This window comes from Mesorhizobium sp. P5_C1 (genome assembly GCF_054049815.1).
In genome coordinates, this window is record NZ_JBFULQ010000002.1 from 1 (window position 1) to 55,687 (window position 55,687).

The 55,687-nt window shown below is 63.7% G+C and carries 58 protein-coding genes and 1 pseudogene (1 of these 59 cut by a window edge); 39 read left to right on the forward strand and 20 right to left on the reverse strand.

Annotated elements, in window-relative coordinates; translation table 11 throughout:
• The 3 genes and pseudogenes from ACXJ7R_RS00315 to hslV form a co-directional block, all read right to left on the reverse strand.
• A pseudogene (locus tag ACXJ7R_RS00315) lies at positions 1-655 on the reverse strand (hypothetical protein); the annotation flags it as partial.
• Positions 652-1,167 (reverse strand): GNAT family N-acetyltransferase, encoded by a 516-nt coding sequence (locus ACXJ7R_RS00320; RefSeq protein WP_457150062.1) that lies wholly within the window; start codon positions 1,165-1,167, stop codon positions 652-654. The pseudogene ACXJ7R_RS00315 and the gene ACXJ7R_RS00320, both read right to left, overlap by 4 nt.
• On the reverse strand, positions 1,157-1,708 hold the full coding sequence (gene hslV, locus ACXJ7R_RS00325; protein WP_095084319.1) for an ATP-dependent protease subunit HslV: 552 nt from the start codon (positions 1,706-1,708) through the stop codon (positions 1,157-1,159). Before hslV ends, ACXJ7R_RS00320 begins: the two co-directional genes overlap by 11 nt.
• A 212-nt stretch (positions 1,709-1,920) precedes the next feature.
• Here hslV and hisB point away from each other — a divergent pair, with 212 nt between their 5' ends.
• The 9 genes from hisB to coaA are packed head-to-tail and all read left to right on the forward strand — an operon-like array spanning position 1,921 to position 7,667.
• A complete protein-coding gene (hisB, locus tag ACXJ7R_RS00330) occupies positions 1,921-2,520 on the forward strand; it encodes an imidazoleglycerol-phosphate dehydratase HisB (RefSeq protein ID WP_352879363.1) in 600 nt (199 codons plus the stop codon).
• A gap of 4 nt (positions 2,521-2,524) precedes the next feature.
• Complete coding sequence (locus ACXJ7R_RS00335; protein ID WP_457150063.1) at positions 2,525-3,001, forward strand: DUF2628 domain-containing protein; 477 nt, start codon at positions 2,525-2,527, stop codon at positions 2,999-3,001.
• A gap of 1 nt (position 3,002) precedes the next feature.
• A complete protein-coding gene (gene hisH, locus ACXJ7R_RS00340) occupies positions 3,003-3,653 on the forward strand; it encodes an imidazole glycerol phosphate synthase subunit HisH (protein ID WP_457150064.1) in 651 nt (216 codons plus the stop codon).
• 6 nt (positions 3,654-3,659) lie between these two features.
• Positions 3,660-3,950, forward strand: coding sequence for a DUF1330 domain-containing protein (locus ACXJ7R_RS00345; protein WP_457150065.1), 291 nt, complete (start codon positions 3,660-3,662; stop codon positions 3,948-3,950).
• Between the two features lie 2 nt (positions 3,951-3,952).
• A complete protein-coding gene (hisA, locus tag ACXJ7R_RS00350) occupies positions 3,953-4,702 on the forward strand; it encodes a 1-(5-phosphoribosyl)-5-[(5-phosphoribosylamino)methylideneamino]imidazole-4-carboxamide isomerase (protein WP_095083228.1) in 750 nt (249 codons plus the stop codon).
• Entirely contained in the window at positions 4,699-5,535 is an 837-nt protein-coding gene (locus tag ACXJ7R_RS00355; protein WP_457150066.1) for an arginase family protein, read from the forward strand. The genes hisA and ACXJ7R_RS00355 overlap by 4 nt, the downstream gene beginning before the upstream one ends.
• On the forward strand, positions 5,535-6,326 hold the full coding sequence (gene hisF, locus ACXJ7R_RS00360; RefSeq protein WP_095083224.1) for an imidazole glycerol phosphate synthase subunit HisF: 792 nt from the start codon (positions 5,535-5,537) through the stop codon (positions 6,324-6,326). The genes ACXJ7R_RS00355 and hisF overlap by 1 nt, the downstream gene beginning before the upstream one ends.
• A 33-nt stretch (positions 6,327-6,359) precedes the next feature.
• Positions 6,360-6,683: a phosphoribosyl-ATP diphosphatase gene (locus tag ACXJ7R_RS00365; protein WP_457150067.1), complete on the forward strand. Its 324-nt coding sequence runs from the start codon at positions 6,360-6,362 to the stop codon at positions 6,681-6,683.
• Positions 6,684-6,707: 24 nt separating this feature from the next.
• Positions 6,708-7,667, forward strand: a complete 960-nt coding sequence (coaA, locus tag ACXJ7R_RS00370) for a type I pantothenate kinase (RefSeq protein ID WP_457150068.1) — start codon at positions 6,708-6,710, stop codon at positions 7,665-7,667.
• A gap of 37 nt (positions 7,668-7,704) precedes the next feature.
• On the opposite strand, the gene ACXJ7R_RS00375 is transcribed toward coaA, so the two are convergent.
• The 3 genes from ACXJ7R_RS00375 to ACXJ7R_RS00385 form a co-directional block, all read right to left on the reverse strand.
• Positions 7,705-8,358 (reverse strand): alpha-ketoglutarate-dependent dioxygenase AlkB family protein, encoded by a 654-nt coding sequence (locus ACXJ7R_RS00375; protein ID WP_457150069.1) that lies wholly within the window; start codon positions 8,356-8,358, stop codon positions 7,705-7,707.
• A 96-nt stretch (positions 8,359-8,454) separates the two neighbouring features.
• A complete protein-coding gene (gene arfB / locus ACXJ7R_RS00380; protein ID WP_457150070.1) occupies positions 8,455-8,892 on the reverse strand; it encodes an alternative ribosome rescue aminoacyl-tRNA hydrolase ArfB in 438 nt (145 codons plus the stop codon).
• Positions 8,893-8,983: 91 nt separating this feature from the next.
• Positions 8,984-10,594, reverse strand: a complete 1,611-nt coding sequence (locus ACXJ7R_RS00385) for a phosphoenolpyruvate carboxykinase (protein ID WP_457150071.1) — start codon at positions 10,592-10,594, stop codon at positions 8,984-8,986.
• A 342-nt stretch (positions 10,595-10,936) separates the two neighbouring features.
• Here ACXJ7R_RS00385 and ACXJ7R_RS00390 point away from each other — a divergent pair, with 342 nt between their 5' ends.
• From ACXJ7R_RS00390 to ACXJ7R_RS00450, 13 genes are all read left to right on the forward strand, one after another.
• The gene (locus ACXJ7R_RS00390; protein WP_013528337.1) at positions 10,937-11,638 is read left to right on the forward strand and encodes a response regulator transcription factor; all 702 of its coding nucleotides are present in this window, start codon (positions 10,937-10,939) and stop codon (positions 11,636-11,638) included.
• Positions 11,639-11,781: 143 nt separating this feature from the next.
• Positions 11,782-13,566 (forward strand): stimulus-sensing domain-containing protein, encoded by a 1,785-nt coding sequence (locus ACXJ7R_RS00395; RefSeq protein WP_457150072.1) that lies wholly within the window; start codon positions 11,782-11,784, stop codon positions 13,564-13,566.
• Positions 13,567-13,635: 69 nt separating this feature from the next.
• Positions 13,636-14,097, forward strand: a complete 462-nt coding sequence (locus ACXJ7R_RS00400; protein WP_457150073.1) for an HPr kinase/phosphorylase — start codon at positions 13,636-13,638, stop codon at positions 14,095-14,097.
• Positions 14,098-14,261: 164 nt separating this feature from the next.
• Positions 14,262-14,663, forward strand: coding sequence for a PTS sugar transporter subunit IIA (locus ACXJ7R_RS00405; protein WP_056589309.1), 402 nt, complete (start codon positions 14,262-14,264; stop codon positions 14,661-14,663).
• Entirely contained in the window at positions 14,660-14,956 is a 297-nt protein-coding gene (locus ACXJ7R_RS00410; protein WP_095083198.1) for an HPr family phosphocarrier protein, read from the forward strand. The genes ACXJ7R_RS00405 and ACXJ7R_RS00410 overlap by 4 nt, the downstream gene beginning before the upstream one ends.
• A 182-nt stretch (positions 14,957-15,138) precedes the next feature.
• Positions 15,139-16,539, forward strand: a complete 1,401-nt coding sequence (ahcY, locus tag ACXJ7R_RS00415; protein WP_095083195.1) for an adenosylhomocysteinase — start codon at positions 15,139-15,141, stop codon at positions 16,537-16,539.
• Between the two features lie 200 nt (positions 16,540-16,739).
• On the forward strand, positions 16,740-19,298 hold the full coding sequence (locus tag ACXJ7R_RS00420) for an ATP-binding protein (protein WP_457150074.1): 2,559 nt from the start codon (positions 16,740-16,742) through the stop codon (positions 19,296-19,298).
• An 8-nt stretch (positions 19,299-19,306) separates the two neighbouring features.
• Positions 19,307-20,818: a tRNA (adenosine(37)-N6)-threonylcarbamoyltransferase complex ATPase subunit type 1 TsaE gene (tsaE, locus tag ACXJ7R_RS00425; RefSeq protein WP_457150075.1), complete on the forward strand. Its 1,512-nt coding sequence runs from the start codon at positions 19,307-19,309 to the stop codon at positions 20,816-20,818.
• Positions 20,815-21,543, forward strand: coding sequence for a nucleotidyltransferase family protein (locus ACXJ7R_RS00430; protein WP_457150076.1), 729 nt, complete (start codon positions 20,815-20,817; stop codon positions 21,541-21,543). Before tsaE ends, ACXJ7R_RS00430 begins: the two co-directional genes overlap by 4 nt.
• The gene (gene addB / locus ACXJ7R_RS00435) at positions 21,540-24,674 is read left to right on the forward strand and encodes a double-strand break repair protein AddB (RefSeq protein WP_457150077.1); all 3,135 of its coding nucleotides are present in this window, start codon (positions 21,540-21,542) and stop codon (positions 24,672-24,674) included. The genes ACXJ7R_RS00430 and addB overlap by 4 nt, the downstream gene beginning before the upstream one ends.
• Positions 24,671-28,177, forward strand: coding sequence for a double-strand break repair helicase AddA (gene addA / locus ACXJ7R_RS00440; protein ID WP_457150078.1), 3,507 nt, complete (start codon positions 24,671-24,673; stop codon positions 28,175-28,177). Before addB ends, addA begins: the two co-directional genes overlap by 4 nt.
• Positions 28,178-28,252: 75 nt before the next feature.
• On the forward strand, positions 28,253-28,576 hold the full coding sequence (trxA, locus tag ACXJ7R_RS00445; protein ID WP_013891648.1) for a thioredoxin: 324 nt from the start codon (positions 28,253-28,255) through the stop codon (positions 28,574-28,576).
• Between the two features lie 132 nt (positions 28,577-28,708).
• A complete protein-coding gene (locus ACXJ7R_RS00450; protein WP_095083181.1) occupies positions 28,709-28,990 on the forward strand; it encodes a cupin domain-containing protein in 282 nt (93 codons plus the stop codon).
• A 29-nt stretch (positions 28,991-29,019) separates the two neighbouring features.
• On the opposite strand, the gene ACXJ7R_RS00455 is transcribed toward ACXJ7R_RS00450, so the two are convergent.
• The 6 genes from ACXJ7R_RS00455 to ACXJ7R_RS00480 all read right to left on the reverse strand — a co-directional run bounded on the left by ACXJ7R_RS00455 (position 29,020) and on the right by ACXJ7R_RS00480 (position 34,728).
• Positions 29,020-29,439 (reverse strand): VOC family protein, encoded by a 420-nt coding sequence (locus tag ACXJ7R_RS00455; protein ID WP_457150079.1) that lies wholly within the window; start codon positions 29,437-29,439, stop codon positions 29,020-29,022.
• Between the two features lie 33 nt (positions 29,440-29,472).
• The gene (locus tag ACXJ7R_RS00460) at positions 29,473-30,798 is read right to left on the reverse strand and encodes a bifunctional folylpolyglutamate synthase/dihydrofolate synthase (RefSeq protein ID WP_457150080.1); all 1,326 of its coding nucleotides are present in this window, start codon (positions 30,796-30,798) and stop codon (positions 29,473-29,475) included.
• 120 nt (positions 30,799-30,918) lie between these two features.
• Entirely contained in the window at positions 30,919-31,845 is a 927-nt protein-coding gene (gene accD / locus ACXJ7R_RS00465) for an acetyl-CoA carboxylase, carboxyltransferase subunit beta (RefSeq protein WP_095083177.1), read from the reverse strand.
• A 73-nt stretch (positions 31,846-31,918) separates the two neighbouring features.
• On the reverse strand, positions 31,919-32,758 hold the full coding sequence (gene trpA / locus ACXJ7R_RS00470; protein ID WP_457150081.1) for a tryptophan synthase subunit alpha: 840 nt from the start codon (positions 32,756-32,758) through the stop codon (positions 31,919-31,921).
• Between the two features lie 2 nt (positions 32,759-32,760).
• Positions 32,761-33,981 (reverse strand): tryptophan synthase subunit beta, encoded by a 1,221-nt coding sequence (gene trpB, locus ACXJ7R_RS00475; RefSeq protein WP_457150082.1) that lies wholly within the window; start codon positions 33,979-33,981, stop codon positions 32,761-32,763.
• Between the two features lie 87 nt (positions 33,982-34,068).
• Positions 34,069-34,728 carry a phosphoribosylanthranilate isomerase gene (locus tag ACXJ7R_RS00480; RefSeq protein ID WP_457150083.1) on the reverse strand — a complete coding sequence of 220 codons (660 nt, stop codon included), beginning with the start codon at positions 34,726-34,728 and terminating at the stop codon, positions 34,069-34,071.
• 113 nt (positions 34,729-34,841) lie between these two features.
• Between ACXJ7R_RS00480 and ACXJ7R_RS00485 the strand changes: the two genes are divergently transcribed.
• Positions 34,842-35,060 (forward strand): hypothetical protein, encoded by a 219-nt coding sequence (locus ACXJ7R_RS00485; RefSeq protein WP_095083169.1) that lies wholly within the window; start codon positions 34,842-34,844, stop codon positions 35,058-35,060.
• Positions 35,061-35,152: 92 nt separating this feature from the next.
• Here ACXJ7R_RS00485 and ACXJ7R_RS00490 read toward each other — a convergent pair whose 3' ends face one another.
• From ACXJ7R_RS00490 to ACXJ7R_RS00500, 3 genes are all read right to left on the reverse strand, one after another.
• Positions 35,153-35,911, reverse strand: a complete 759-nt coding sequence (locus tag ACXJ7R_RS00490) for a M48 family metallopeptidase (protein ID WP_095083165.1) — start codon at positions 35,909-35,911, stop codon at positions 35,153-35,155.
• A 98-nt stretch (positions 35,912-36,009) separates the two neighbouring features.
• Complete coding sequence (locus tag ACXJ7R_RS00495; protein ID WP_095083163.1) at positions 36,010-36,492, reverse strand: DUF2852 domain-containing protein; 483 nt, start codon at positions 36,490-36,492, stop codon at positions 36,010-36,012.
• A gap of 226 nt (positions 36,493-36,718) precedes the next feature.
• Entirely contained in the window at positions 36,719-37,183 is a 465-nt protein-coding gene (locus ACXJ7R_RS00500) for an Lrp/AsnC family transcriptional regulator (protein WP_457150084.1), read from the reverse strand.
• A 162-nt stretch (positions 37,184-37,345) separates the two neighbouring features.
• Here ACXJ7R_RS00500 and ACXJ7R_RS00505 point away from each other — a divergent pair, with 162 nt between their 5' ends.
• Positions 37,346-38,359 carry a 1-aminocyclopropane-1-carboxylate deaminase gene (locus tag ACXJ7R_RS00505; RefSeq protein ID WP_379101124.1) on the forward strand — a complete coding sequence of 338 codons (1,014 nt, stop codon included), beginning with the start codon at positions 37,346-37,348 and terminating at the stop codon, positions 38,357-38,359.
• Positions 38,360-38,511: 152 nt separating this feature from the next.
• Here the strand turns inward: ACXJ7R_RS00505 and ACXJ7R_RS00510 are convergent, their stop codons facing one another.
• Both ACXJ7R_RS00510 and ACXJ7R_RS00515 read right to left on the reverse strand, forming a co-directional pair.
• On the reverse strand, positions 38,512-39,696 hold the full coding sequence (locus ACXJ7R_RS00510; protein WP_457150085.1) for a benzoate/H(+) symporter BenE family transporter: 1,185 nt from the start codon (positions 39,694-39,696) through the stop codon (positions 38,512-38,514).
• Positions 39,696-40,466 carry an alpha/beta hydrolase gene (locus ACXJ7R_RS00515; protein ID WP_457150086.1) on the reverse strand — a complete coding sequence of 257 codons (771 nt, stop codon included), beginning with the start codon at positions 40,464-40,466 and terminating at the stop codon, positions 39,696-39,698. The genes ACXJ7R_RS00510 and ACXJ7R_RS00515 overlap by 1 nt, the downstream gene beginning before the upstream one ends.
• 223 nt (positions 40,467-40,689) lie before the next feature.
• On the opposite strand from ACXJ7R_RS00515, the gene infC reads away from it, so the two are divergent.
• From infC to ACXJ7R_RS00555, 8 genes are all read left to right on the forward strand, one after another.
• Positions 40,690-41,226, forward strand: coding sequence for a translation initiation factor IF-3 (gene infC / locus ACXJ7R_RS00520; protein WP_457150104.1), 537 nt, complete (start codon positions 40,690-40,692; stop codon positions 41,224-41,226).
• 266 nt (positions 41,227-41,492) lie between these two features.
• Positions 41,493-42,119 (forward strand): methyltransferase family protein, encoded by a 627-nt coding sequence (locus tag ACXJ7R_RS00525; protein WP_457150087.1) that lies wholly within the window; start codon positions 41,493-41,495, stop codon positions 42,117-42,119.
• A 228-nt stretch (positions 42,120-42,347) separates the two neighbouring features.
• Positions 42,348-42,551, forward strand: coding sequence for a 50S ribosomal protein L35 (gene rpmI / locus ACXJ7R_RS00530; RefSeq protein ID WP_006201248.1), 204 nt, complete (start codon positions 42,348-42,350; stop codon positions 42,549-42,551).
• Between the two features lie 93 nt (positions 42,552-42,644).
• Positions 42,645-43,046: a 50S ribosomal protein L20 gene (gene rplT, locus ACXJ7R_RS00535; protein ID WP_006201247.1), complete on the forward strand. Its 402-nt coding sequence runs from the start codon at positions 42,645-42,647 to the stop codon at positions 43,044-43,046.
• A 96-nt stretch (positions 43,047-43,142) separates the two neighbouring features.
• Positions 43,143-44,228, forward strand: a complete 1,086-nt coding sequence (gene pheS / locus ACXJ7R_RS00540) for a phenylalanine--tRNA ligase subunit alpha (RefSeq protein ID WP_095083151.1) — start codon at positions 43,143-43,145, stop codon at positions 44,226-44,228.
• Positions 44,225-44,647 carry a GFA family protein gene (locus tag ACXJ7R_RS00545; RefSeq protein WP_457150088.1) on the forward strand — a complete coding sequence of 141 codons (423 nt, stop codon included), beginning with the start codon at positions 44,225-44,227 and terminating at the stop codon, positions 44,645-44,647. Before pheS ends, ACXJ7R_RS00545 begins: the two co-directional genes overlap by 4 nt.
• Positions 44,644-47,052 (forward strand): phenylalanine--tRNA ligase subunit beta, encoded by a 2,409-nt coding sequence (pheT, locus tag ACXJ7R_RS00550; protein ID WP_457150089.1) that lies wholly within the window; start codon positions 44,644-44,646, stop codon positions 47,050-47,052. The genes ACXJ7R_RS00545 and pheT overlap by 4 nt, the downstream gene beginning before the upstream one ends.
• Before the next feature lie 39 nt (positions 47,053-47,091).
• Positions 47,092-47,694, forward strand: coding sequence for a nucleotidyltransferase family protein (locus ACXJ7R_RS00555; protein ID WP_457150090.1), 603 nt, complete (start codon positions 47,092-47,094; stop codon positions 47,692-47,694).
• A 107-nt stretch (positions 47,695-47,801) separates the two neighbouring features.
• Here the strand turns inward: ACXJ7R_RS00555 and ACXJ7R_RS00560 are convergent, their stop codons facing one another.
• Positions 47,802-48,797 (reverse strand): aldo/keto reductase, encoded by a 996-nt coding sequence (locus ACXJ7R_RS00560; protein WP_457150091.1) that lies wholly within the window; start codon positions 48,795-48,797, stop codon positions 47,802-47,804.
• 175 nt (positions 48,798-48,972) lie between these two features.
• On the opposite strand from ACXJ7R_RS00560, the gene ACXJ7R_RS00565 reads away from it, so the two are divergent.
• The 6 genes from ACXJ7R_RS00565 to ACXJ7R_RS00590 all read left to right on the forward strand — a co-directional run bounded on the left by ACXJ7R_RS00565 (position 48,973) and on the right by ACXJ7R_RS00590 (position 54,648).
• The gene (locus ACXJ7R_RS00565) at positions 48,973-49,863 is read left to right on the forward strand and encodes a LysR substrate-binding domain-containing protein (protein ID WP_457150092.1); all 891 of its coding nucleotides are present in this window, start codon (positions 48,973-48,975) and stop codon (positions 49,861-49,863) included.
• A gap of 129 nt (positions 49,864-49,992) precedes the next feature.
• Positions 49,993-50,571: a cytochrome b gene (locus tag ACXJ7R_RS00570; RefSeq protein ID WP_457150093.1), complete on the forward strand. Its 579-nt coding sequence runs from the start codon at positions 49,993-49,995 to the stop codon at positions 50,569-50,571.
• A 71-nt stretch (positions 50,572-50,642) separates the two neighbouring features.
• Complete coding sequence (locus tag ACXJ7R_RS00575) at positions 50,643-51,218, forward strand: YceI family protein (protein WP_457150094.1); 576 nt, start codon at positions 50,643-50,645, stop codon at positions 51,216-51,218.
• A 305-nt stretch (positions 51,219-51,523) separates the two neighbouring features.
• Positions 51,524-52,510: a Gfo/Idh/MocA family protein gene (locus ACXJ7R_RS00580; RefSeq protein WP_457150095.1), complete on the forward strand. Its 987-nt coding sequence runs from the start codon at positions 51,524-51,526 to the stop codon at positions 52,508-52,510.
• A gap of 88 nt (positions 52,511-52,598) precedes the next feature.
• Complete coding sequence (locus ACXJ7R_RS00585) at positions 52,599-54,254, forward strand: FAD-binding dehydrogenase (protein WP_457150096.1); 1,656 nt, start codon at positions 52,599-52,601, stop codon at positions 54,252-54,254.
• A gap of 202 nt (positions 54,255-54,456) precedes the next feature.
• Positions 54,457-54,648, forward strand: coding sequence for a hypothetical protein (locus ACXJ7R_RS00590; protein WP_457150097.1), 192 nt, complete (start codon positions 54,457-54,459; stop codon positions 54,646-54,648).
• Here ACXJ7R_RS00590 and ACXJ7R_RS00595 read toward each other — a convergent pair.
• Together ACXJ7R_RS00595 and ACXJ7R_RS00600 are read right to left on the reverse strand one after the other, a co-directional pair.
• Positions 54,636-54,833 (reverse strand): hypothetical protein, encoded by a 198-nt coding sequence (locus ACXJ7R_RS00595; protein WP_457150098.1) that lies wholly within the window; start codon positions 54,831-54,833, stop codon positions 54,636-54,638. The genes ACXJ7R_RS00590 and ACXJ7R_RS00595 overlap by 13 nt on opposite strands.
• On the reverse strand, positions 54,833-55,243 hold the full coding sequence (locus tag ACXJ7R_RS00600) for a hypothetical protein (protein WP_457150099.1): 411 nt from the start codon (positions 55,241-55,243) through the stop codon (positions 54,833-54,835). The genes ACXJ7R_RS00595 and ACXJ7R_RS00600 overlap by 1 nt, the downstream gene beginning before the upstream one ends.
• A 94-nt stretch (positions 55,244-55,337) precedes the next feature.
• On the opposite strand from ACXJ7R_RS00600, the gene dapA reads away from it, so the two are divergent.
• Positions 55,338-55,687, forward strand: the start of a protein-coding gene (gene dapA / locus ACXJ7R_RS00605) for a 4-hydroxy-tetrahydrodipicolinate synthase (protein WP_457150100.1). The gene runs 604 nt beyond the window's last position; only the first 350 of its 954 coding nucleotides appear in the window; it begins with the start codon at positions 55,338-55,340; the stop codon falls past the right edge of the window.

Genomic DNA, 55,687 nt, shown 5'->3' on the forward strand with positions numbered 1-55,687 from the left:
ATTCGGGAACATCCTCAAGGCGCGGCGGCGCAATCGCGCCCGTTGTCACACTGTCATAGAGGATTATCGCCGTTTGCAGGAAGGCAAGCAGTGTGAACGCGATGGCGATAGCCCCGGCAATGATGGGGACGCGAAAGCGCCAGAAATAGATCGCCGCCGCGATTATTCCTCCGCCCAGGAACAGATATCCGGCCCGGGACGCTGTCTGGCGCAACGCCAATAGCTGCCAGATAGTCTCCGGCTTGCGTATGCCGAAGCTGGCCTCCACGTGTAGCGCCAGAGCGACCAGAATGGCGGTCATGAAAATCAGCGCAAGCACGGACGACGATAATTTCATCCGGTGCTGACGCGTGACAATTTCGGCGAGCCCCCAGGCGAAAACCGCGAGGATGCCAGCGATCCAGAATGTCTGGCCTGGAAGCAAGGTGGTGAGGACAAAGAAGAAGCCGGCGCTGAGCAGGACTGTTCCCACGGTGACGAACAGATCGTTGCCGCCGCCGACCAGCCGCAGGTTTTCCTCGTCACCATCGTCATCGGCGCGCCTGCCCTCGGGGGTGAGAGCGACGGCGCGTTCCATGACCTCCAGCTGATCCCGCGTGATTTGCGAGATCACACCTGCTGCGACTGCCTTGTCGAGTGTTTCAGCGCTGATCAACCGGCCTCCTGTGGTGCTTCGCGCGCCATCATCAGGGCTGGCCCGTATTCCGTTGTCCGGGTGTCAAAGGCGACAAAGCCGGCTTTCTCATAAGCGCGGATCGCTGGTGCATTGTTCGGATGCGGGTCGATGATGACGCGCGGCACGCCTTCCTCGAACAGCTGCTCGACGAATTGCCGCACGATCGCCGAGCCGTGGCCGAGGCCGATCAGCTCCGGCAGGCCGATCGACAGGTCGATGCCGAGTGTGCCGAACGGCTGGTCGGCATAGGGGTGGTCGTCTTCCAGATGCGGGTCGTAGCTCTGCAGGTAGGCGATCGGCTTGCCGTCGAGTTCGACGATCAGCGGCTCGACGGAAATGCTGTCGATATGGTCGCGAATCTCGGCGATTTCCGTCTCGGGGTCGTCCCACCACTGCGCGACATGCGGCTCGGCGAGCCAGCCGGCGATCATCGGCAGGTCTTTCTCGGTCACCGGCCGAAAATCATAAAGGATGGCCGGATCAACCGGCATCGAGCGTTTCGACGACGAAGTTGTTGTTGGTGTACACGCAGATGTCGGACGCGATCTGCATCGCCTTGCGGGCGATCTCCTCGGCGTCCTTGTCGGTGTCCATCAGCGCGCGTGCGGCGGCCAGCGCGTAGTTGCCGCCGGAGCCGATGGCCATGACGCCATATTCGGGTTCGAGCACGTCGCCGGTGCCGGTCAGCGCCAGTGAGGTCGACTTGTCGGCAACCAGCATCATCGCTTCCAGCCGACGCAGATAGCGGTCGGTACGCCAGTCCTTGGCGAGCTCGACACAGGCGCGCGTCAGCTGGTCGGGATATTGTTCGAGCTTGGCTTCCAGCCGCTCCAGCAGCGTGAAGGCATCGGCAGTGGCGCCGGCGAAACCGGCAATCACATTGCCGCCCTTGCCGATGCGGCGCACTTTCTTGGCGTTGCCCTTCATGATGGTCTGGCCAAGGCTGACCTGGCCGTCGCCGGCAATCACCACCTTGTTGCCCTTGCGCACCGTCACGATGGTCGTGGCGTGCATGGTCAGATTATCAGACATTTCCTGGCTCCGATTCGCGCCATCCCAAAAGGCGATTGGCGCGGTACGAGTGACTTGATCGGCCATATGTATGCATGGGCCTGGTGATTGCAAACGGCTCGATAGCGACCCGGATGGCAACTGGCAATCGCCGGATCATGCTGCTAGAAGGCTTTCGTTTTCAAGCCGGCGAAGGCTTGGAACGCGTCAAACCCTGGGACAAGGACAAGATCATGTCGCCCCGTTCCGCCGAAGCAAGCCGCAAGACCAAGGAAACCGATATCGCTGTATCGGTCCATGTCGACGGCTCGGGCAAGTCAGACATTTCGACGGGCGTCGGTTTCTTCGACCATATGCTGGATCAGCTGTCGCGCCATTCCCTGATCGACATGACGGTCCGGGCCAAGGGCGATCTGCATATCGACGACCACCACACCGTCGAGGACACCGGCATCGCGCTCGGCCAGGCGCTGGCCAAGGCACTCGGCGAACGGCGCGGCATCATGCGCTATGCCTCGATCGACCTTGCCATGGACGAGACGCTGACGCGCGCGGCGATCGACGTGTCCGGCCGGCCGTTCCTGGTCTGGAACGTTTCCTTCTCGTCGCCGAAGATAGGCACGTTCGACACCGAACTTGTGCGTGAATTCTTCCAGGCGCTGGCACAGAATGCCGGCATCACGCTGCACGTCACCAACCACTATGGCGCCAACAACCACCACATCGCCGAGACCTGCTTCAAGGCGGTGGCACGTGCGCTGCGCACAGCGCTCGAACGCGACCCGCGCCAGCCGGACGCGGTCCCCTCCACCAAGGGATCGTTGAAGGGATAAGGTCATGGCCATCTATGTCGTGATGGAACCGCCCGGTCGCAGCGAGAAGGCCGACGCAACGGCCTTTGTCCGCGACGGCTTCACCTGGCTCGGCTTCCTGGTGCCGCCGCTTTGGTTTGCCTGGCATCGGCTGTGGATCGAAGCCGCGCTCGCCTTCGTCGTCGCGGCCCTGCTTTCATTGCTTGGCCAAAAGCTCGGCCTCGGCCTGACCGGTTCGCTGCTGTCGCTGCTGGTTTCACTCTATGTCGGGTTGGAGGGGCAGGGGCTGCGCATCGCGGCACTTCGCCGCCGCGGCTGGCATGAATGGGGCGTGGTCGAGGCCGGTCGGCTCGACGATGCCGACGGGCGCTACGCGTTGGAGGCGGAAGCATTTTCGGATCAAGCCGTGCCGGCGCCGCGCATGGTCCCGGATGCCGCCTTGGCGCGCCCGGCGCAGCCGGGCATGGCGCTGGGGCTGACTCACATTCCGGGAAGACCCTGACATGCGGGTTGCGATTATCGACTACGGCTCGGGCAATCTGCGCTCGGCCACCAAGGCCTTCGAGCGCGCCGCGCGTGAAGCCGGCATATCGGCTGAAATCGATCTGACCGCCGACGCCGAACGGGTCCGCACCGCCGACCGCATCGTCCTGCCCGGCGTCGGTGCCTATGCCGACTGCGCGGCCGGCTTGCGCGCCGTCGCCGGCATGTGGGAAGCGGTCGAGGAAGTCGCGATCCTCAAGGGCCGGCCTTTTCTGGGCATCTGCGTCGGCATGCAGCTGATGTCCGAGCGCGGCCTGGAAAAGACCGTGACCCACGGCTTTGGCTGGATCGCCGGCGACGTCAAGGAGATCATGCCGGCCGATCCGGCGCTGAAGATCCCGCAGATCGGCTGGAACACGATCGAACTCAAGCGTCAACACCCACTGTTTGCGGGCATTCCGACCGGAAACAGCGGACTGCATGCGTATTTCGTGCATTCCTACCATCTGGATGCGCAGAAGTCCGACGAGGTTCTGGCGGTCGCCGACTATGGCGGCCCGGTGACGGCCACCGTCGCCCGCGACAATCTCGTCGGCACGCAGTTCCATCCCGAAAAGAGCCAGGCGCTGGGCCTGGCGCTGATCACCAATTTCCTGCGCTGGAGGCCCTGAAGAATCATGAGCAAGAAGGGCTACTGGATGGCTATGATCGATGTCCGCGATCCCGAAATGTACAAGCAGTACATCGAGGCGAATGCGGTGGCCTTTGCGAAATACGGCGCGAAATTCCCGGTGCGGGCCGGTCGCTACGAGAATCCCGAAGGACCGACCGGCAACCGTCATGTGCTGGTCGAGTTCGAATCCTACGACAAGGCGGTCGAATGCTATCATTCGCCGGAATATCAGCACGCCTCGAAGTTCCGGCTCGCCGCCTCGACCGGCCATTTCGTCATCGTTGAAGGCGCCTGAAATTGATCCTGTTTCCAGCCATCGATCTCAAGGACGGCCAGTGCGTGCGCCTGAAGCACGGCGACATGGCGACCGCGACCATCTACAACGACGACCCGGCCGCCCAGGCAAAAGCCTTCGAGCAACAGGGCTTCGAATGGCTGCATGTCGTCGACCTCAATGGCGCCTTCAAGGGCCAGAGCGTCAACAGCGCGGCGGTCGGAGCCATCCTCAAGGCGACCAAGAACCCGGTCCAGCTCGGCGGTGGCATCCGCACGCTGGAGCAGATCGAAGACTGGCTCGACCGCGGGCTCGCCCGTGTCATCCTCGGCACGGTGGCGGTGCGCGATCCCGATCTGGTCAAGCAGGCCTGCAAGGCTTTTCCTGGCAAGGTGGCCGTCGGCATTGACGCCAAGGGCGGCAAGGTCGCCGTCGAGGGCTGGGCCGAGGCATCGAGCCTCGGTGTTATCGAACTGGCGAAGAAATTCGAAGGTGCCGGCGTCGCCGCCATCATCTACACCGACATCGACCGCGACGGCGTGCTGACCGGCATCAACTGGGATGCCACCATCGACCTCGCCGACGCCGTGTCCATTCCCGTCATTGCGTCCGGCGGCCTCGCCTCGATCGCCGACATCGTGCGTATGACCATGCCCGATGCGCAGAAGCTCGAAGGCGCGATCTCCGGCCGGGCGCTCTATGACGGCCGCATCGATCCGGCCGAGGCGCTGGCGATCCTGCAAGGCAGGCCGGCGGTGGAGACGCAGCGGTGAAGATCTCCATCGTCCTGGCGTCCTATGACAGCGGCCACTATCATGGCGGCATGGGCCAGGGTCCCGATGCGTTGATATCCGGCGGGCTGGTCGAAGCCCTGACCATAGCCGGTCATCACGTTGTCGTCGAAGACATAGGCAGGGTAGGCGACGTCCAGGAGCGCGAAATCGCCACCGGCTTTGCCGTCTGCAACGCGGTAGCCGCCATGGTTCGCCTTGCTCGCGACAGCGGCCGCTTTCCCATCGTTCTCTCAGGAAATTGCCTGACCAGCGCCGGCGCGGTCGCTGGCGAAGGTGCCGATGCGATCATCTGGGCCGACCAGCATGGCGATCTCAACACGCCCGAGACATCCGTCTATGGCTTTCTCGACGGCATGGCGCTGGCGACCGTGCTCGGCCTGTGCTGGCGCCCGATGGCGGCGGCCATTCCCGGCTTCCAGCCGATCGATCCGTCACGTTGCGTGCTCGTCAACGCACGCGATCTCGATCCGGCTGAAAAACAGCTTCTCGAGACATTGCCGATCCTTCGAACGGAATGTCCTGGAGTGGCCCAGGCGACCGAAAAGCTGAAGGCCGCCGGCGCCAAACGCATTCACATGCATCTCGATCTGGACGTGCACGATCCGGAGGAACTGCAGGCCAACCGTTACGTCAGTTCGGGCGGGCCGAACCCGGAACAGCTGCGCGGCGCGGCTTGCACCATGGCGCTTGCGTTGCCGGTCGTCGGCATCACCGTTTCCGCCTACGATCCGGCCTTCGACGCCAAGGGCGATGTTCCACCGCTGGTCGGCCAGCTGCTCAACGATCTCATCGCCACGATAGAGGGAAGGTGATGCTGAAAGCCCGTGTCATTCCGTGCCTCGACGTCAAGAACGGCCGTGTCGTCAAGGGCGTCAACTTCGTCGATCTCATCGACGCCGGCGATCCGGTCGAGGCGGCCAAGGCCTACGACGCGGCCGGCGCCGACGAGCTCTGCTTCCTCGACATAACGGCTTCATCGGACAATCGCGAGACCATCTTCGACGTCGTCGCCCGCACCGCCGAACAGTGCTTCATGCCGCTGACGGTCGGCGGTGGCGTGCGCCAGGTCGCCGACATCAGGAAGCTGCTTTTGGCCGGCGCCGACAAGGTGTCGATCAACACGGCGGCGGTGAAGAACCCGGATTTCGTCGCCGAGGCCGCCGACAAGTTCGGCAACCAGTGCATCGTCGTCGCCATCGACGCCAAGAAAGTATCCGGCGCCGGCGAAGCCGACCGCTGGGAGATCTTCACCCATGGCGGGCGCGAAAAAACCGGCATCGATGCGGTCGAATTCGCTCGGCTGATGGTCGATCGCGGCGCCGGCGAAATCCTGCTGACCTCGATGGACCGGGATGGCACCAAGGCTGGCTACGACATCGCACTGACCCGTGCGATTGCGGATGCGGTGCGCGCGCCGGTCATCGCTTCCGGCGGCGTCGGCACGCTCGATCACATGGTCGAAGGCATTCGCGACGGTCATGCCGGCGCGGTGCTGGCCGCTTCGATCTTCCATTTCGGCACCTACACGATAGGGCAGGCCAAGGCGCATATGGCCCAGGCCGGGCTGCCGATGCGGCTGGACTCGCCCGCGGATCGGCCCTAGAGGCTTTCCGGCTAAGAAAAGGCTCTAGGCGCCATGACCGAGTTTTCGCTCTCCGATCTGGAAAAAATCGTCAGGGAACGCGCCCATTCCGGTGACCCGGAGTCTTGGACGGCAAAGCTGTTCGCACGCGGCATCGACAAGGCGGCGCAGAAGCTCGGCGAAGAGGCGGTCGAGACGGTGATTGCCGCCGTCAAGGGCGACAAACAGGCTCTCGTTTCGGAAAGTGCCGATCTTATATATCATTGGCTCGTCGTTCTCGGCATCTCAGGGGTTCCGTTGAGCGGCGTGCTCAGGGAACTCGAAGACCGCACCGGTCGTTCGGGCATTGCCGAGAAGGCGTCACGGCCCAAGGGCTGACCGTGAGGGAGGGCAGGTATCTCGATGGATCAGCTCGCGCCGACCGAGAAATATTCTCCCTTTCGTTTCTTCTCCGCCGAGCAATGGTCGCAATTCCGCGCCGACACGCCGCTGACGCTGAGCGAGGATGAATTSCGCCGCCTGCGCTCGCTCAACGACCCGGTCGACCTCGAAGAGGTCAAGCGCATCTACCTCTCGCTGTCGCGGCTCTTATCGGCGCATGTCGAAGCGAGCCAGCTGCTGTTCAGGCAACGCCAGGCCTTCTTCAACGCGGTCGACGTGGAAAAGACGCCGTTCATCATCGGCATTGCCGGCTCCGTCGCGGTCGGCAAATCGACCACCGCGCGCGTGTTGAAGGAGTTGCTTGCGCGCTGGCCGTCGAGCCCCAAGGTCGATCTCATCACCACCGACGGCTTCCTGCTGCCCAACGAGGTGCTGCGCCGCGAAAATTTGATGGAGCGCAAGGGTTTTCCCGATAGCTACGATGTCGGCGCGCTGCTGCGCTTCCTGTCCGGCATCAAGTCGGCGCAGCGCAATGTCCGCGCGCCGGTCTATTCGCACCTGACCTATGACGTCATTCCCGGCGAGTTCGTCACCATCGACCGCCCAGACATCCTGATCTTCGAAGGCATCAATGTCCTGCAGCCCGGCAAGCTGCCGCAGGACGGCAAGATCGTGCCCTTCCTGTCGGACTTCTTCGACTTCGCCATCTATATCGATGCCGACGAGAAACTGATCCATCAATGGTACACCGCCCGTTTCATGCGGTTGCGCGAGACCGCCTTCCGCAATCCGGATTCCTTTTTTCACCGCTATTCGCAGCTCTCGGAGGATTCGGCCCGCGCCATCGCCGAAGGCCTTTGGACCAACATCAATCTGAAAAATTTGCGTGAGAACATCCTGCCGACGCGGGCTCGCGCCGACCTCATCCTGCGCAAGGGCGCCGATCACCTGATCGAGGAAGTGGCGCTCAGGAAGCTGTGACGAACGTCCGCCCAGCGCGTCAATTTCTTGGAATTGCCTATTGGCCTTCTCTTGAGACGTCGCTCGTCGCGGCGGCGGTTGGCTTCGTCACCCGCCGCAGCGTCAGATTGATGCGGCCGCCATTCTTCAGCAGTGCCGAGGTCGAGGGGTAGATGCGGTCGACGCCGTGAAAGCTGAGGCGTCCTTCGCCGCCGAGCACCACGACGTCGCCGCTTTTCAGCCTGAACGACCTCGTCGCCCCCTCACGCGTCGTCTGGCCGACCCTGAACAGGCAATCGTCGCCCAGCGAAACGGAAACCACCGGTGCCGAAAAATCGGCCTCGTCGCGGTCCTGATGCAGGCCCATTTTGGCCTCCGGGGTATAGAAATTGACCAGGCACGCTTCCGGCGGATGTGGGTAGCCCGACACCTGCCGCCACAGCTCGAGCAGCCCGTCCGGAATTGACGGCCACGGCAATCCGGTCACCGGATGCGTCGGCTGGTAGCGATAGCCATGCTCCTTGTCGGTGACCCAACCGAGCGGACCGCAATTGGTCATCCGCACGCTCATCTCCTTGCCGGTGCGTGGCATCGCCGGCACGAACAGCGGCGCCTGCTGCACGATGCCTCTCACCGCCTCGACCAGCGTTTCCTGCACGGTGCGAGACAGATAGGCCGGCATGTGGCGGACGCCTTTGGGCAGGRCGAGCATGAGGCTGTTCAATCACATTGGTCGTGCGAAAACATGATGCCATGACGGGTCACCCGCAGCGACCCGAAAACCGTATGTCCAGACGCTTCCGACGGCTTAGTCGTCGCCGACCCGGCCGCGCAGTTTCTTGATCGTGCCGCGTCCGGCCTTGCTCTTCAGCCGCCGCTCCACCGCGCCCTTCGACGGCCGCGTCTTCTTGCGTGGCGGCGGTGGCGGCTCGGCGGCCTTGGCGACCAGCGCCGTTAGCCTTGCCCGTGCGTCCGCCCGGTTCTGTTCCTGCGTGCGGAAGCGGCTTGCCTCGATGACGATGACGCCGTCCTTGGTGGCACGCTGGCCGGCAAGCTTGATCGTCCGCTCGCGCACGCGCTCCGAAAGGCCTGCTGCGTTGGCCGCGTCGAAGCGCAGCTGCACCGCCGTCGCCACCTTGTTGACGTTCTGGCCGCCCGGACCGGACGAGCGGATGAAGTCCTCGTGCAGGTCGCCCGGGTGGATCACCGCATCGTCGGCAATGATGATGTCGTCGTCGCTCGCCATGCCGCAGTCATGGCGCGGCGGATCGAAAAAGAAAAGGCCCGATCGAAACCGGGCCTTTCAACGACAGGCTGAGTTCAGCCCAATGACGTGATTACTCCGCCGCTTCCTGCATGCGTGGCGCGGCACCCAGCACTACGGCGTCGACATGGCTTTCGAATTTCTCGAAGTTGACGGCGAACATGCCGACCAGCCTTGTCGCCTGCCGGTCGTAACCCGCCTTGTCGGCCCAGGTCGACCGCGGGTCGAGAATGGCGCTGTCGACGCCGCGAACCGCCACCGGCACCTCGAAACCGAAATGAGGGTCGGTGCGGAACTCGGCCGCCTTCAGCGAGCCGTCGAGTGCCGCCGCAAGCAATGCCCGCGTTGCCTTGATCGGCATCCGCTTGCCGGTACCGTAGGCGCCGCCGGTCCAGCCGGTGTTGACCAGCCAGCAGTCGGCGTCGTGGCGGGCAATCAGTTCGCGCAGCAAATTGCCGTATTCCGAGGGATGGCGCGGCATGAACGGCGCGCCAAAGCAGGTCGAAAACGTCGCTTCGGGTTCGGTCACGCCCTTTTCGGTTCCGGCCACCTTGGCGGTGTAGCCGGACAGAAAATGATACATCGCCTGCGCCGGGGTCAGCCGGGCGATCGGCGGCATCACGCCGAAGGCATCGGCGGTCAGCATGATGATGTTCTTCGGATGATTGGCGCGTCCCGTCTTGCTGGCATTGGGGATGAAATCCAGCGGATAGGCGCAGCGCGTGTTTTCGGTGAGCCTTCCATCGTTGAAATCCGGCACGCCGTCGGCGTCGAGCACGACATTTTCCAGCACTGTGCCGAAGCGCTGCGTGGTGGCGAAGATTTCCGGCTCGGCTTCCGCCGACAGCTTGATCGTCTTGGCGTAGCAGCCGCCTTCGAAATTGAAGATGCCGTGCGGTCCCCAGCCATGCTCGTCGTCGCCGATCAGCGTGCGCGACGGATCGGCCGACAGCGTGGTCTTGCCGGTCCCCGACAGGCCGAAGAAGACGGCGGCGTCGCCGCTCGCACCCTCGTTGGCCGAGCAATGCATCGGCATCACGCCTTTCGCCGGCAACAGATAGTTGAGCATGGTGAACACCGACTTCTTCATCTCGCCGGCATAGGAGGTGCCGCCGATCAGCACGATCTTGCGCGTCAGGTCGACAGCGATCACCGTTTCGGTACGGCTGCCGTGGCGGGCGGGATCGGCACGGAACGACGGCAGGTCGATGATGGTCATCTCGGGCACGAAATGCTCGAGCTCGGCGGCATCCGGGCGGATGAGCAGATTGCGGATGAACAGCGAGTGCCAGGCGACTTCGGTAACCACCCGGGTCGGCAGTTTCAGCCCTGCGTCGGCGCCGCCGACCAGATCCTGCACGTAAAGATCCTTGTCCGCGGCATGCGCGCGGAAATCGGCAAGCAGAAGGTCGAACTGGGCCGGCGAGATCGCCTTGTTGTTGTCCCACCAGATATGCGGCTCGGTTGCGCCGTCGCGCACGACGAATTTGTCCTTGGGCGAGCGACCGGTGTGCTGGCCGGTCTCGGCGACCAGTGCGCCATGTGCGGTGAGCCGGGCTTCGCCGCGCCGGATCGATTCCTCGTAAAGGGCTGCCGCGCCGAAATTATAGCGCACCACGCCGGTGGTCTTCAGGCCGATATGATCGATCGCACAGGCAGAATTGCGTTTTCCGACTTCCGACATCAAGTGTCCCTCTTCGTTTTCCGCGTCTTTGCCGGCGTATATTCCGGCATGCCCACAAGCAGGCTGAGATCGTCAGAACCAGAAAAGCCAAATGATATCAAATCATTAATCGATTTAAAAATTTTGAAAGTTGTTTAAATCGTTTATATGTGCGAAAACTTTGGTGGTTGCCCAAAGGATTGGCAGTGTTCGTTCGTCCAATCCATATCGGGGTAGGATTGTGGCCGCCGGCAAGCCGCGCGTGACAGCGGATAAGGCCTATGCCACATTTTGTACCTAATTTGTCCTGCAAAAGCCCCTTCTCTACGAAAGAAGGGACAGCTCATGAGGGAGCCGCTTGAAATGGCAACAATCGCGCTTGTCGATGACGACCGCAACATTCTGACATCGGTGTCGATCGCCCTCGAATCCGAGGGGTACCGCGTCGAGACCTACACGGATGGTGCGTCTGCGCTGGAAGGGCTGGCGGCACGCCCGCCGAACCTTGCCATCCTCGACATCAAGATGCCGCGCATGGATGGCATGGAACTGCTGCGCCGGATGCGCCAGAAGTCCGACCTTCCGGTGATCTTCCTGACCTCAAAGGACGACGAGATCGACGAATTGTTCGGCCTCAAGATGGGCGCCGACGATTTCATCCGCAAGCCGTTCTCGCAGCGTCTGCTGGTCGAGCGGGTGCGCGCCGTGCTGCGCCGTGCCAGTGCCCGCGAGGCCGCGGCAAAGACGCCCAGCCAGCAGGCCCGGTCGCTCGAGCGCGGCCAGCTGGTCATGGACCAGGAGCGCCACACCTGCACCTGGAAGGGCGAGCCGGTGACGTTGACCGTCACCGAGTTCCTGATCCTGCACTCGCTGGCGCAGCGACCTGGTGTCGTAAAAAGCCGTGATGCGCTGATGGATTCGGCCTATGATGAACAGGTCTATGTCGACGACCGGACCATCGACAGCCACATCAAGCGGCTGCGCAAGAAGTTCAAGGCCGTCGACGACGACTTCGAGATGATCGAAACCCTTTACGGAGTCGGATACCGGTTCCGCGAAGCGTAAGTCGATCCATGTCGCCCAAAGTGATCCCGGTTTTGGGATAACGACATGCGTCAAAGCAAGGTAATGCATGTCGCCCAAAAGTGGGCCCGGTTTTGGGACAACGACATGCATCAAGGCAAAGACTAGGCGGGAGCTGCTATTCGATGGCAGTGGAAGCACAGCGAGCAAGACCGGCGGGCGCTGCGAGGCGGCCGTCGCGTATCATGCCGTCATTCCTGTCGAAAATCACGGTGCCGATGCGCCGCTTCCTCGGCCATCATATCTTTTCCAGCCTGACGCGGCGTATCCTCTTCCTCAACCTCGCCGGCCTGGCCGTCCTTGTCACCGGCATCCTCTATCTCAACACCTTCCGTGACGGGCTGATCGACGCCCGGGTCGAGAGCCTGATGACCCAGGGCGAGATCATCGCCGGTGCCATCGCCGCGTCGGCGACGGTCGAGACGGATTCGATCAGCATCGACCCGGAAAAGCTGCTCGAGCTGCAGGCCGGGGAAAGCCTCGGGCCGGGCTCCGACCAGCTCGACAATCTCGACTTCCCGATCAACCCGGAACGTGTCGCGCCGGTGCTGAGAAGGCTGATCTCGCCGACCCGGACGCGCGCCCGCATCTATGACCGCGACGCCAATCTGCTGCTCGATTCGCGCCATCTCTATTCGCGCGGCCAGATCCTGCGCTACGACCTACCGCCAGTCGAAGAGGAAGAGCCCGATCTGGTCGAGCGCATCCAGAAATTCGTCTTCGATTTCTTCCGCAACACCGAGCTGCCGGTCTATCACGAGCAGCCGGGCGGCAATGGCGCCGCTTTCCCGGAAGTGGTCAAGGCGCTCACCGGCAGCCCGTCGACCATCGTGCGCGTCTCGGAACAGGGCGAGCAGATCGTTTCGGTGGCGGTGCCGATCCAGCGCTTCCGCGCCGTCCTCGGCGTGCTGATGCTGTCGACCGAAGGCGGCGATATCGACAAGATCGTCGCCGCCGAGCGCAAGGCGATCCTGCGCGTGTTCGGCATCGCGGCGCTTGTCACCGCCATCCTGTCGATGCTGCTCGCTTCCACCATCGCCAATCCGCTGCGCCGGCTGTCGGCGGCGGCCGTGCGGGTGCGGCGCGGCGTCAAGAGCCGCGAGGAAATCCCGGACTTTTCCGACCGCCAGGATGAGATCGGCAATCTGTCGATCGCCATACGCGACATGACCAACGCGCTCTATGCCCGCATCGAGGCGATCGAAAGCTTCGCGGCAGACGTGTCGCACGAATTGAAGAACCCGCTGACCTCGCTACGCAGCGCGGTGGAAACCTTGCCGCTGGCCAAGAACGACAATTCGCGCAGCCGGCTGATGGACATTATCCAGCACGATGTCAGGCGGCTGGACCGGCTGATCACCGATATTTCCGACGCCTCCCGTCTTGATGCCGAACTGGCGCGTGAAGATGCAGGGACGGTCGACCTGAAGAAATTCATCACCGATCTCGTTGCCGTTTCGCGTGAAGCCACGCGCAACAAGAAGGCCGTCGAGATCGAGTTCAAGGTCGCCAAGCTGCCGCAGGGCGTCAAAGGCTATGTGGTCGTCGGTCATGATCTGCGCATCGGCCAGGTCATCACCAACCTGATCGAGAACGCCCGCTCCTTCGTTCCCGAGGACCATGGCCACATCAGCGTATCGCTGGCCCGTGCGGGCAAGTTCAACATCGTCACCGTCGACGACAATGGTCCCGGCATCCGCGCCGACAACATCGACCGCATCTTCGAACGTTTCTACACCGACCGGCCCGCAGGCGAGGCGTTCGGCCAGAATTCGGGTCTTGGCCTGTCGATATCCAGGCAGATCGTCGAGGCCCATGGCGGCACCTTGACCGCCGAGAACATCCCCGGCACCAAGCCCGGCGAAATCAAGGGTGCGCGTTTTGTCGTGACGCTACCGGCCGAAGCATGATCCCGGAAAGTGGGAAGCGGTTTTCGGGCAAGTTCATGCTTCATTCAAAATGCATGATTGGCCAAGATCGTGCCTGATCCGGCTGCGCAGCCTGAAAACATTCACGGAACCGCGATCCTGATCGGCGAGCGCGGCGTCCTTATCACCGGGCCGTCCGGCGCCGGCAAGACGACGCTGGCGCTGACACTCCTGGACCATTGCCGCGCGCGCGGGCTGTTCTCGCGGCTGATCGGCGATGACAGGCTGCTTGCCGCAGCCCGCGCCGGGCGGCTGGTCTGTCGCGTGCCGGCGACCATCGCCGGTCTCGCCGAAGTACCTGGGTTCATGCCGTGCCCGCTGCCGTTCGAGCCGGGGGGAGTGATCGACCTGCATGTGAGGCTGGTGCCAAAGGCAGACATGGCCCGTTTCCAGGAGGAAATAAGCGAGCCGGTCGCAGGCTGCCCGGTACCGCGTATCGATCTTGCCGAGCGCAACGCCGCCACTGCCCTGCCCGCCGTGATGGCGCGGCTGTCGATCGCGCCTTTTCTATGATCCGCTTGGGATTTCTTGCTGCAATGCGTCAAAATGGCATGGGCCGGCGCAATTTGGGGCTTGTCAACCGGCCGCGCGTCGACAAGATAGCGCTCCCGCCGCCTGGAATGGCTGGCGAGCATAATATGCGCCTGTGAAGCGGCGATGACGGGAGCCACCAAAGAATGATCGGACTCGTGCTTGTAACGCACGGTCAACTGGCCGCCGAGTTCCGACATGCCGTGGAACATGTCGTCGGGCCACAAGACAATTTCGAAACCGTTGCGATCGGCGCCGATGACGATATGGAGCAGCGTCGTCGCGACATCGTCGACGCCGTCGCCCGTGTCGACACCGGAACGGGCGTCATCGTGCTGACCGACATGTTCGGCGGCACCCCTTCCAACCTTGCCATTTCGGTGATGGAGTCCGGCCGCACCGAGGTGATCGCCGGCATGAACCTGCCGATGCTGATCAAGCTCTCCTCGATCCGCAAGGGCGACAACATGGCGGCCGCACTCGAYGAGGCACAGGCGGCCGGCCGCAAATACATCAACGTCGCCAGCCAGCTTTTGAGCAGCAAATGAACGCGCTGTCCCCGGAAGAAGATCAGATCGTCCGGGACTTTCCCATCATCAACCAGCGCGGCCTGCACGCGCGCGCCTCGGCGAAATTCGTCCAACTGGCGAGCGGCTTCGACGCTTCGGTGCATGTCGAGAAGGATGGCGTCAAGGTCGGCGGCACCTCGATCATGGGCCTGATGATGCTGGCGGCAAGCCCGGGCTACTCGATCCGTGTCACCGCCAGCGGGCCGCAGGCGCTGCAGGTCATCGACGCGCTGGAGCAATTGGTGGCGTCCCGCTTCGGCGAGGAAAGCTGATCCTCTACATCGCCAAAGCATGTCCGATGGACATGCAGGGATAAAGATTTCTTTATATCCCATTGTCGTCCGAGCGCCGATCTGCTAGTCAGACCGGGAATTCGCGCCCTTCGACGCGCCGACCGGCGTGGGCGCATCCGCAACCAATTCGCAGCAAGAACAATTCGCATCGGAGCACTGCCATGACGGGTAGCAAGGACTATGTGGTCGCCGACATCTCGCTTGCCGGCTGGGGCCGCAAGGAAATCGAGATCGCCGAAACCGAAATGCCGGGCCTGATGGCCAGCCGCGAGGAATTCGGCGACAAGAAGCCGCTGAAGGGCGCGCGCATCACCGGCTCGCTGCACATGACCATCCAGACGGCGGTGCTGATCGAGACGCTGAAGGCGCTCGGCGCCGATATCCGGTGGGCTTCCTGCAACATCTTCTCGACCCAGGACCATGCGGCCGCGGCCATCGCCGAGGCGGGTATCCCGGTGTTCGCCGTCAAGGGCGAGTCGCTCGAGGAGTATTGGGACTACACCGACAAGATCTTCCAGTGGGCCGACGGCGGCACCTCCAACATGATCCTCGATGATGGCGGCGACGCCACCATGTACATCCTGATCGGCGCCCGCGCCGAGGCCGGCGAGGACGTGCTGTCCAACCCGCAGAGCGAGGAAGAGGAATACTTCTATGCCCAGGTCAAGAAGCGCCTGAAGGCTTCGCCCGGCTTCTTCACCAAGCAGAAGGCAGCGATCCGCGGCGTCACAGAAGAGACGACCACCGGCGTCAACCGGCTTTACCAGTTGCAGAAGAAGGGCCTGCTGCCCTTCCCCGCCATCAACGTCAACGACTCGGTCACCAAGTCGAAATTCGACAACAAATATGGCTGCAAGGAATCGCTGGTCGACGGCATCCGTCGGGGCACCGACACCATGATGGCCGGCAAGGTCGCGGTCGTCTGCGGCTACGGCGACGTCGGCAAGGGCTCGTCGGCCTCGCTCAAGGGCGCCGGCGCCCGCGTCAAGGTCACCGAGGTCGACCCGATCTGCGCCCTGCAGGCGGCGATGGACGGCTTTGAAGTCGTCACGCTGGAAGATGCGGCGCCCACCGCCGACATCGTCATCACCACCACCGGCAACAAGGACGTCGTCACCCTCGACCACATGCGCTCGATGAAGGACATGGTGATCGTCGGCAACATCGGTCACTTCGACAACGAGATCCAGGTGGCCGCGCTGCGCAATCTCAAATGGACCAACGTCAAGCCGCAGGTCGACATGATCACCTTCCCGGACGGCAAGCGGATGATCCTGCTGTCGGAAGGCCGGCTGCTCAATCTCGGCAACGCCACCGGTCATCCGAGCTTCGTCATGTCGGCCTCGTTCACCAACCAGGTGCTGGCCCAGATCGAGCTCTACACCAAGCCCGGCCAGTACGCGAACCAGGTCTATGTCCTGCCCAAGCATCTCGATGAAAAGGTCGCGCGCCTGCATCTCGACAAGCTTGGCGCCCGCCTGACCGAGTTGTCCGGTGAGCAGGCTGCCTATATCGGCGTGACCCAGCAGGGTCCATTCAAGCCGGAACACTACCGCTATTAACCAAAGCTAAAATTGCTACCAGATATTGATGCCGGGCGATTGACTTTTCGCCCGGCTTTATTTTTGCGCGCCGCCAGCCTTCACGGCGATTCGGCGAGGGTTTATTGTCAGGTGATTCGCGACGCTTCCGGCCCGAGAGGGGATCAAGAGAGGCACGCATCAGGGCGGTCTTGCATTCAGGCGGCGGAGAGGACCAAGACATGCCGGGGCAACACCCGCACAGAGCGGGACGGGCCGTTTCCGGCGGCCAAGACGATTCGGGGGTTACTGGCTCCGCCTTGCACGGCGGAAGCCTGTCATGGCGTGCTCGCGCGGCACTGTTCCTTGCCACATCCGCTTTTGCCTGCCCCTTGGCCTATGCGGTTGCGCATGCCGAAGCCGCCGGCGTGACCACGGCCGGGATGTCGATCAGCGCGATCGAGGTCATGCAGCTTGCAGTGTTTGTCGGCGTGACCGGCGCGGCACTTCTGTCGGCCATCGTTCTCATCCGCGAAAGAGCCCGCACCTCGGCGGACAATGTCGAACTCAGGAGCCGCCTCGCCGACATCAACGCGGCCCTGCGGCGCTCGGAGGCGCTGCTCAATCTGCGCGACCAGCGCCTGGTCGTCTGGGCCGCGGAAAACAAGAAGCCCGAACTTATCGGCACATTGCCCGTCGAAAGCGGTGCTCCCGAGGACCGGGCCGCTTTCCTTGCTTTCGGCCGCTGGCTGATGCCGCGTTCGGCGGCGGCGCTCGAACATGCCGTCGCGGGATTGCGCGAGAAGGCGAAACACTTCGACCTCGTCATCGAATCGCAGGCCGGCGCACCGCTCGAAGTGCATGGCCGCAAAAGCGCAGCCCACGTGCTGGTACGTTTCGTCTCGCTCTCGGAGACGCAGCGCAGCCAGGCTAGGCTGAAGATCGAGAACCAGCGGCTGGCGGCCGACCATGACACGATGATCGGCCTGCTCGACGCGTTGAACATGCCGGCATGGCTTCGCAGCGAGGATGGGCGGCTGAAGTGGGTCAACCGGGCCTATGCCGATGCGGTCGAAGCCGAAAGTGCCGAAGCTGCGGTTCGCGAGGCAAAGGAGTTCCTCGGCGGCCAGGCACGCGATGCGATTGCCGCCCAGCACAAGACGCATCCGGTCTTCGAGCAGTCGCTTTCCACCGTGATCGAAGGCGACCGCCGTATGTTTGCGGTCACCGACTTTGCCGGTGCGGATGGCTCGGCCGGCCTTGCCTGCGACACCAGCGCCATCGAGACCGTTCGCAGCGAGTACGAACGGACCGTCAGGAGCCACGCCGACACGCTCGACCAGCTAAACACGGCTGTCGCCATTTTCGACACCGACGAGAAATTGCGGTTCTTCAACCAGGCTTTCCAGAAGCTGTGGGGCCTCGACAGCGGCTTCCTGCACAGCGCTCCCGACAATGCTCTGCTGCTCGACCGGCTGCGCAGCTCGGGCAAGATCGCCGAACAGCCGGAATGGCGCCGCTGGAAGGAAGGCCTGCTCGGCGCTTACCGCGCCGTCGAATCGCAGGAACATTGGTGGCATCTGCCGGACGGCAAGACCATCCGCGTCGTCGCCAACCCGCAGCCCAAGGGCGGCGTGACCTGGGTGTTCGAGAACCTGACCGAGAAGATGGACCTCGAAAGCCGCTACCAGACAGCGGTGCGGGTGCAGGGCGAGACGCTCGACAATCTTGCCGAAGGCGTGGCGGTGTTCGGCCCCGATGGCAGGCTTCGTCTGTCGAACCCTGCCTTTGCCAAGCTCTGGGGCCTGAGCGGCGATGCGGCTAAGCCCAATGTGCACGTGTCCGCGATCCGCGACCTTTGCGACCGGCAGGCGGCGGCGGACAGTCCCTGGCCGGGTTTCGTTGCCGCCATCACCGGGTTCGACGACGAGCGCCGCGACCGTCACGGCCAGACCGAACTCAACAACGGCAATGTGCTGAGCTACGCCATGATCCCGCTGCCCAACGGGCAAGTGATGATGACCTTCGTCGACGTCACCGACAGCGTCAACGTCGAGCGGGCGCTGAAGGACAAGAACGAAGCGCTGCAGAAATCCGATCAGCTCAAGAACGAATTCGTCCAGCACGTCTCCTATGAATTGCGCTCGCCGCTGACCAACATCATCGGCTTCACCGAACTTCTGTCGCTGCCGGCGACCGGTCCGCTGACGCAGAAGCAGCGCGAATATGTCGAGCATGTCGGATCGTCCTCCTCGGTCCTGCTCACCATCGTCAACGACATCCTCGACCTGGCGACGGTCGACGCCGGCATCATGCAGCTCGACATTTCAGAGGTGCATGTCGAGCGTACCATCGCGGCCGCGGCCGAACTGGTGGCCGACCGGCTGGAAGAGCATTCGATCAGGCTCGAGGTTGACGCCACTGCTGCGCCGAAGACGTTCCACGGCGACGAGATCCGCGTCCGCCAGATCCTCTACAATCTGCTCAGCAACGCCGCCAACTATGCGCCGGAAGCCAGCACCATCCGGCTAACCTGCCGCCATCTGGCGGACGGGGTGGAATTCTCGGTTCATGACGACGGCCCCGGCATGCCGCCGGATCTGCTCGATTCGGTGTTCCGCCGTTTTGAGCCGCGTGCCAATGGCGGCCGCCGGCGCGGTGCCGGTCTCGGCCTGTCGATCGTCAAGAGCTTTGTCGAGCTGCATGGCGGCAGCGTTCGCATCGAAACCGGCAAGGACAAGGGCACGACCGTCATCTGCACCTTTCCCGACATGCCGGGCATCCGCGCCGCGGCCGAGTAGCGCGCTCGATGACGGGATTGGTGCTGGAGCGTTTACTCGCCGACGAGACACAGACAGCATTGCTGGGCGAGGATCTGGCGTTGTCTTTGCGACCAGGAGACGTCCTGGCGCTCAAGGGCGACCTCGGCGCCGGCAAGTCCACCTTGGCGCGGGCGTTGATCAGGGCTTTGGCCGACGATGCCGGTCTCGATGTTCCAAGCCCGACCTTCACGCTGGTGCAGAGCTACGACACCCGCATCCCTGTCCATCATTTCGATCTCTACCGCCTGTCCTCGGCGGCTGAGATTGACGAACTTGGTTTCGACGAAGCCCTGGCGCAAGGCGCTGCCCTGGTCGAATGGCCCGAACGAGCCGAAGGCTACCTGCCGAAAACCTCGGTTCTGATCGAACTCGTCCAGCATGGCGAGGGACGGCTGGCCCGGCTGTCGGGCGAGGGCGCCGCCTTCGACCGCGTGGCGCGATCGCTGGCCATGCGCGACTTTCTCCAAACTGCCGGCTGGGGCGAAGCAAGGCGCCGCCATTTCATCGGCGATGCCTCGGCCCGCTCCTATGAGATTGTCTCGCTTGCCGGCCGAAAGCCGCAGGTCTTGATGAACTCGCCGCGGCTGGTGCTCGGGCCGCCGGTCCGCGACGGCAAGCCCTATGCCGAGATCGCTCATACCGCGCAGTCGGTCTCCGCCTTCGTCGCCATCGACCGGGCTTTGAAGGCGGGTGGGGTCAGCGTTCCGGAAATCCATGCCGAGGACCAGAATCAGGGGTTCCTGCTGCTCGAGCATCTTGGTTCGGAAGGATTTCTCAACGGCGATGGCCAGCCGGTGGCCGAGCGTTATGCGGCGGCGGCGGAACTGCTGGCCATGATGCATGGCAGGAGTTGGCCGCAGCGCCTGGCAACGGGGCAGGGCGGCTTCCATGACGTGCCGCCTTTCGACCGCGATGCGATGATGATCGAGGCCGATCTGCTGGTAGACTGGTACGTGCCGGCCATATCAGGCAGCCCGGCCAGCGATGCCTTGCGTGCCGGTTACCACCAGCAATGGAACGCGCTCCTCGACCGGCTGCGAGGCCGCGAAACCACGCTGATGCTGCGTGATTTCCATTCGCCCAACATCATCTGGCGCGGCGACCGCGCCGGGCATGATCGGCTCGGGATCGTCGATTTCCAGGACGCACTGATCGGTCCGTGCGCCTATGACGTCGCCTCGCTCGCCATGGACGCGCGTGTTACGATGTCGCCCGAGATCGAGAGAGAGACGCTCGACGCCTATGTCGCGGCGCGCCACGCAGCCGGCGCCTTCGACGAAGAAGGCTTCCTGGAATCCTACGCGATCATGGCGGCGCAGCGAAACTCCAAGATCCTCGGCATCTTCGTCCGCCTCGAAAAGCGCGACGGCAAGCCATATTATCTGAAGCACCTGCCGCGCATTCGCGATTATCTGCGTCGGGCGCTGTCTCATCCGGGGCTGGCCAGCCTGCGGGAGTTCTACAACGCCAACGGCTTGCTGGAGGAGCGGGCACTGTGACAGCAAAACCGGACACCGCAATCGTGCTCGCCGCGGGGCTTGGCAAGCGCATGCGGCCGATCACCGACACCATTCCCAAGCCGCTGGTCAAGATCGCCGGCAAGACCTTGCTCGACTGGGGGCTCGACAGCCTGGCCGCCGCCGGTGTCGGCAAGGCCGTCGTCAACGTCCATTATCTTCCCGAACAGATCATTGCCCATGTCGCGGCGCGCCGCGCGCCACGGATCATCATTTCCGACGAGAGCGAACGGCTTCTCGATTCCGCCGGCGGCATCGTCAAGGCGCTGCCCGAGCTGGGCGGAAAACCCTTCTACATCCTCAACGCCGATACCTTCTGGATCGACCAGGGTCCTCTCAATCTCGGCCGTCTTGCCCTTGCGTGGGACGCGGCGAAAATGGATATTCTGCTGATGCTGGCGGATCTCCATCAGGCGACCGGACACTGCGGCAGCACCGATTTCCTGGTGGCGCCGGATGGCGGCTTGCGGCGATCAAAAGGTGATCCGGCCGGACTGATCTATGCCGGAGCGGCGATCGTGCATCCGCGCCTGTTCGAGGATGCGCAGCCCGGGCCGCACTCGCTCAACGCCTATTTCGACACCGCCATTGCTGCCGGCCGGCTGTTCGGCATGCCGATGCAGGGTCATTGGATCACCGTCGGCACGCCCGATGCCATTCCGCTCGCCGAAGCGGCCGTGGCTGGCGCGCTAGCCGAGTTGAAATGAGCGGCTCAAGCCGCGTTTTCTCAATTCCCTCCGGAGCGCCGTTCCTGCCGACGCTTGCCGAGGCGCTGCTAGCCGGGCGCCTTGTTCCGGGGTTCCGGTTTGACGGCGACCCGCTCGCGTTGGCCGACGTCACCATCTATGTGCCGACGCGGCGCGCGGCGCGCGCCTTGCGGGGTGTTTTCGTCGACAGCCTGGCGGCACGCGGCGGCGGCGGGTCGGCGATCCTGCCGGTCATCCGTCCGCTCGGCGAGTTCGATGAGGATGAGGCTGCATTCGAAACCGAGGCGTCCGCCGCCATCGACCTCGCGCCGCCGATTGCGGCAAGCGAACGCCTGTTGCTGCTGGCGCCGCTGGTCCGCGCCTGGAAACGCCGGCTGCCGGCGCATGTCGCGGCGCTCTTCGCCGAGGAGATCGTCATCCCTGCCTCTACCGCCGACGCGATCTGGCTGTCGCGCGATCTCGCCCGGCTGATGGACGAAATCGAGACGGAAGGCACGGATTGGGCCAAGCTCACCGGCCTGGTGACCGGTAACCTTGCCGGATGGTGGCAGGTGACGCTTGAATTTCTCGGCATCGTCACCGATGCGTGGCCGAAATTCCTTGAAGAACGCGATCGCTCCAACCCGGCCGCACATCGCAGCGCGCTGATCCGCGCTGAAGCCGCACGGCTGCAGCGCAATCCGCCAGCCGGGCCGGTCATCGCTGCGGGCTCGACCGGCTCGATACCGGCCACGGCCGAGTTGCTTGCCGCGATTGCCCGCTTGCCCGGTGGCGCCATCGTGTTGCCCGGTCTCGACCGGACGCTGGACGAAGCGTCGTTCCAGGCAATCGCGGCGCCCGGCGCGCGTCCGGCCGTGCTCGGCCACCCGCAATACGGTCTCGCCAGGCTGATCGGCAAGATCGGCGTGCTGCGCGGCGATGTCGAGGAGATCGGCACGGCCGAGCCGCGGCTTGCGCTCCGCGCCGCCCTGGTCGGCGAAGCGCTGCGGCCGGCCGAAACCACCGAATTGTGGGCCGAGACGCGCAACGGCTTTTCAGCCTCCGACATTGCCGGGGCCTTTGCCGGCGTGACGCTGCTCGAAGCCGCCAGCGAACGCGATGAAGCGGTCGCGATCGCCGTCGCGCTCAAGCGCGCTGTCGAGGAGCGGGGCCAACGGGCGGCTCTCGTGACCGGCGACCGCGCGCTGGCCCGGCGCGTCTCGGTCGAGCTCCTGCGGTTCGGCGTCGTCGCCGACGATTCCGGCGGCACCCCGCTCGCCAACACCCCGGCGGCCAGCCTGCTCGGGCTGGCGCTCGAGGCGGTGTTTCGGCCAGGCGATCCCATAGGCCTGCTGTCGCTGCTCAAGCATCCGCTGCTTGGGCTTGGCCTCGAACGGGCCGATATGCGCCACGCAGCAGAACTGGTCGAACTGGTGGCACTGCGCGGCGGCACTGGCCGCCCCGACATCGTTTCGCTACCGGAACTGTTCGAAACCCGTCTCACCGGCCTTGGCGGCGGCAGCCGGCAACCCTTCTGGTTTTCCCGTCTCACCCTGCGTTCCATCGAAGCCGCGAAGAATTTGCTCGAACGTCTCACACAGGCGCTTGCGCCGCTCGCGGCGTTTCGCGGCCAGGCGGACGCCGGCCTTGGCGCGCTGGTCGGAGCAAGCATCATGGCGTTCGAAAATCTCGGCCGCACCGCCGATGGCGGCCTTGGCTTGCTCTATGCGGGTGACGCCGGCGAGAAGCTTGCCGAATTGCTGCGTGGGCTGGTCGCGGCTTCCGCGCCGCTCTCATTCGCCGCGGACGAGTGGCCCGACGTGATGGCGGCGCTGATCGCGCCTGAAACGGTCAAGCCGGCACAGGGAACCGACAGGAACATCGCCATCTGGGGCGCGCTGGAAGCGCGCTTGCAGGATGTAGACACGCTGGTCATCGGCGGGCTCAACGAGGGCGTGTGGCCGCGCAAGCCCGAGAGCGACCGCTTCATGTCGCGGCTAATGAAGACCGGCATCGATCTCGAACCACCCGAACGGCGCATCGGCCTTGCCGCGCATGATTTCCAGATGGCCTTGGGCGCGAAGAAGGTGGTGCTGGCCCGCTCGGCGCGTGCCGGCGACGCGCCTGCCGTGCCGTCGCGGTGGCTGCAGCGCCTGCTCACATTCATAGGCAACGACCAGGCGGTTGAATTGCGCCGGCGCGGCGAAGAATTGCTCGCCTGGGCACGCGCGCTCGACACCGGCCCAAGGCAGGATTTCGCGCCACGGCCGCAGCCGACACCGCCTTTGTCTGTTCGCCCGAGCCATTTCTCGGTCACCGAGATCGAGACCCTGCGCCGTGATCCCTACGCCGTCTATGCACGAAAAATTCTCGGCCTGATGCCGCTCGATCCGGTCATTCGCGATCCCGGTGCGGCCGAGCGCGGCACGCTGTTTCACGCCATCCTGCATCTGTTCTCGGCGCGCGTTGCCGATCCGCGCGCAGCCGACGCGCTCGCTGGCCTCATCGCTGCCGGCCGCGCCTGCTTTGCCGAAGCCGCACTTCCCGCCGATGTCGAGGCGGTGTGGTGGCCGCGTTTCGAAAAACTCGCCGCCAACATCATCGAGTGGGAGCGCACGCGCGCCGACGCGGTGATACGGCGGCATGCCGAGGAACGCGCCGGAAAGACCGTCGTCGGCCAGTCCGGCGTGACGCTGTCCGGCTATGCCGACCGCGTCGACCTGCTGGCCGGCGGCATGGCCGACATACTGGATTACAAGACAGGCTCCTCGCCATCCAAGGCGCAGGCGCACACCCTGCTTGCGCCGCAACTGGCGCTGGAGGGCGCGCTGCTCAGGCGCGGCGCCTTCAAGGATCTGGGCACGCGCGAACCTTCGCAACTGGCGTTCGTGCGCCTGAAGCCGAATGGCGAGGTGTTCGAGGAATCGATCCTCGAACACAATCGCCAGCCGCGCACCGCCACCGATCTCGCCGAAGAAGCCTGGGCGCGGCTGGAAAAGCTCCTGATCCACTATGCCGACCCGGCGACCGGCTATCTGTCGCGCGCGCTGCCGTTTCGCGAAGGCGAGACCGATGGCGATTACGACCATCTTGCCCGCGTGCTCGAATGGTCGGCCGGCGGCGATGCCGGCGACGAGGGAGGGGAGGCATGAAAAAGGCCTATCCCATCCCCAGCGACACCGCGACCAGCCAGGCCCGCGCCGCCGACCCCCAGAATTCCGCCTGGGTGTCGGCCAATGCCGGCTCCGGCAAGACCCATGTGCTGGCCCAGCGCGTCATCCGGCTGCTGCTGCGCGGCACCGATCCGTCGAAGATCCTGTGCCTGACCTATACGCGCGCCGCCGCCGCCAACATGTCGAATCGGGTGTTTTCGACACTGTCAGAGTGGACGGCACTCGCCGACGCGGAGCTTGCGGCAAGGGTCGAAACGCTGGAAGGCCGCCGGCCCGATCTTGAGACCATGCGCCGGGCACGGCGCCTGTTTGCCGAGGCGCTGGAAACGCCCGGCGGGCTGAAGATCCAGACCATCCACGCTTTCTGCGAATCGGTGCTTCACCAGTTCCCGCTGGAGGCCAACATCCCGGCGCATTTCGAAATGCTCGATCCGGTGATGGAGGCGTCGCTGTTCGCCACCGCGCGCCGCGACATGATTTCCGGAACGGCCGCCGGCGACATGGACCTGGCCGAGGCGTTTGCCACCATTCTCGATCGTGGCGGTGAAGCCGGGCTCGATGCCTTGCTGGGCGAGATCGTGCGTAAGCGCGACGGCTTGCGCAATTTCATCGACATGATTGGGCGCGATGGCACGCGTTTCCAGGCGCTATTCGATGAATTCCATTTCCGCCCCGGCCAGACCGCCGAAGGCATAGCGGCATCGGTCTGGCCGTTACCGGGTTTCCTGCCCGACTATTTTGCCGGCTTCGCCCAGGCCGCGGATGCCACCGATGCCAGGACGGTGCTGAACAACATCTTGCCCTATGCGCGTCAGGCTTTTGCCGAGAGCGACCCGGTTCGCCGTCTGCAACTGCTTGCGAGGGCCTTTCTCAAGACCGATGGCAGCGCTTACGATCCGGCCAATGCCTTCAAGAAGGCTCTGGTCGATCGGCTGCCGGATCTGGCGGAACGGTATCTCTCGACGGCCAATGCCATCGTCGAAACGGTCGACAGGCTGGCACTGTTCCGGATGCTGGAAGGCACGCGCGCCGCGTTGACCATCGCCGACTGGCTGATCGCCCGCTACGAGGTGTTGAAGCGCAGCCGCGGCTTTCTCGACTTCAACGACCTGATCACCCGCACGGTCAATCTGCTGGCGCGGCCCGACGCCGGCCCCTGGGTGCAGTACAAGCTCGACCAGGGCATCGACCACATCCTGCTCGACGAGGCGCAGGACACCAGCCCGGATCAATGGGAAGTGGTGAAGCGGCTGGCGGAAGAGTTCTTTGCCGGCTTCGGCGCCCGCGACAGGGTGCATCGCACAATCTTTGCCGTCGGTGACGAAAAGCAGTCGATCTATTCCTTTCAGGGCGCCGCGCCGGACTCCTTCGCCGACAGCCGGCTGTTGTTCGCGGGACGGGTGCGTGATGCCGAGGCGTCCTTCGCCGACCTCAAGCTGACCTGGTCGTTCCGCTCGACCGACGATGTTCTGACCGCGGTCGATCGCGTCTTTGCCGATCCTGTCGTGCGACGCGGCATCAGCCATGATCCTGATCCGCTGCGCCACCAGGCGATCCGCACCGATGCGCCGGGCTATGTCGAGGTCTGGCCGTCGGTCGGTGCCGACGTCGTCGACGAGCCCGACGACTGGACCCAAGCCATCGACCATGCGCATGCGCCGGCGGTGCGCGTTGCCGAGCATGTCGCCGCGACCATTGCCGGCTGGATCGGCACCGGTGAGATCATCGAAGGCCGTGGCAAGCGGTTGCGGCCGGGCGACGTGCTGGTGCTGGTGCGCAAGCGCGATCGCTTCGTCCATGCACTGACCAGGGCGCTCAAACGCCGCGACATTCCGGTCGCCGGGGCCGACCGGTTGAGCCTGCCCGGACACATTGCGGTCAAGGACCTGATCGCGCTCGGCCATCTCCTCATCCAGCCGCAGGACGATCTGTCGCTCGCCGCCGTTTTGCGCAGCCCGATCTTCGATCTGCCGGAGGAGGGGCTTTTTGCGCTTGCGGTGGAGAGGCCGACCGGCCTGTTTGCATCGCTGCGCGCCCATGCCGGCGAGAGCGAGGCTTTGGCGGCGGTCGTCACCCAGCTCGACATCTGGACGAACGAGGCCGCCTTCAAGCCGGTGTTCGAGTTTTACGCCGGCCTGTTGGCGCGCGATGGCGTGCGCAAGAGGATGATCGCGCGGCTCGGGCCTGAGGCCGGCGACATTCTCGACGAGTTCCTGAGCTTCTGCCTTGCGGAGGAGCGAACCGGGCTGCCCGGGCTGGAAGCCTTCCTGTCGACGCTGGAGAATGCCGGCCCCGAGATCAAGCGCGAGATGGATCAGACCCGCGACGAGGTCCGCGTCATGACCGTGCACGCGGCCAAGGGCCTCGAAGCGCCGGTCGTGTTCCTGGTCGACGGCGGTTCGGCGCCGTTCAGCGACCAGCATCTGCCGCGCTTGATGCCCTTCGACGGCTCGGGCTGGGACGGCAAGGGCTATCTCTGGCGCTCGGCCAGCGACGTCGCCAACGGCTTTTCCAAGGCTGCGGCGGTGCGGGCACGGGAGCTTGCCGATGACGAATACCGCCGGCTGCTCTATGTCGGCATGACCCGCGCCGAGGATCGGCTGATCGTCTGCGGGTACCACGGCAAGCGGGCGCCGAACACCGGCACCTGGCACTCGATCGTCAGCCGCGCGTTGATCGGTGCGCCCGAGAGCGTGGAGCGCCCGCATCCAGCCGGCGGCGATCCGGTGCATCGTTTCCACGTCACCAAGCTGCCGCCCGTCGCGTTGGTTTCCAGCGAGCAGGCGCGGCAGGCGCGCAGTTTCGGGCCATTGCCGGCGACCCTGTTCCGGCCCTTGCCGCCTTTCGAGGATTTGCCGCGTCCGCTGTCGCCATCTGGCGCCTCGGCGCTTATCGACGAAGGCAAGGAACCGGTGGTCGACAAGGCGTCGCCGGTGCTCGACGCCGATGCCGAGCCAGGTTTTGCCGTGCTGCGCGGGCTCGCTTTGCACAAATTGCTGCAGATGTTGCCGGGCATTGCCGAGGCCGAACGCGAGGGCGCGGCGCAACGCTACCTCGCCCGCACCGGAGGGCAATGGCCTGCCGGCGAGCGCGAAAAGGCCCTGGCCTCAGTCACCGCCATTCTCGCCGATCCCGGCCTCGGTCCGCTGTTTGCGCCATCGTCGCGTGCCGAGGTCGCGATCATGGGCAGCCTGGAGGTCAAGGGCAAAAAGCGCTCGATTTCGGGCAAGATCGACCGGCTGGCGGTGACGCCGGACGCGGTCTCTATCGTCGACTACAAGACCAACCGGCCGGCACCCGCCTCCCTGGCCGAGGTCCCGCCGGCCTATGTCCTGCAGCTCGCGCTCTATCGCGCCCTGCTGCAGCCGCTTTATCCCGGACGCGCGGTCAAGGCGGCCTTGCTTTTCACCGAAGCGCCGCGGCTGATCGAACTGCCGGCCGGTGTCATGGATGACGCCCTTGCTCGACTCACAGGAGCGTGACACAACACCTGCTTGAAGAAGGGCGCGATCACCACCACATTTGGTGCGACAAAAACTTTCGAAAGGATTTTCCGCATGACCACCGTCAAGGTCGACAAGAGCAATTTCCAGGCCGATGTACTTAACGCCAACGTGCCGGTCGTCGTCGATTTCTGGGCGGAATGGTGCGGTCCGTGCAAGATGATCGCTCCGGCGCTCGAAGACATCGCCACCGAACTTGGCGCCAAGGTTAAGATCGCCAAGCTGAACATCGACGAGAATCCCGAGCTCGCCGCGCAGTTCGGCGTGCGCTCGATCCCAACGCTGATGATCTTCAAGGGCGGCGAAGTGGCCGACATGAAGGTTGGCGCCGCACCCAAGACCGCGCTGTCGCACTGGATCAATGGCAGCCTCGCCTGATCCGTCCCAAATTCCTGACATCAAGCCCGGCCTCGCGCCGGGCTTTTTGTTGGCGTCATCGGTGGGTGGTTCTGGCCCTCACGCCTGCGCACTCCATGTCTTCTGTTGTCACGAGAAGCAAGGAGAACGCCCATGACCGGATCCGCGAAGGCCACCGTCTTCATCGACAATGAGCGTGTCATCGTCACCGAGTATCGCTTTGCGCCCGGCGACAACACCGGCTGGCACCGCCACGGCCACGACTATGTCGTCGTGCCGCTGATGGACGGCAAGGTGAAGCTGTTGACCAAGGACGGCGAATCCTTCGCCGAGATGAAGAAGGGCGCGCCCTATTTCCGCAAGGAGGGCGTCGAACACGACGTCATCAATGCCAATGAGGGCGAATACGCCTTCATCGAAATCGAGTTGAAGTAACCGCGAAGGCCATCGGGCGGCAGGCGCCATTACCAGTCGGCGATACGATCGCCTCCGGCGAATTGCGCACTTTTTTCGGTATACTCGAACAGTTCTATCTTCACGCCGTTGGGGTCGCGAATCCACGCCTGGTAGGTGTCGTCGCAGGCGAGTTTCTTTGCCGTGGCGTCGACGCCCTTCGACCTGATATGGGCGATCGCTGCATCGATGTCTTCCACTTCGAGGCAGAAGTGGTTGATCTGGTTCATGTCGCCATAGCTGGCTCCGTCCTTCTGGAACACCTCGACATGGCTGCGACCGCCGCAATCGAGGTAGAACCCGAAAATCTTGCCGTCGCGCAGGAAATTGAACTGGGTGTCCATACCGAGGACATCGCGATAGAAGCTTCGCGTCGCCTCCAGATCATTGGCGAAGATGCAGACGTGAGCGAGCTGCTTGACCTTGATCATGACTGCTCCTTGCGGTGATCGCCGAAACCGACCTCAGGTCGGGGGCGTGCCGTTTTCGGCGAGCACCGCACCGGCCAGATAGAGCGAACCGCCGATCAGGATGCGCGGCGCCGGGCCGTCCCATGTGTCGCGCAGCAACATCAGCGCGCTGGCGACGGAACTCACCGGTTCGGCCGTCAGCCCGGCTTCCGTCGCGCGGATCGCCAGTTCGTCGTTCGGCACGCCGGCGTCGCTCAGGCTCACCGGCACCGTGTAGACATGCCGGGCGAGGCCCTTGAAGGCGCGGAAATAGCCGCTCTGGTCCTTGGTGTTGATCATGCCCGAGATGAGGAAGAGCGGACGCGGGTTCTTTTCTTCCTGCTCGGCCAGCGCTTCGGCAACCACCACGCCGGCGCCCGGATTGTGGCCGCCATCGAGCCAGATGTCGGCGCCCTTCGGCGCCAGTTCGGCCAGCCGGCCCTGCGCCAGCTTCTGCATGCGGCCGGGCCAGGCGACGTTGGTCATAGCCTTCTCGGCGGCGCGATGGCTGATCTCGAATCCGGCGGCCTTTACCGCCGCGATCGCCGCCGCCGCATTGGCGAACTGGTGGCGCCCGGGCAGCCGTGGCGGCGGCAGGTCCATCAAGCCGTCTTCGTCCTGGTAGACCATGCGGCCGTTCTCCTCGAAGGCGAGGAAATCCTGGCCGTAGACGAAGGTCGGACATTCAAGCCGCTCGGCGGTCTCGATCAGCACCTGCAGTGCCGTCTCGCTTTCCTGTGCGCCGATGACCACCGGGCAGCCGCGCTTGATGATGCCGGCCTTTTCAGCGGCGATCAGTTCGACACGGTCGCCGAGATAGGCCTCGTGGTCGAGCGACACCGGCATGATCACCGACACGGCCGGCTCCTTGATGACATTGGTGGCATCGAAACGGCCACCGAGCCCGACCTCGATGATGGCGGCATCGGCCTGGTGTTCGGAAAACAGCAGGAAGGTGACGGCGGTGAGGATCTCGAAGACAGTGATATGCTCGCCTTCATTGGCCCTGGCGACACGGGCGATGGCATCGGCGAACACCCTGTCGTCGACCAGCCTGCCGCCGCCATCGGCGGCCAGCCGGTAACGCTCGTGCCAGTTCACCAGATGCGGCGAGGTGTGGACATGGACACGATAGTCCGCCGCCTCGAGCAGTGCGCGTGAAAACGCGGCGCACGAGCCTTTGCCGTTGGTGCCGGCGATATGGATGACCGGTGGCAGCCGGTCCTGCGGGTCATCGAGCCGCTCCAGCAACCGTGAAATGCGGTCGAGCGAAAGGTCGAAGCCTTTCGGGTGAAGCGCCATCAGGGCTTCGATTTCGCGGTCGGCGGCAAGCGTTTTCATGGCACAATCCTGGCCCATGGCCCAGGAACCAGAATCGGTTTCACAATGGCCATGGCAATCAAAAAGCTACAGCGCGCCACGGACACGGCGCAATCGCGGTTCGCGGCGAAGAGTGTCGCGTCAGGCTTGTGGCCGCGCCTCGGCCGGAATTGTCGCCGGCGGCAGGATTTCCGGCTCAAGCGGCTTTTGCTCCTCCGGCAGCTTGAGCAGCATCTTCAGCAGCCGTGCGATGGTCTGGCGCATCTCCAGGCGCGACACCACCATGTCGACCATGCCGTGTTCCATCAGGTATTCGGAGCGCTGGAACCCGTCGGGCAGCTTTTCCCGGATGGTCTGTTCGATGACACGCGGCCCGGCAAAGCCGATAAGCGCGCCGGGCTCGGCGATGTGCACGTCGCCCAGCATGGCGTAGGAGGCGGTGACGCCGCCGGTGGTCGGATTGGTCAAGACGACGATATAGGGCAGGCCGGCTTCCTTCAGCCGGTCGACACCAACCGTGGTGCGCGGCAACTGCATCAGCGACAGGATGCCTTCCTGCATGCGGGCGCCGCCAGAGGCGGCGAACAGGATCAGCGGCCGCTTGCGCTGCAAGGCGACTTCGAAACCGTGCACGATGGCGTCACCCGCGGCCATGCCGAGCGAGCCGCCCATGAAGGCGAAGTCCTGCACGGTCACTACCACCGGCAGGCCTTCGACGGTCCCCAGCGCGTTGATGATGGCGTCTTCCAAGCCGGTCTTGGCCTTTGCGTCCTTCAGCCGGTCGACATAGCGCTTCTCGTCGCGRAACTTCAGCGGATCCTGCATGACCTTGGGGTTGTCCAGGGTCTCGTACTTGCCGTTGTCGAAGAAGAACTTCAGCCGCTCCTTGGCCGAGATCTTCATATGGTGGCCGGAGGACGGAATGACGAACTGGTTGGATTCCAGATCCTTGTGGAACACCATCTCGCCGGTCTCCGGATCCTTGATCCAGAGATTCTCGGGCATGTCGGTGCGCCGGCCGAGCATCGAATTGATCTTCGGGCGAACGTAATTGGTGATCCAGTTCATCGCTTCGGCTCCTGTCCTGACGAAGAGTCCCGGTTTTGGGATAACGGCATGCACAAAACCAGAGGTAGGAAAACTATTCGGCAGCAGCAAGGCGGGCCGAGCGCACGCCTTGCGCTAGGCCGCTGACCAGCGTGGCGACGGCTTCGGCCGGGTCGGCGGTCTTTTGGCCCTTCGGTCCCAGCACATTGGCCACCGCGTTGACGATCGCGGTGCCGACGACGACGCCATCGGCATTGGCACCGATCACGCGGGCCTGCTCGGCGGTCTTGACGCCGAAGCCGACGCAGACCGGCAGATCGGTGTGACCCTTGATGCGTTGCACCGCCGCCGCCACCTTGCCGGTGTCGGCCAGCGCCGAACCGGTGATGCCGGTCATTGACACATAGTAGACAAAACCCGACGTGTTCTGCAGCACCTTGGGCAGGCGCTTATCATCGGTGGTCGGCGTTGCCAGCCGGATGAAGTTGATGCCGGCCTTGAGCGCCGGAATGCACAATTCCTCGTCCATTTCCGGCGGCAGGTCGACGACGATCAGCCCATCGATGCCGCTGGCGATCGCGTCCTTGAGGAAGCGGTCGACGCCATAGATGTAGATCGGATTGTAATAGCCCATCAGCACGATCGGCGTCTCATTGTCGCCGGTGCGGAATTCCGAGGCCATCTTTAGCGTCTTGACCAGCGTCTGGCCGCCTTTCAGCGCCCTCAGGCCCGCCGCCTGGATCGCCGGGCCGTCGGCCATCGGATCGGAGAATGGCATGCCGAGTTCAATGATGTCGGCGCCTGCTCCAGGCAGTGCCTTCATGATTGACAGCGACGTCTCATAGTCGGGGTCGCCGCCCATGAAATAGGTGACGAGGGCCGGGCGGCCTTCGGTCTTCAGCTTGGCCATGCGGCGGTCGATGCGGGTGGTCATGATCAGATCTCCATGCCCAGCATGCTGGCAACCGTGTGCACGTCCTTGTCGCCACGGCCGGACAGGTTGACGATGACGATCTGGTCCTTGTCCATGGCCGGCACGATCTTCACCGCGTGCGCAATGGCGTGCGCCGATTCCAGCGCCGGGATGATGCCCTCGACACGTGTCGTCAGCTTGAAGGCCTCCAGCGCCTCGTCGTCGAGGATCGGCACATATTCGACGCGGCCGGAATCGCGCAGCCAGGAATGCTCTGGGCCGACGCCGGGATAATCGAGACCGGCAGAGATCGAATGGCCGTCCATGATCTGGCCGTCGGAATTCTGCAGGAGATAGGTGCGGTTGCCGTGCAGCACGCCAGGCGCGCCGGCGCTCATCGAGGCGCAGTGCTCGATGCCGTCGAGACCACGGCCGCCGGCCTCGATGCCGATGATGCGAACGTCCTTGTCGTCGAGGAAGGGATGGAACAGGCCGATGGCGTTCGAGCCGCCGCCGACACAGGCAATGATGGTGTCCGGCAGCCGGCCTTCCTGCTCGATAATCTGGGCGCGCGCTTCGGCGCCGATCACCGACTGGAAGTCGCGCACCAGTTCCGGATAGGGATGTGGCCCGGCGGCGGTGCCGATCAGGTAATAAGTGTCCTCGACATTGGTCACCCAGTCGCGCAACGCCTCGTTCATGGCGTCCTTCAGCGTGCCGTGGCCGGCGGTCACCGGCCGCACTTCGGCGCCGAGCAGCTTCATGCGGAAGACGTTCGGGCTTTGGCGGGCGACGTCGGTCGCGCCCATATAGACGACGCAGGGAAAGCCGAAGCGGGCCGCGACCGTGGCCGACGCCACGCCATGCTGGCCGGCGCCCGTCTCGGCGATGATGCGCTTCTTGCCCATGCGCTTGGCCAGCAGGATCTGGCCGAGGCAGTTGTTGATCTTGTGCGAGCCGGTGTGGTTCAGATCCTCGCGCTTGAAGTAGACTTTTGCACCACCGAGATGCCTGGTCAGCCCTTCCGCGAAATAGAGCTTCGACGGCCGCCCGGCATAGTGGGTCGAAAGGTCGGTGAGTTCAGCCTTGAAATCCGGATCGTTCTTGACCTCGTTCCAGTGCCGCTCGAGGTCGAGGATCAGCGGCATCAGCGTTTCGGCAACGAAACGACCGCCAAAAATGCCGAACATACCCTGTTCGTCGGGTCCGGTACGGAAGGAATTGGGCGTCGCCGGCTTGTCCATCGCCGATCTCCTGGTCTCGATGTGGGGGCATGTCCTTGCCGGAAAACCGGTTCCCACTTTTCCGGGACATGCTCTGGTTTGAGCCGGTCAGGCGGCGCGGTTGTCGCGCGCTGCCCTGACGGCCCGGAAAAACTGTTCGATCAGCGCCGGATCCTTGACGCCCGGCGCGCTTTCCACGCCTGAGGAAATGTCTATTCCGGGCGGGTTGGCAAGCCGAAGGGCATCGCCGATATTGGCGGCGTTGAGCCCACCGGAAAGCATGTAATCGACGCCGGCGTCAAGGCCGGTGAGGATGCGCCAGTCGTAGGCCACGCCATTGCCGCCGGGCAGCTCGGAGCCCTTGGGGGGCTTGGCGTCGAACAGGAAATGGTCCGCAATGCCGATAAACGGCTTTGTCCGCTCGAGGTCGGTAGCCTCGCTGACCGACAGCGCCTTCATCACCGGCAAGCCGTAGCGGGCTTTCACCTCGGCCACGCGCTCCGGCGTTTCCGAGCCGTGCAGCTGCAGCATGTCGGGCTGCATCGCTGCCACGATCTCATCCAGGAAGGCGTCACTGGCATCGACGGTGACGGCCACCGCTTTTGCCTTGCCGCGCGCCGCCTCGCGCAAGCGGCCAGCCTCGGCCGGCTCGACATAGCGCGGGCTTTTGGCGAAGAAGATAAACCCGACGTGGCTGGCGCCGCCGGCCAGCGCCGCGGCCATTGCCACGTCGGTCTTCAAGCCGCAAATCTTGATGTCGAGCGCCATGGCGCGGGGATTGGCATGAAAAGCGCCAAGAGTCGAGAAAAAGCATGCTGTTTGCCGGCAAGGCCAAAGGCGCTACCTATTGAAGGACAGGGACACAAGGCGGGAGCAAGACCATGGCTGACAGAACCGTTGCCGAACTCAGGCAGAAGATCGCGCAGGCGCGCGAGGTCATCGCCCATCTGATGGACAAGGCCGCCTTCAACGGCGCGGAAGCCCATCGCGCGTTGGATTATTTCGGCGGCGATAAGTTCGACAGCAACTTCCTGCCGTGGCCGCATCATGGTGATGAGGGACTGCGACCGGAGGAGCTCAACGCGGCGAATGACGATTGAGCTCGTGCGGCCGGTAAGAGCGTAAACGCCGGCCGCCCAGGGGGTGGGAAGGATCGCTACTGACAGTCTTCTCCGCCGCCCTTACGCAGGCCCTACTCGAACGCAATCGCTTGCAGCGCGCCGCCATTGCGCTTCAGCCAGGCCTTGCAGCGCTCGGTGTCGGGGCAAAGCTGTTCGCACAGTTTCCAGAATTTCGGGCCGTGGTTCATCTCCTTGAGATGCGCCACTTCATGCGCGACGAGGTAGTTTATGACAGGCGACGGCGCCATCATGATGCGCCAGGAAAACGACAGATTGCCGTCGGAGGTGCAGGAGCCCCAGCGGCTCGACGTGTCCTTGAAGCGGATCGCCTTGGCGCGCTTGCCCAGCGCCAGCGTGTGTTTGCCCACCAGCTTCTCGATCTCGCGCTTGGCCTCGCGCTTGAGGAAATCGGCGATGCGGCGCGGCAGGTGCACGCGGTCGCCATGCACGATCAACAACGGACCGCGCTCGTCGCTGGATATGGTCACCGTGCCGCGCTTCGAAGGCTCATGGACGATGCGGTGCGGCACGCCGCGTACGGGGATCTTGATGCCCGGCCGCACCTGCGGCCGGGCCGGTACCTTGGCCAGCCGCTGCTCCAACCAGTCCTGGTGACGGTCGAGGAACTTCTCCACCTCGCCGCGGCGCAGGCCTGGCGGCACCGTGATGCGCAGGCCCTTACCGCCCGAATCGATGCGCAGCGTCAGCCGCCTTGCGCGGTCGTTCTCGACGATCTTGAGCGGCAAGGTACGGCCGGCGACGCAATATTCGCGCTCCACGACGGGCGTGGCCTTGGGCTTTGTCAGATTGCGGAAGAATCCGAGGGTCATGGCGGGACGATACGCGATTCGAGAAAAACGAATAGAACAAAAAAGAAACGGCGCCGCTCGCGCGACGCCGTCATCATACCTTGGCCTGTCGCCGGGCCTCAGTCGTCAAGCAGGTTCGAGCCCTTGCCACGCTTGGTGGTTGTCGTCCCGGTGCTCGGGTCGGTCTTCGTCGGCGCCGTCGACTTGTTGCGGTTGGCCATGAAGCGGTCGAACTCATCCTGGTCCTTGGCACGGCGCAATTCGCGGGCGTAGTCGTCGAACTCGGTCAGCATCTCGTCGAGCTTGCGGCGTTCCTCGGCGAGGCGCTCCAGTTCCTTTTCGCGCCAGTCGTCGAAAGCGACATTACCGGTGCGGGCGGAGCCGTGGCCCCAGCGCGCCGCCTTGTCGGAACCGCGGCGGCAGCCGGCGAAGATGCCGTCGGTGGCGCGGTTGACGTCACGCTTGAAACCATCGAGGCGGTCGCCCCAGATGATGTAGGCAAGCATGGCGAAGCCGAGTGGCCAGAACACCATGAAACCGATCACCATCAACGCGATGGTTGCCGGCGTCCAGGCCGGGCGGATCAATGCAGATGTGTTMATTTTCTCCCATTCCTTCGGTTGGAGACAGCCAAGATCCGGCTGCGTGGAATCGAAATGGGAAGGAGAAAACGACGATTCAAGACAATATCGGCCAAAACCGGACAAGCTCATGAAATGATTATCGCTTTTCGAGCGTATCGAAGAAAAGCACGACCGGCCATGAGGAACAGTGGCAATGCCGCCGGCGGTGCTGTGGTTTGATGCTTCGGCGGGGAACCCATTCCTTTCAAAAATCCAGTGGCGCGTTGTCGACGACCTCCTTCATGACGAAGAACGTCCTCGTCTGGCGAACGCCGGGCAATGCGATCAACTGATCCCCGTGGATCCGGTTGAAGTCCGCCATGTCGCCGACCCTGATCTTCAGAAAATAGTCGAAGTCGCCTGCGACCAGATGGCAATCAAGAATGAACTTCAGTTTCGCGACTGCCTTCTCGAATTCCGCGAAACTTTCCGGGGTCGAGCGGTCGAGGACGACGCCAACCATCACCAGCGCGCCTCTGTCGACCTTCTGCGGTGTCACCACTGCCCTGACATGGCTGATGTAGCCTTCATCGAACAAGCGTTGGGTGCGGCGGTGGCACGTCGCCGGGCTGACAACAACCGACTGCGCCAACTCCGCATTGGTCAGCCGCCCATTGTCCTGGAGCAGGCGGAGCATTTTGAGGTCGATCCGGTCGAGTGATGCTTTCATGGAAGATTCTTCCGTTATTGGGGCAAGTCATCGAAGCAATATAGCATTTTGGCGCCGGAAAGTTGGATTTCCGGCATTTTCCACTCGATCTTTGAGAGCACCTTTCAGGAGAAAACTGATAGTGTTTCCAGCATCAAAATCACAATCAGAGGAGGATCTCTCATGTTGGAGAAGTTCGAACGCTATCCGCTCACATTTGGACCGACCCATATCGAGAAACTGGATCGGCTCAGCGCTCATCTCGGCGGCAAGGTCGATCTCTACGCCAAGCGGGAAGATTGCAATTCCGGCCTCGCCTTCGGCGGCAACAAGCTGCGCAAGCTCGAATACATCATCCCGGACGCGATCGCCTCAAACGCCGACACGCTGGTTTCGATCGGCGGCGTACAATCCAACCATACGCGCATGGTGGCAGCCGTGGCGGCGAAAATCGGCATGAAATGCCGCCTCGTGCAAGAAAGCTGGGTGCCCCACGAGGACGCCGTCTATGACCGCGTCGGCAACATCCTTTTGAGCCGGATTATGGGCGCCGATGTCCAGATGGTCGATGAGGGCTTCGACATCGGAATCAGGGAAAGCTGGGAACAGGCGATCGCCGATGTGAAAGCCAAAGGCGGCAAACCTTATCCGATTCCGGCCGGGGCTTCGGTGCATAAATATGGCGGCCTGGGCTATGTTGGCTTCGCCGAAGAGGTGCGCGCGCAGGAGAAGGAACTCGGCCTTGCCTTCGACTACATCGTCGTCTGTACCGTCACCGGCTCGACCCATGCCGGCATGGTGGTCGGCTTCGCCAAGGACGGTCGCGAGCGCAAGGTAATCGGCATCGACGCATCCTGCACCCCGGCGCAGACCAAAGCGCAAGTGCTGGACATCGTGCGGACCACGGCGACGCTGGTCGAACTCGGCAAGGAACTCAGTGAAGACGATGTGATCCTCATCGAGGATTATGCCTACCCGGTCTACGGCGTGCCCTCGCAGGAGACGAAGGAAGCGATCCGTCTCTGCGCGCGCCTTGAAGGCATGATCACCGATCCTGTCTACGAGGGAAAATCCATGCAGGGCATGATCGACCTCGTTAGGAAGGGCTATTTCCCAGAAGGGTCGAAGGTGCTTTACGCCCACCTTGGCGGCGCTCCAGCCATCAACGGCTATGCTTATACGTTTCGCAATGGCTGAATGCCCGAAGGACGTGGCAGCTGACCTCTGACGACTATCCCGCCCGCCGCAGCATATTGCGGTGGGCCACGAAGCCGTCGAACTCGTGCTGATCCTTGGTGCGGTCGCCGGCGTCCAGGGACAGCCAGTTCCAGCTGCGTGGAATCGGCGATTCAGGACAATGTCCGCCAAATCCGGACAAGCGGCTGAAATGATTGCCGCTTTTTTAGTTCTTCGAGGAAAAGCACGACCACCCCGGCGACCAGGCCCCAGAATGCCGCACCGACGCCGAACAGCGTCAAACCCGAAGCGGTGACGGCAAAGGTGACGGTGGCGGCCATACGGTGATCTTCGTCCTTGAGCGCGATCGACAGGGCGTTGGCAAGCGGCGCCATCAGCGCGAGACCCGCCACCAGCACGATCAGGCTCTGCGGCAGGACGGCGAAGATCGCTACCAGCGAGGCACCGAAGACGGCGAAGACAAGATAGGCGAGCGCATAGAACGGGCCGGTCTTCCAGCGCTCGGCGGGGTCGGGGTGGACGTCCGGCCCGGTGCAGATCGCCGCCGAAATCGCCGCCAGATTTGTGGTCGAGCCGCCAAACGGCGCCGACAGCAGCGAAAGCAGGCCGGTGACGCCGATCAGCGGGCCGGGCTCCGGGAGATAGCCGGCGGCGCGCAGCACTGCGAGGCCGGACAGGTTTTGGGAAGCCATGGTGACGAGGTAGAGCGGCAGCGCCAGGCCGATGGTCGCGGCGACGCTGAAGTGCGGCGCGATCAGCGTCAGCGTCGATAGTTCCGGTGTCGGCAAGCCGCCGACGCGGCCGGTCAAGAAAGCGGCGAGGCCGCCGCCGATCAGCACCACCAGCACCGACACCGCCGGATTGAACAGGCGAATGACGAAGAAGGCCGCGATCAGCGGCAGGATCAGCCAGGGATCGGCGGGGATGGCCTTAATCGCGTTGATGGCGAAGCTGACGAGGATGCCGGCCAGCATGCCCGATGCCACTGACGGCGGGATCCTGGCGATCAGCCGTGTCAGCGGTCCGAACAGGCCGGTGGCGATCAAGAGGATGCCGGTGACGATGAAGGCGCCGACCGCTTCGCCCATCGAGAAGCTGCTCGACGCGGCGATCAGCGCCAAGCCCGGTGTCGACCAGGCGGTGATGACCGGCATCTTCGTGCGCCAGGACAGCCACAGGCATTCGATTGCCATCGCCAGGCAGATCGCCGTCACCCAGCTCGCGGTCTCGATCTGTGTCGCGCCGACCGCCTTGGCGGCAGCGATGACGATGGCCAGCGTGCCGCCGAAGCCGACGATTGCCGCGACAAAGGCGGATATCGGAATGGAGATGCGCATCAGTTTCCCCTCTGCGCCATGGCGTCGACTGCCCGCACCAACATGTCGAGATCCTGGGGACGCGACAGGCGGTGGTCGCCCTCGGGGATCAGCGACAGGGTCACGTCGTCGGACGGCAGCCGGCTGACCAGCTTCAGCGCGTGGCTTGCCGGCACGTCCGCATCGGCCAGCCCCTGCAATATGTGCACCGGGCAATGCGTGTCGATCGGGCCTGTCATCACCAGGTTGTTGCGCCCATCCTCGATCAGCGCGCTTGTGTAGATGTAAGGCTCGGCGGAATAGTCCGACGGCTCCTCGAAGAAGCCTTTTTCGGCGAGCGCGCGCTTCTGCGCCTTGGTCAGCGCCGGCTCGACCAGCTCAGCGGTAAAATCGGGCGCCGGCGCCAGCAGCACCAGACCCGCGACATTGCTGTCGCCGGCCTTGTGCAATTCCTGCACCATGCGCAGCGCAATCCAGGCGCCCATCGAGGAGCCGACCAGGATCTGCTTGCCCTGGGTGAAATGCCGGAACACGGCGAGGCTCTGCGAAAGCCATTTCGAAATGGTGCCGTCCGCAAAGGCGCCACCGGATTCGCCATGACCGGAATAGTCGTGGCGCACGAAGGCGCGGCCTTCTCTTGCCGTCCAGTCCGACAGCGTCTGCGCCTTCGTGCCCAGCATGTCGGACTTGTAGCCGCCGAGCCAGACGATGCCGGGCGCGGCACCTGTCGTATGGCGCACCGCGATGCTCGATCCGTCGACATCCAGAAAGACAGGAGGCGTGTCGGTCATGGTTGCTTCCTCGCGCCCGTCTTTTGGCGCACGGCGTCTTGTGGCACAGCCAGTGGCGTGGCGAAAAGTGCTCGCGATGGTTCTTTGTTTGGTGCAGGGCAGTGATCAGGGTGATTTCCTGTCAATGCTGTGCTATTGACTTCGCCCGCGCGCTTACCACATTGGCGCGTCCACGCATCAATATCCGCAAACCCTGAACGAAACGGCCAAGGAGACCACGACCATTCGCAGACCTTTCAAAGCAGCGGCGCCGACCAAGGATGGCCCGCGCTCCAACCGTGACATCCGGGTTCCCCGGGTCCAGCTTATCGACGCCGAAGGCCAGAACCGCGGCGATGTTTCAATCAACGACGCATTGCTGCTCGCCGAAGAGGCTGGGCTCGATCTTGTCGAGATATCGCCCAATGCGGTGCCCCCCGTCGTAAAAATCCTCGATCTCGGCAAGTTGAAATACGCCAACCAGAAGAAGGCGGCCGAGGCGCGCAAGAACCAGAAGGTCATCGAGATCAAGGAGATCAAGATGCGCCCCAACATCGACAGCCATGACTACGAGACCAAGATGAAGGCGGTTCGCCGCTTCTTCGAGGAGGGCGACAAGGTCAAGCTGACTTTGCGTTTCCGTGGCCGCGAGATGGYGCATATGGAACTCGGCATGCAGCTTTTGAACAAGGTTCGCGAGGAAGTGGCGACCATTGCCAAGGTCGAAGCGGAACCGAAGCTCGAAGGCCGCCAGATGATGATGGTGCTGGCGCCGCGCTAGGGGTGCAGTGAGATTGTGGTCAGGCGCCGTTTGCAGGCCGGCATCACCTGAACGTCAACACATCGAGATCACGATGACGTCAAGCTTGGTCACCGCGCTCTAAATCCGCCTGAATTGTAGTACAGGGCGTCCCGGCGATCGGCGGGACGCCTGCTTACTGGCCACAGCTGCGATCGCCGGTTCTGTTTTCATGTATGTCGTCCTCCCAAAACCGGGGCCACTTTTGGGCGACATGCATTAGGCTCCTCGACGATCGGATACCTCCCTTGGACAAAGAACTCAAATACGGGCTGGGTAACTACCAGCGCACGCGCAGAATAGTGCTTGCCGTGCTCGTGGTCGTGTTGTTCTCCGCGCTGCTGTTTGGCCAATCGACCTTCCCGCCCGATACCGCGATGCATGAGACGATCGAGATGTTCGGCGTGCTGCTGATTTTTCTCGGCATCGTGGGCCGCCTTTGGTCGACGCTCTACATAGGCGGGCGCAAATCTTCCGAAGTTGTGACGGGCGGACCCTATTCGATGACCCGCAATCCGCTCTATGTGTTCTCGACCGTGGCCGCGGCCGGCGTCGGCGCGCAGATAGGTTCGTTCTCCGGCATCATTCTCTTTGCTGTGCTGTGCGCGGGTGCCTTCCATATCGTCATCCTTCGCGAGGAGAAATTCCTCAAGGAAGCGCTTGGTGCACCCTATCAGGCCTATCTGGCGAGGGTGCCGCGCTTCTTTCCGAACCTTTCCCTTTACCAGGAGGGTGACACGGGCAGCTTCAAGCCGCGCCTGCTGTTGACCACGCTGCTCGATGGCCTGGTGTTCCTGATGGCGCTGCCGGCCTTCGAACTGATCGACGGCGCCCAGCAGTCGGGCATGCTGCCGGTCTGGTTCACACTTCCCTGATCGAGGGCCGCGCGTCGCGTCCCAACGTTCCGGCAACGAGCGGCGCAGTGGGTGTTGCACAGCCGCCTGCTTTGACGTATAGGACCGCGTTCCAAAAAAACCGCCCGGCAGGGCATGCCGTGGCGGTTTCATTTGCTTTTCGGGCTTTGGTCGGCCTGAAGCGAACAAAACAAGAGGTGCTGCGTGCCAGAGGCACGGACAGCGACCTCATAGAAACGGAGTAGCAAARTGCCCAAGATGAAGACCAAGTCCGCCGCCAAAAAGCGGTTCAAGATCACAGGTACGGGTAAAGTCCTGTCGGCTGCGGCCGGCAAGCGTCACGGCATGATCAAGCGTTCCAACAAGTTCATTCGAAATGCCCGCGGCACGATGGTTCTGGCTGAACCGGATGGCAAGAAGGTCATCAAGAATTTTCTGCCGAACGGCCTCTAAGGCATTCGGTCCGGACACGCATTTGTTTTACGCAATTCCGAACGGAAAACCGCTAGGCACTTTTCCTGGAATTGCTTTTAAGGAGATCATGACATGGCACGCGTAAAGAGAGGCGTCACCTCGCACGCCAAGCACAAGAAGGTCCTGAAAGCCGCCAAAGGCTTCTACGGCCGCCGCAAGAACACCATCCGCATCGCCAAGCAGGCGGTGGAAAAGTCGCTGCAGTACGCTTACCGCGACCGCAAGAACCGCAAGCGCTCGTTCCGCGCCCTGTGGATCCAGCGCATCAACGCCGCGACCCATGAGCACGGCCTGACCTATGGCCGCTTCATCGACGGACTCAACAAGGCCGGCATCGAGATCGATCGCAAGATCCTGTCGGACATGGCCATCCATGARCCGCAGGCTTTCGCCGCACTCGTGGCCAAGGCCAAGGTTGCGCTCGAATATCTGAAGAACACCACGCCGAACGCTTTTGAAAGCGCTGTCGCCTAAGCCAGCGCTTCCCAAGCATTCGAAATTCTGATTTGGGGAACCCGCGCTGGCACGGCTGGCGCGGGTTTTTCTTATGCCTTTTGTCGGGTCTGGAACATGAGTGACATGGAAACTCTCGAAAATTCCCTGATGGCTGATATCGCATCGGCCGCGGACGAGGCCTCGATCGAGGCGGTACGCGTTTCTGCGCTGGGCAAGAAGGGCTCGGTTTCCGAGATGCTGAAGACGCTAGGCGCGATGAGCGCCGAGGAGCGCCAGCTCAAGGGCCCTGTTATCAACGGCCTCAAGAACCGCGTCACCGATGCACTCTCGCTGCGTCGGGCCGAGCTGAAGGATGTGGCGATCACCGCCCGCCTGGCCGCCGAAAAGGTCGACGTGACGCTGCCGGTGCGGCAGTCGCCCGCCGAACGCGGCCGCATCCATCCGATCAGCCAGGTCATCGACGAGATCGCAGCGATCTTCGGCGACCTCGGCTTTTCGATCGCCGAAGGCCCGGACATCGAGACCGACTATTACAATTTCACCGCGCTGAATTTCCCCGAAGGCCATCCGGCGCGCGAGATGCACGACACTTTCTTCTTCCAGCCGGACGAGAAGGGCGAGCGCAAGCTTTTGCGCACCCACACCTCGCCGGTGCAGATCCGAACCATGGAGACGAAGAAGCCGCCGATCCGCATCGTCATTCCGGGCAAGACCTACCGGCAGGATTCGGACGCCACCCACTCGCCGATGTTCCATCAGGTCGAGGGGCTGGTGATCGACAAGACGGCCAACGTCGCCAACATGAAGTGGGTGCTGGAGGAGTTCTGCAAGGCCTTCTTCGAAGTGCCCTCGGTCAAGATGCGGTTCCGGCCGTCCTTCTTCCCGTTCACCGAACCGAGCCTCGAGGTCGACATCCAGTGCGACCGTTCGCGGCCCGGCGAGGTGCGCTTCGGCGAAGGCTCCGACTGGATGGAGATCCTCGGCTGCGGCATGGTGCATCCCAATGTGCTGCGCCATGGCGGGCTCGACCCGGACGAATACCAGGGCTTTGCCTGGGGCATGGGCATCGACCGCATCGCCATGCTGAAATACGGCATGCCGGACCTGCGCGCCTTCTTCGATGCCGACGTGCGCTGGCTGTCACATTACGGATTCAGGCCGCTCGACATGCCGACGCTGTTCGGAGGCTTGAGCGCATGACAGCCGCCCACGCCGGCGGCTGCCGCTGCGGCGCCGTGCGGTTCGAGGCCTCGGCCGGACCGCACCACGTCAGCTATTGTCATTGCGGCGATTGCCGGCGGGCGAGCGGCGCGCCGGTATCGGCCTTTGTCGGCTTCCTGGTCGGTCAGGTGGCGTTCACCGGCAAGGCGCTGAAGATGTATGAGAACGGGCCGGTGACGCGCTCGTTCTGCGGCGTCTGCGGCTCGCCGATCGCCTATGTCGACGAGCGGCTGGAGGACGTCATCTATTTCACGCTCGGCGCCATGGATATGCCGGCCGATTTCCCGCCGACGCTGCATGCCTATGTCAGCGAGCAGCTTCCATTCCTGCACATATCAGACGATCTGCCGAGACATCTGAAAACAAGCGTCAAAAGACCAGACGGAACAGTCCCATGAAATTCACCCTCTCCTGGCTCAAGGATCACCTCGAGACCGACGCCACCCTCGACGAAATCGTCGAGCGGCTGACCTCGATCGGCCTCGAAGTCGAGCATGTCGACGACAAGTCGAGCCTGAAACCGTTCGTCATCGCCAGGGTGTTGACGGCGGTGCAGCATCCCGATGCCGACCGGCTGCGCGTGCTCACCGTCGACACAGGCGACGGCAAGCCACCGGTGCAGGTCGTCTGCGGCGCGCCGAACGCCCGCGCGGGCCTGATCGGCGCCTTTGCCGCGCCCGGCGCCTATGTGCCCGGCATCGACGTGACGCTGACGGTCGGCAAGATCAGGGGCGTCGAAAGCCATGGCATGATGTGTTCGGAGCGCGAGCTGGAGCTTTCCGACGAGCACAACGGCATCATCGACCTGCCTGAGGATGCGCCTGTCGGCACCAGCTTCGCTGCCTATGCGCATCTCGACGATCCGGTCATCGAGATCAACCTGACGCCCAACCGGCCGGACGCCACCAGCGTCTACGGTATCGCCAGGGACCTGGCGGCGAGCGGGCTTGGCACGTTGAAGAGCGCTGCGATCGACGCGATCCCGGGCAAGGGCGAGACGCCGGTCAAGGTCACGATCGAAGCACCAGAGCTCTGCCCTGGTTTCGCGCTGCGGCTGGTGCGTGGCGTCAAGAACGGCCCATCGCCGAAATGGCTGCAGCAGCGGTTGATCGCCATTGGGCTGCGTCCGATCAGTGCGCTAGTCGACATCACCAACTATGTCACCTTCGATCGCGGCCGGCCGCTGCATGTGTTCGACGCCAGGAAGGTCGCCGGCAATCTGACCGTGCGGCGGGCGCGCGATGGCGAAAAGGTGCAGGCACTCGACGGCCGCGAATACACGCTGACGCCGGAGATGTGCGTTATCGCTGACGAGGACGGCGTCGAGTCGATCGCCGGCATCATGGGCGGCGAGCATTCGGGCTGCGACGAAAACACGTCAGACGTGCTGATCGAATCGGCCCTTTGGGATCCGATCACCACTGCCCGCACCGGCCGTACGCTCGGCATCATCACCGACGCGCGCTACCGCTTCGAGCGCGGCGTCGACCCTGAATTCATGGTGCCCGGTGTCGAGCTGGCGACCAGGCTGGTGCTCGATTTCTGCGGCGGCACGCCGACCGAGATCGAAGTGACCGGCTATGCCGGCCACCAGCCCAGGATCGTTTCTTTCCCGCTGTCGGAAGTGAAGCGGCTGACGGGCATCGAGGTGCCAAGGGCGGAAAGCCTTGATATCCTGTCGCGCCTCGGCTTCAAGCCGCAGGGCTCGGGCGATGTTGTTGACGTCGCCGTGCCGTCCTGGCGCCCCGATGTCGATAGCAAGGCCGACCTGGTTGAAGAGGTCATGCGCATCCACGGTGTCGACAACATCGCGCCGCAGCCGCTCGGTGCGCATGACGCAGTCAATGCCAGGATCCTCACCACGCTGCAGGTCCGCACCCGCACGGCCAAGCGCGCGCTTGCCGTGCGCGGCATGATGGAGGCCATTACCTGGTCGTTCATTCCGGCCAGGCACGCCGAGCTGTTCGGCGGCGGCCAGACGGCACTGAAGCTCGCCAACCCGATCGCCGCCGACATGTCCGACATGCGGCCGTCGCTGCTGCCGGGGCTGATCGCCGCTGCCCAGCGCAATGCCGACAGGGGCATCGGCGACGTCGCTTTGTTCGAAGTGTCGGGCACCTATGAGGGCGACGGCGCCGACCAGCAGCGGCGCGTTGCCGCCGGGGTCCGGCGCGGCACCGCCAAGCTCGACGGCTCCGGCCGCAACTGGGCCGGCAATTCAGGCGCCGTGGGCGTGTTCGACGCCAAGGCCGATGCGATCGCCGCACTCGAAGCCTGCGGTGCACCGGTCGACCGATTGCAGGTCGAGGCCGGCGGTCCGGCCTGGTATCATCCCGGCCGATCCGGCACGATCAAGCTCGGGCCGAAAACCGTGCTCGGCACCTTCGGCGAATTCCATCCCAAGACGCTTGAGGGACTGGATGTCTCCGGTCCGCTCTGCGGCTTCGAAGTGTTTGTCGACGCCGTGCCCGAGCCGAAGGCCAAGCCGACCAAAACCAAGCCGAAGCTCGAACTGTCCGCCTTCCAGGCGGTCAAGCGCGACTTCGCCTTCGTCGTCGACAGGACGGTCGAGGCCGGCACGCTGGTGCGAGCCGCCCTAGCCGCCGACAAGAAGCTGATCACCGCTGTCTCGGTCTTCGATATTTTCGAGGGTGCGTCACTCGGCGAAGGCAAGAAGTCGATCGCCATCGAGGTGTCGATCCAGCCGGTCGAGAAGACGCTGACCGACGAAGATTTCGAAGCGTTGGCCAAGCGCATCATCGAGAATGTTGGCAAGCAGACCGGTGGCGTACTCAGGACTTGAGGGATTGCGGGCAAGTGGCGAATCGCCCTCCAAAGGGCGATGGACCATTTGCGCTATTCAGGGCTCCCGTTCGAAGCCCAACGTGCGGCGTTTCTCGACATCGTGTCGAGAGATGAGTTGCTGAGTGACGCTTTGGCTCGGGCGCGGCGTCTTGCCTTGCCCGACTGGCTGCTGGTCTCCGGCGCGCTCTACAACACCGTCTGGAACGAGCTGACCGGCAAGCCATCGGGTTACGGCGTCAGGGATGTCGACCTTTTCTACTTCGATGGCAGCGACCTCTCCTATGAGGCTGAGGATGGAGTGATCGCGGCTGCCGCTCCGGTCTTCGCCGGACTGCCGCTGCCGGTCGAGGTGCGCAACCAGGCGCGAGTCCATCTCTGGTATCCCCTGAAGTTCGGACAGCCGTGCCCGCGCTACACGAGTTCCAGCGACTCGGTCCGCCACTTCGCCTCCAAAACCCACGCGGTCGGCGTCCGTTTCGACGCGGATGGGCAGCTCGACCTCGTGGCGCCGTTTGGCCTCGACCACATCTTCTCGTTTCGCATCACACCGAACCGGATGATGGACAACCGCCAGACGCATGAGGCCAAGGGCGCGCGTGCGAAGGCCTGCTGGCCGGAGATCACTGTCTATCCTTGGTGATGTCGGCGGGACAGAGGGGGTGTTTCGCGCCAACGTCTCGCACCTCCACGCGGTGCAAAAAGGAGGCGCCGCAGCGCCCCCTTTCAACTATCCGGCGGTGACCAAGCTCACCCATTCACAAGCGCCAGCAACTCCTCGGTGTAGCGCTTGCCGGTCACCTTATCCGGCGACAGCGCCTCGCCGATCGTTTGCACTTCGGCCGCGCTCAGCTCGATCCCGGCCGCCGCCGTGTTCTGTTCCAGATGGCGGATTTTCCGCGCGCCGGGGATCGGCACGATGAAATCGCCCTGGTGCAGCACCCACGCCAGCGCCAGCTGCGCCGAGGTCACGCCCTTTTCAGCCGCCATTTTCTCCAGCGTGGCGATGACAGCGGCGTTGGCCGCCATGGCGTCGGCCTGGAAGCGCGGCTGGCCACGGCGCCAGTCGTCGTCGCTCAAAGTCTCGGGCTTGGCGATCGTGCCGGTCAACAGGCCACGGCCGAGTGGGCTGTAGGGGACGAAGCCGATGCCGAGTTCGCGGCAGACGGCGAGCACCTCGTCTTCCGGATCACGGCTCCACAGCGAGTATTCGCTTTGCAGGGCCGATATCGGATGCACGGCATGCGCCCGGCGGATGGTTGCCTCACTCGCCTCCGACAGGCCGAGCGCCCGCACCTTGCCTTCGCGCACCAGTTCGGCCATGGCGCCGACCGTGTCCTCGATCGGCACGTTGGGATCGACGCGATGCTGGTAGTAGAGGTCGATGACATCGGTGCCAAGCCGCTTCAGCGACGCCTCGGCGACCGCCTTGACATGTTCGGGGCGGCTGTCGACGCCGGCCATGCGGTCGATGCCGGTGCCTTCCTCCAAAATCTTGAAGCCGAATTTGGTGGCGATGGTCACCTTGTCACGAACCGACTTCAGCGCCTTGCCGAGCAGGATCTCGTTCTCGTAGGGGCCATAGACTTCCGCCGTATCGAAGAAGTTGACGCCGATCTCGACGGCGCGGTGCAGGGTGGCGATCGCCTCGGCCTCCGCCTGGCCGCCATAGACAAAACTCATGCCCATGCAGCCGAGGCCGACGGGATAGACGTTCAATTCAGTTCCTAGCTTGCGGGTTTGCATCACGCGTCTCCTTGTTGCGATGCTTAACGCGTCGACAACGCGCTTTAAGTCTTAAGCATGTCGTTGCCCCCAAAACCGCTGCGCGCTTTTGGGCGACATGCATGGGGAGATAGCGCCTTGCTTTCCGTTCGATAATCGTCTCTCTTTTGCACGGCTTGTTCCAAGAAATAGATCAATGAATCGAACGAACCTCTCCCAACTCGTGGTGTTGGCCACCGTCGCCCGATGCGCCAGCTTTCGCGGGGCCGCCCGCGAACTTGGCATCGCGCCTTCGGCGGTCAGCCATGCGGTGTCCAGCCTGGAGGCGAGGCTGGGCGTTCGTCTTCTGGCCCGCAGCACCCGCAGCGTCGCCCCGACCGAGGAGGGCGCGCAGCTGCTTGAACGGTTGCGGCCGGCACTTTCCGAGATCGACCTTGCACTGGAGACGGCGGTCGAGGCGCGCGACCGGCCGGCCGGCAATCTTCGGCTCAGCGTACCGCGCACCGCCGCCCATCTGGTGTTGACGCCACGGCTCGGTGCGTTCGCGGCGGTCTATCCCGACATCGTGTTGGAGATCGTCATCGAGGATCGTTTCACCGATGTCGTCGAAGGTGGTTTCGACGCCGGTGTGCGACTTGGTGAGAGCTTGCAGCGCGACATGATCGCGGTGCGCATCGGGCCGGACATTCGTGGCGCGGTGGTCGGCGCGCCGTCTTATTTCAAAACCATGCCCAGGCCACACCACCCGCGTGAGCTTGCCGGTCATCGCTGCATCCGCTTCCGCTTCTCCAGTGGCATCCTCTACCGGTGGGAGTTCGAGAAGGGCGGCGAGGCGATCGAGATGGCCGTGCAGGGACCGCTTGTCCTTGATGAGGACCATCTGATCACCCAAACGGCCGTCGATGGTGCCGGGCTAGCCTTTGTCTTCGAGGATTATGTCGCCACGCCGCTCGCCGACGGCCGACTGATCCGCGTGCTGGAGGACTGGTGCCCGCCTTTCGATGGGTTCTTCGTCTACTATCCCAGCCGCCGCCAGATGCGGCCGGCGCTGCGCGCCTTCGTCGATTTTTTCAAGGTGAGCGGATAACTTCACCCTCGCCCTTGTTGGGAGGGTCGCGCAGCAACTGCCGCAAGGCGGCTTTTGCGAAGCGGGGGATCTCGTAGGGCGCAGGGTGAAGCGAAGGAAGAAAGTCCCCCCGGCATTCGTTCACGTCCCATGCAGGCATCGATTACCAACAGCACCACCCGCTATGGCTGGGGTGCGATCATTCTTCACTGGCTGATTGCGCTGATCTTCATCGGCCAGTTCGGGCTCGGCTTCATCATGGTGCGGCTGACCAGCCAGCGCACTGCCTTCGAACTGATCCAGCTGCACAAATCCTTCGGCTTTCTGCTGCTCGGACTGGTGATCCTGCGCATCGCCTGGCGCTTCGGCAATGCAGCGCCGGCGCTGCCGCGCACGGTCGGAACCTTGGAGCGACGGGCCGCGCCACTCGCTCACATTGCGCTCTACGCGTTTCAACTGGCCCTGCCCTTGTCCGGTTGGGCGCTGGTGTCGGTGTCGATGCTGGAGATCCCCAGCCTGCCGTTCAACCTTTTCCTCATGCCGAACCTGCCGCTGGCCGAATCGGATGCGGCCGAAAGCTTCTGGACGTCAGCGCATTGGTATCTCGCCTATGCCGGCATGGCCCTGGTCGTGCTGCATGTCGCGGCGGCGTTGCGTCATCATTTCCAGCTCAAGGATGGTGTGCTCACCCGCATGATCACGCCTTCGTCAGAGGACAGTGCGGAATAGAGCGGCCGGGTCATTCGTTCATTGTGTGAGGGCGCGCAGGAAATGCGCTGCCTACAACAAGGAACACCTCAATGTACACGCGTATCCTCGGATTTGCGGCGGTCGCCGTTTGCTTTGCCATGCCGGCTTCAGCGGCAATCGCGCTTGGTGATGCCGCCGGCAGTTACGCGATCAGCCCGGCCAACTCCTCGATCCACTTTTCCATCGGCAAGGTCGGTGGCGGCGGCCTCGATGGCGCCTTCGGCCGCTTCAAGGGCTCGATCCGCATCGACAACAGCGACGTCGCCCGCTCGCAAGTCAATTTCACCATATTTCCCGAAAGCGTCGGCACCGGCCAGGGCCGCATCGATGCCTTCCTGCGCTCGGACGCGGTGTTCGACGCCGCCGACAGCCCCGAGATCCGGTTCCGCTCGACCAGCGTGACCCGCACAAGCGACACCACGGCCCTCGTCAGCGGCCGCCTGACGGCGCGCGGCAAGACGTTTCCGGAAGAGTTCACGGCCCAGCTTGGCGACCTCAAGGCCGGCACGATAAAATTCCATGTCACCGGCAAGGTGCTCAGGTCACGCTACGGCATGGATGTCGGCACGCCGATCTATTCCAACATCGTCGCCTTCGACATGACGCTGACTGGCAAACGGAGCTGAGCTTGCAGGATGCGGTTTCCTCGCCCCCGCAAAGCGGGGGAGAGGTGGTCCGGCGAAGCCGGGACGGAGAGGGGGACGACGGTCGCGAAGCCAGGACCCAAGGGACTGAGCACGAGACGGGCTATGGAGGRCCAACAAGGAGCGCTTGAACAGCAAACTCCCAGCCCGCCACGAAGGCCCCTCTCCGTCCCGGCTTCGCCGGRCCACCTCTCCCCACTTCGTAGGGCGAGGAAACCAGTCTCCAATTGGCTTTTCCTGAGATTTCGGGCAAACCTCGTCGCCTGCAATCGCTATGGAGAAGCCTGATGTTCCGATGGGGTGTGTTGTCGACGGCCAAGATCGGCCGCGAGCAGTTGTTGCCGGCAATGGTCGACGCGGAGAACGGCGTTCTGTCGGCGATCGCCAGCCGCGACCTGTCGAAAGCCAAGGCCCTGGCCGAGCGCTTCGGCGCGCGCCATGCCTTCGGCTCCTATGAGGACCTGCTCGCCTCCAGCGAGGTCGACGGCGTCTACATCCCGCTGCCGACCTCCCAACACGTCGAATGGGCGGCCAAGGCGATCGAGGCCGGCAAGCACGTGCTGGTCGAAAAGCCGCTGGCGCTCGACGCCAAGGACATCCTGCCGCTGATCAAGCTGCGCGATGCCAAGAAGGTGCTGGTCTGCGAGGCCTTCATGGTCATCTACCACCCGCAATGGATCAAGGTGCGCGATCTCATCGCCAGCGGCGCCATCGGCCGCCTGCGCCACGTCCAGGGCGCCTTCTCCTATTACAATGTCGACCCCGACAACATGCGCAACAAGCTCGATCTCGGCGGCGGCGCGCTGCCCGACATCGGCGTCTACCCGACCGTCTCGACGCGCTTTTCCACTGGCAAGGAGCCGTTGCGCGTCCAGGCGACGATCGAGCGCGACAAGACATTCGGCACCGACATCTATTCCTCGATCCGCGCCGATTTCGGCGACTTCGAGCTGTCCTTCTACCTGTCGACGCAGATGGCGGCGCGCCAGGTCATGGTGTTCCATGGCGAGAAGGGGTTCATCGAGGTGTTTTCGCCCTTCAACGCCGGGCTCTACGACCATCACCGCGTCGAACTGCACAACCAGAACCACACGGAGGCGCAGGTATTCCGTTTTCCCGGCACCCAGCAGTACCGGCTGGAGGTCGAGACCTTCGCGCGGGCCGCACGGGGCGGCAAGGAGCGGGTCTTCACGCTGGAGGAATCCGTGCTCAACCAGAAGGTCATCGACGCCATCTTCCGCGCTGGCGGCAAGGAAGGTTGGGAGGCCGTTTAGCCAGCCCTTTGTTCGACGCAATTCCGGACGGAAAACCGATTCACGCTTTTCCTGGAATTGCTTTAGCCGGCAAATGGGGAGGGGAAAGATGGCTGACGATGCGGACGTGATCATTGTCGGCGCCGGCCTTGCCGGGCTGGTCGCCGCCGCCGAGCTTGCCGAGGCCGGCAAGAAAACCGTCATCGTCGACCAGGAGCCGGAACAGTCGCTCGGCGGCCAGGCGTTCTGGTCGTTCGGCGGGCTCTTCCTCGTCGATTCGCCCGAGCAGCGGCGCATGCGCATCCACGATTCGCATGACCTGGCGCTTGAGGACTGGCTGGGCACCGCCGCTTTCGACCGCCCGGAAGATTACTGGCCGCGCAAATGGGCCGAAGCCTATGTCGGCTTCGCCGCCGGCGAGAAGCGCTCATGGCTGATACAGCGCGGCTTGAAATTCTTTCCCGTCGTCGGCTGGGCCGAGCGTGGCGGTGGCAATGCCATCGGCCATGGCAATTCGGTGCCGCGCTTTCACGTCACCTGGGGCACCGGCCCCGGCGTGCTTGAACCCTTCGTCCAGCGCGTCCGCGAAGCCGAGAAAAGCGGGCTGATCCGCTTCAAATTCCGCCACAGGGTCAACGAATTGACCCGCACGGGTGCCACCGTCGACGGCGTGCGCGGCGACATCCTGCAGCCAAGCACCGTCGGGCGTGGCCACAAGAGTCCGCGCGACATTTCAGGCGATTTCGAGCTTCATGCGCAAACCGTGATCGTCGCCTCCGGCGGCATTGGCGCCAATCACCAGCTTGTCCGGGAAAACTGGCCGCAGCGGCTGGGCGCGGCACCCAAGCGCATGATCACGGGCGTGCCCGATCATGTCGACGGCCGCATGCTGGCGATCACCGAAGCGGCCGGCGGTAGCATCATCAATCGCGACCGCATGTGGCACTATGTCGAGGGCATCAAGAACTGGGCGCCGATCTGGACAGATCATGCGATCCGCATCCTGCCCGGCCCGTCATCGCTGTGGCTCGATGCCAGGGGCAAGCGCTTGCCGGTGCCGCTCTATCCCGGCTTCGACACGCTGGGCACGCTCAACCACATCATGAGCACCGGCTTCGACTATTCCTGGTTCATTCTGACCAGGAAGATCATCCAGAAGGAGTTCGCGCTGTCGGGCTCCGAACAGAACCCCGACCTGACCGGCAAGAGCTGGCGTCAGGTGCTCGGCCGCGCCACGTCGGGCATTCCGGGCCCGGTGAAGGCGTTTATGGAGAGGGGCGAGGATTTCATTGTCGAGGCCGACCTGTCGACGCTGGTCGCCCGCATGAACGCGCTGGCCGGCGACGAGCCGCTGCTCGAACTCGCAAAGGTCGAACGCGAGATCCGGGCCCGCGACCGGCAGCTCGACAATCCGTTCTCCAAGGACATGCAGATCACCGCCTTGCGCGGTGCACGTGCTTACCTTGGCGACAAACTGATCCGCACGGCCAAGCCGCACAAGATGCTTGACCCGGCAAACGGCCCGCTGATCGCGGTCCGCCTCAACATCCTGACCCGCAAGACGCTGGGCGGCCTGCAGACCGATCTCGACAGCCGTGTACTGGGTGCCGACGGCCAGCCGGTGGCGGGGCTTTATGCGGTTGGCGAGGCCGCAGGTTTCGGTGGCGGCGGTGTGCATGGCTATGCGGCGCTTGAAGGCACGTTCCTCGGCGGCTGCATCTTTTCCGGCCGCAGCGCCGGTCGGGCGGCCGCCGCAGTGGCGTGAAACGGCGACAACGCGATCCGATTTCCAGCCCTGGGTCCCACATACGCCCAGGCGATAAACATATGACTTTTTTATATTTTTCAGTTTTCGGCCGCCTCGAATACAAATGCGGATCCTTTTATCTTTCTGAGTGCGGCCGGTCCTGAGCCGCTGCAGGCAGTCACCACCTCGTGGCGACAGTTAAGAAAGAAAGAAGTCTTCGATGTTCCTCTCAGACGGGCTCTATCTGCCCACCCATCGTCCGCTGCCGGCGTCGCAGCTTGAGCAAGCGCGGCGTGCTGCCAACAACAATCGCAGGCCGGTCAGACTGGTCGCGCCCTTCACTCCGACATGGTGGCTCCTGGTCGCCGGCGGCTTGCTGGTCGCCGCCACCATCGCTGCTCAAGTTTCCTGATCGCAAAGCAGAAGATTATCATGCAACGTTCTCATATCCCCTCTGACGGAAACGCCCTTCACCGTTTCGTGGTCGGGCGCGACGGCGAAGGCCACTGGATCGCGCGCGACGAAGAAGGCATGACCGGCGGTGTTTTCGCCGACAGGACCTCGGCTGTTCGTTTCGCCACGATGGAAAGCGGTCATCAGGCCGGCGCGATACGCTTCGCCCCGGCAAGCGTGTGCCTTTCCCTCTTCAACTGATCCTGTTTCCGGCTGCTTTCACCGTTCCGGAACGTCTGACCATGGACACGTCCAACACTGCCGATCTGGCCGGATTGTTCGATCGTCTCCCGCATGTCGGCAGGCTGCTCGAACACCAGCTGTGGGAGGCCGCACGCGGCCTGTCGCTCGACAGATCGTCCCAGCAAGGCCGGCGGTTTGCCGGCCTGGTCGAGGCCGGCGCCACGCTCGACGCCGTCCTCCTGCTCGTCGCCCTCTCGAAACCGGAGCGCTCGGTTTCGTCGCTCAGCAGGATCGGCGAGCGATGGTTTTGCACCATTCAAACCCCGCCTGTAGCGACGCCGGGCAACGCCTGCATAGCCGAAGCGGAACATACCGATCTGGCTGCAGCGGTGCTCTCGGCTTTGCTTCTTACGCACGTCGAACAGGCGGCGTCCTCAAACAATCACCAAGGAGAATTTGATTGCCATGACACCCGAACAAGCACGAACGCGCCTGACCGGAGCGATGACCGCGCTGGTAACGCCATTCACCGACGGCGAGGTCGACCTGAAGCAACTGACCACGCTGCTGCGCTGGCAGATCGAACAAGGGATCAACGGGCTGGTGCCGTGCGGCACCACCGGTGAGTCCCCGACCTTATCGTGGGAGGAGCGCCTCGACATCATCGCGCTCTGCGTGAAAATTGCCGCGGGCAGGGTGCCGATCATCGCCGGCACCGGGACGAACAGCACCGAGACGACGATTGCTCTTTCGACAGCCGCCGAGGCTTTCGGGGCCGACGCTGCCCTCATCGTCACGCCCTACTACAACAGGCC

Coding starts and splice junctions, on each gene's coding strand:
- ACXJ7R_RS00570 (WP_457150093.1), top strand. CDS start 49,993: ATGCAGGCATCGATTACCAACAGCACCACCCGCTATGGCTGGGGTGCG.
- ACXJ7R_RS00585 (WP_457150096.1), top strand. CDS start 52,599: ATGGCTGACGATGCGGACGTGATCATTGTCGGCGCCGGCCTTGCCGGG.
- ACXJ7R_RS00595 (WP_457150098.1), bottom strand. CDS start 54,833: ATGACCGCTTTCCATCGTGGCGAAACGAACAGCCGAGGTCCTGTCGGC.
- ACXJ7R_RS00555 (WP_457150090.1), top strand. CDS start 47,092: ATGGACCATTTGCGCTATTCAGGGCTCCCGTTCGAAGCCCAACGTGCG.
- ACXJ7R_RS00565 (WP_457150092.1), top strand. CDS start 48,973: ATGAATCGAACGAACCTCTCCCAACTCGTGGTGTTGGCCACCGTCGCC.
- ACXJ7R_RS00505 (WP_379101124.1), top strand. CDS start 37,346: ATGTTGGAGAAGTTCGAACGCTATCCGCTCACATTTGGACCGACCCAT.
- ahcY (WP_095083195.1), top strand. CDS start 15,139: ATGACGGGTAGCAAGGACTATGTGGTCGCCGACATCTCGCTTGCCGGC.
- ACXJ7R_RS00450 (WP_095083181.1), top strand. CDS start 28,709: ATGACCGGATCCGCGAAGGCCACCGTCTTCATCGACAATGAGCGTGTC.
- trpA (WP_457150081.1), bottom strand. CDS start 32,758: ATGACCACCCGCATCGACCGCCGCATGGCCAAGCTGAAGACCGAAGGC.
- ACXJ7R_RS00345 (WP_457150065.1), top strand. CDS start 3,660: ATGAGCAAGAAGGGCTACTGGATGGCTATGATCGATGTCCGCGATCCC.
- hisF (WP_095083224.1), top strand. CDS start 5,535: ATGCTGAAAGCCCGTGTCATTCCGTGCCTCGACGTCAAGAACGGCCGT.
- ACXJ7R_RS00560 (WP_457150091.1), bottom strand. CDS start 48,797: ATGCAAACCCGCAAGCTAGGAACTGAATTGAACGTCTATCCCGTCGGC.
- ACXJ7R_RS00390 (WP_013528337.1), top strand. CDS start 10,937: ATGGCAACAATCGCGCTTGTCGATGACGACCGCAACATTCTGACATCG.
- ACXJ7R_RS00485 (WP_095083169.1), top strand. CDS start 34,842: ATGGCTGACAGAACCGTTGCCGAACTCAGGCAGAAGATCGCGCAGGCG.
- ACXJ7R_RS00480 (WP_457150083.1), bottom strand. CDS start 34,728: ATGGCGCTCGACATCAAGATTTGCGGCTTGAAGACCGACGTGGCAATG.
- hisB (WP_352879363.1), top strand. CDS start 1,921: ATGTCGCCCCGTTCCGCCGAAGCAAGCCGCAAGACCAAGGAAACCGAT.
- ACXJ7R_RS00515 (WP_457150086.1), bottom strand. CDS start 40,466: ATGACCGACACGCCTCCTGTCTTTCTGGATGTCGACGGATCGAGCATC.
- ACXJ7R_RS00510 (WP_457150085.1), bottom strand. CDS start 39,696: ATGCGCATCTCCATTCCGATATCCGCCTTTGTCGCGGCAATCGTCGGC.
- pheS (WP_095083151.1), top strand. CDS start 43,143: ATGAGTGACATGGAAACTCTCGAAAATTCCCTGATGGCTGATATCGCA.
- ACXJ7R_RS00410 (WP_095083198.1), top strand. CDS start 14,660: ATGAACGCGCTGTCCCCGGAAGAAGATCAGATCGTCCGGGACTTTCCC.
- ACXJ7R_RS00500 (WP_457150084.1), bottom strand. CDS start 37,183: ATGAAAGCATCACTCGACCGGATCGACCTCAAAATGCTCCGCCTGCTC.
- arfB (WP_457150070.1), bottom strand. CDS start 8,892: ATGGCGAGCGACGACGACATCATCATTGCCGACGATGCGGTGATCCAC.
- pheT (WP_457150089.1), top strand. CDS start 44,644: ATGAAATTCACCCTCTCCTGGCTCAAGGATCACCTCGAGACCGACGCC.
- ACXJ7R_RS00590 (WP_457150097.1), top strand. CDS start 54,457: ATGTTCCTCTCAGACGGGCTCTATCTGCCCACCCATCGTCCGCTGCCG.
- ACXJ7R_RS00545 (WP_457150088.1), top strand. CDS start 44,225: ATGACAGCCGCCCACGCCGGCGGCTGCCGCTGCGGCGCCGTGCGGTTC.
- ACXJ7R_RS00420 (WP_457150074.1), top strand. CDS start 16,740: ATGCCGGGGCAACACCCGCACAGAGCGGGACGGGCCGTTTCCGGCGGC.
- ACXJ7R_RS00460 (WP_457150080.1), bottom strand. CDS start 30,798: ATGAAAACGCTTGCCGCCGACCGCGAAATCGAAGCCCTGATGGCGCTT.
- ACXJ7R_RS00335 (WP_457150063.1), top strand. CDS start 2,525: ATGGCCATCTATGTCGTGATGGAACCGCCCGGTCGCAGCGAGAAGGCC.
- addB (WP_457150077.1), top strand. CDS start 21,540: ATGAGCGGCTCAAGCCGCGTTTTCTCAATTCCCTCCGGAGCGCCGTTC.
- tsaE (WP_457150075.1), top strand. CDS start 19,307: ATGACGGGATTGGTGCTGGAGCGTTTACTCGCCGACGAGACACAGACA.
- addA (WP_457150078.1), top strand. CDS start 24,671: ATGAAAAAGGCCTATCCCATCCCCAGCGACACCGCGACCAGCCAGGCC.
- ACXJ7R_RS00365 (WP_457150067.1), top strand. CDS start 6,360: ATGACCGAGTTTTCGCTCTCCGATCTGGAAAAAATCGTCAGGGAACGC.
- trxA (WP_013891648.1), top strand. CDS start 28,253: ATGACCACCGTCAAGGTCGACAAGAGCAATTTCCAGGCCGATGTACTT.
- ACXJ7R_RS00490 (WP_095083165.1), bottom strand. CDS start 35,911: ATGACCCTCGGATTCTTCCGCAATCTGACAAAGCCCAAGGCCACGCCC.
- hisH (WP_457150064.1), top strand. CDS start 3,003: ATGCGGGTTGCGATTATCGACTACGGCTCGGGCAATCTGCGCTCGGCC.
- ACXJ7R_RS00600 (WP_457150099.1), bottom strand. CDS start 55,243: ATGTTCCGCTTCGGCTATGCAGGCGTTGCCCGGCGTCGCTACAGGCGG.
- trpB (WP_457150082.1), bottom strand. CDS start 33,981: ATGGACAAGCCGGCGACGCCCAATTCCTTCCGTACCGGACCCGACGAA.
- ACXJ7R_RS00385 (WP_457150071.1), bottom strand. CDS start 10,594: ATGTCGGAAGTCGGAAAACGCAATTCTGCCTGTGCGATCGATCATATC.
- ACXJ7R_RS00580 (WP_457150095.1), top strand. CDS start 51,524: ATGTTCCGATGGGGTGTGTTGTCGACGGCCAAGATCGGCCGCGAGCAG.
- ACXJ7R_RS00455 (WP_457150079.1), bottom strand. CDS start 29,439: ATGATCAAGGTCAAGCAGCTCGCTCACGTCTGCATCTTCGCCAATGAT.
- ACXJ7R_RS00320 (WP_457150062.1), bottom strand. CDS start 1,167: ATGCCGGTTGATCCGGCCATCCTTTATGATTTTCGGCCGGTGACCGAG.
- ACXJ7R_RS00575 (WP_457150094.1), top strand. CDS start 50,643: ATGTACACGCGTATCCTCGGATTTGCGGCGGTCGCCGTTTGCTTTGCC.
- hslV (WP_095084319.1), bottom strand. CDS start 1,708: ATGTCTGATAATCTGACCATGCACGCCACGACCATCGTGACGGTGCGC.
- ACXJ7R_RS00395 (WP_457150072.1), top strand. CDS start 11,782: ATGGCAGTGGAAGCACAGCGAGCAAGACCGGCGGGCGCTGCGAGGCGG.